This is a genomic window from Bacillus sp. AMCV2 (assembly GCF_056033925.1).
The window spans coordinates 1,294,470-1,350,011 of sequence record NZ_JBVYIB010000002.1 but is presented as its reverse complement, the minus strand read 5'-3'; the positions used below and the strand labels follow the sequence as shown (position 1 = coordinate 1,350,011).

At 44.7% G+C, this 55,542-nt stretch carries 68 protein-coding genes (2 of these 68 running past the window's edge); 12 read left to right on the top strand and 56 right to left on the bottom strand.

What is annotated here, in order from left to right; all coding sequences use genetic code 11:
- A protein-coding gene (locus AC0OMA_RS07185) for a ring-cleaving dioxygenase (protein WP_015383451.1) crosses the window boundary here: on the bottom strand, positions 1–522 show its 5' portion. 429 nt of this gene lie to the left of the window's left edge; only the first 522 of its 951 coding nucleotides appear in the window; the start codon lies at positions 520–522; the stop codon falls past the left edge of the window.
- Positions 523–910: 388 nt separating this feature from the next.
- Between AC0OMA_RS07185 and steT the strand changes: the two genes are divergently transcribed.
- The 6 genes from steT to spoIISC all read left to right on the top strand — a co-directional run bounded on the left by steT (position 911) and on the right by spoIISC (position 5,383).
- Complete coding sequence (steT, locus tag AC0OMA_RS07180) at positions 911–2,227, top strand: serine/threonine exchanger (protein ID WP_041850924.1); 1,317 nt, start codon at positions 911–913, stop codon at positions 2,225–2,227.
- A 275-nt stretch (positions 2,228–2,502) separates the two neighbouring features.
- On the top strand, positions 2,503–3,120 hold the full coding sequence (locus tag AC0OMA_RS07175; RefSeq protein WP_003218470.1) for a DUF47 domain-containing protein: 618 nt from the start codon (positions 2,503–2,505) through the stop codon (positions 3,118–3,120).
- A 12-nt stretch (positions 3,121–3,132) separates the two neighbouring features.
- Positions 3,133–4,134 (top strand): inorganic phosphate transporter, encoded by a 1,002-nt coding sequence (locus tag AC0OMA_RS07170; protein WP_003232642.1) that lies wholly within the window; start codon positions 3,133–3,135, stop codon positions 4,132–4,134.
- A 109-nt stretch (positions 4,135–4,243) separates the two neighbouring features.
- A complete protein-coding gene (gene spoIISA, locus AC0OMA_RS07165) occupies positions 4,244–4,990 on the top strand; it encodes a toxin-antitoxin-antitoxin system toxin SpoIISA (protein WP_047182497.1) in 747 nt (248 codons plus the stop codon).
- A complete protein-coding gene (spoIISB, locus tag AC0OMA_RS07160; RefSeq protein ID WP_003232646.1) occupies positions 4,990–5,160 on the top strand; it encodes a three component toxin-antitoxin-antitoxin system antitoxin SpoIISB in 171 nt (56 codons plus the stop codon). The genes spoIISA and spoIISB overlap by 1 nt, the downstream gene beginning before the upstream one ends.
- 85 nt (positions 5,161–5,245) lie before the next feature.
- Entirely contained in the window at positions 5,246–5,383 is a 138-nt protein-coding gene (spoIISC, locus tag AC0OMA_RS07155; RefSeq protein WP_003232648.1) for a three component toxin-antitoxin-antitoxin system antitoxin SpoIISC, read from the top strand.
- A 37-nt stretch (positions 5,384–5,420) separates the two neighbouring features.
- On the opposite strand, the gene AC0OMA_RS07150 is transcribed toward spoIISC, so the two are convergent.
- The 36 genes from AC0OMA_RS07150 to AC0OMA_RS06975 all read right to left on the bottom strand — a co-directional run bounded on the left by AC0OMA_RS07150 (position 5,421) and on the right by AC0OMA_RS06975 (position 31,658).
- The gene (locus AC0OMA_RS07150) at positions 5,421–6,314 is read right to left on the bottom strand and encodes an N-acetylmuramoyl-L-alanine amidase (RefSeq protein ID WP_181218957.1); all 894 of its coding nucleotides are present in this window, start codon (positions 6,312–6,314) and stop codon (positions 5,421–5,423) included.
- Between the two features lie 12 nt (positions 6,315–6,326).
- On the bottom strand, positions 6,327–6,590 hold the full coding sequence (locus tag AC0OMA_RS07145; protein ID WP_015483133.1) for a phage holin: 264 nt from the start codon (positions 6,588–6,590) through the stop codon (positions 6,327–6,329).
- 12 nt (positions 6,591–6,602) lie between these two features.
- A complete protein-coding gene (locus AC0OMA_RS07140; protein WP_003232655.1) occupies positions 6,603–6,872 on the bottom strand; it encodes a hemolysin XhlA family protein in 270 nt (89 codons plus the stop codon).
- Between the two features lie 52 nt (positions 6,873–6,924).
- Positions 6,925–7,764, bottom strand: coding sequence for a phage-like element PBSX protein XepA (gene xepA, locus AC0OMA_RS07135; protein ID WP_181218955.1), 840 nt, complete (start codon positions 7,762–7,764; stop codon positions 6,925–6,927).
- A gap of 43 nt (positions 7,765–7,807) precedes the next feature.
- The gene (locus AC0OMA_RS07130; protein WP_063335098.1) at positions 7,808–7,972 is read right to left on the bottom strand and encodes an XkdX family protein; all 165 of its coding nucleotides are present in this window, start codon (positions 7,970–7,972) and stop codon (positions 7,808–7,810) included.
- A complete protein-coding gene (locus AC0OMA_RS07125) occupies positions 7,969–8,298 on the bottom strand; it encodes an XkdW family protein (protein ID WP_181218953.1) in 330 nt (109 codons plus the stop codon). Before AC0OMA_RS07125 ends, AC0OMA_RS07130 begins: the two co-directional genes overlap by 4 nt.
- Before the next feature lie 13 nt (positions 8,299–8,311).
- A complete protein-coding gene (locus AC0OMA_RS07120; protein ID WP_322839562.1) occupies positions 8,312–10,393 on the bottom strand; it encodes a terminase in 2,082 nt (693 codons plus the stop codon).
- 2 nt (positions 10,394–10,395) lie between these two features.
- Complete coding sequence (locus AC0OMA_RS07115) at positions 10,396–10,668, bottom strand: hypothetical protein (RefSeq protein WP_015383444.1); 273 nt, start codon at positions 10,666–10,668, stop codon at positions 10,396–10,398.
- A complete protein-coding gene (locus tag AC0OMA_RS07110; protein ID WP_042974283.1) occupies positions 10,665–11,243 on the bottom strand; it encodes a YmfQ family protein in 579 nt (192 codons plus the stop codon). Before AC0OMA_RS07110 ends, AC0OMA_RS07115 begins: the two co-directional genes overlap by 4 nt.
- On the bottom strand, positions 11,227–12,273 hold the full coding sequence (locus AC0OMA_RS07105) for a baseplate J/gp47 family protein (protein WP_047182489.1): 1,047 nt from the start codon (positions 12,271–12,273) through the stop codon (positions 11,227–11,229). Before AC0OMA_RS07105 ends, AC0OMA_RS07110 begins: the two co-directional genes overlap by 17 nt.
- Positions 12,266–12,691: a DUF2634 domain-containing protein gene (locus tag AC0OMA_RS07100; protein ID WP_015483130.1), complete on the bottom strand. Its 426-nt coding sequence runs from the start codon at positions 12,689–12,691 to the stop codon at positions 12,266–12,268. Before AC0OMA_RS07100 ends, AC0OMA_RS07105 begins: the two co-directional genes overlap by 8 nt.
- 58 nt (positions 12,692–12,749) lie before the next feature.
- On the bottom strand, positions 12,750–13,016 hold the full coding sequence (locus AC0OMA_RS07095) for a DUF2577 family protein (protein ID WP_474222003.1): 267 nt from the start codon (positions 13,014–13,016) through the stop codon (positions 12,750–12,752).
- Complete coding sequence (locus AC0OMA_RS07090; RefSeq protein WP_474222426.1) at positions 13,016–13,993, bottom strand: XkdQ/YqbQ family protein; 978 nt, start codon at positions 13,991–13,993, stop codon at positions 13,016–13,018. The genes AC0OMA_RS07095 and AC0OMA_RS07090 overlap by 1 nt, the downstream gene beginning before the upstream one ends.
- A gap of 15 nt (positions 13,994–14,008) precedes the next feature.
- Positions 14,009–14,668 carry a LysM peptidoglycan-binding domain-containing protein gene (locus tag AC0OMA_RS07085; protein WP_474222001.1) on the bottom strand — a complete coding sequence of 220 codons (660 nt, stop codon included), beginning with the start codon at positions 14,666–14,668 and terminating at the stop codon, positions 14,009–14,011.
- Entirely contained in the window at positions 14,661–18,542 is a 3,882-nt protein-coding gene (locus tag AC0OMA_RS07080; protein WP_474222425.1) for a transglycosylase SLT domain-containing protein, read from the bottom strand. The genes AC0OMA_RS07085 and AC0OMA_RS07080 overlap by 8 nt, the downstream gene beginning before the upstream one ends.
- A gap of 1 nt (position 18,543) precedes the next feature.
- Complete coding sequence (locus tag AC0OMA_RS07075; RefSeq protein ID WP_003239113.1) at positions 18,544–18,693, bottom strand: hypothetical protein; 150 nt, start codon at positions 18,691–18,693, stop codon at positions 18,544–18,546.
- Positions 18,694–18,722: 29 nt separating this feature from the next.
- Complete coding sequence (locus AC0OMA_RS07070) at positions 18,723–19,169, bottom strand: phage tail assembly chaperone (RefSeq protein WP_003232676.1); 447 nt, start codon at positions 19,167–19,169, stop codon at positions 18,723–18,725.
- 90 nt (positions 19,170–19,259) lie between these two features.
- Complete coding sequence (locus AC0OMA_RS07065) at positions 19,260–19,703, bottom strand: phage tail tube protein (protein ID WP_003232677.1); 444 nt, start codon at positions 19,701–19,703, stop codon at positions 19,260–19,262.
- Position 19,704: 1 nt separating this feature from the next.
- On the bottom strand, positions 19,705–21,105 hold the full coding sequence (locus AC0OMA_RS07060) for a phage tail sheath family protein (protein ID WP_003245369.1): 1,401 nt from the start codon (positions 21,103–21,105) through the stop codon (positions 19,705–19,707).
- Positions 21,102–21,317 (bottom strand): YqzN/YkzM domain-containing protein, encoded by a 216-nt coding sequence (locus tag AC0OMA_RS07055; protein WP_015383435.1) that lies wholly within the window; start codon positions 21,315–21,317, stop codon positions 21,102–21,104. Before AC0OMA_RS07055 ends, AC0OMA_RS07060 begins: the two co-directional genes overlap by 4 nt.
- A gap of 3 nt (positions 21,318–21,320) precedes the next feature.
- The gene (locus AC0OMA_RS07050; RefSeq protein WP_015483126.1) at positions 21,321–21,761 is read right to left on the bottom strand and encodes a hypothetical protein; all 441 of its coding nucleotides are present in this window, start codon (positions 21,759–21,761) and stop codon (positions 21,321–21,323) included.
- A 12-nt stretch (positions 21,762–21,773) separates the two neighbouring features.
- Positions 21,774–22,259 carry an HK97 gp10 family phage protein gene (locus tag AC0OMA_RS07045; RefSeq protein WP_327830597.1) on the bottom strand — a complete coding sequence of 162 codons (486 nt, stop codon included), beginning with the start codon at positions 22,257–22,259 and terminating at the stop codon, positions 21,774–21,776.
- The gene (locus AC0OMA_RS07040) at positions 22,256–22,612 is read right to left on the bottom strand and encodes a YqbH/XkdH family protein (protein ID WP_474222000.1); all 357 of its coding nucleotides are present in this window, start codon (positions 22,610–22,612) and stop codon (positions 22,256–22,258) included. The genes AC0OMA_RS07045 and AC0OMA_RS07040 overlap by 4 nt, the downstream gene beginning before the upstream one ends.
- Entirely contained in the window at positions 22,609–22,992 is a 384-nt protein-coding gene (gene yqbG, locus AC0OMA_RS07035) for a protein YqbG (RefSeq protein ID WP_021479474.1), read from the bottom strand. Before yqbG ends, AC0OMA_RS07040 begins: the two co-directional genes overlap by 4 nt.
- A 21-nt stretch (positions 22,993–23,013) precedes the next feature.
- Positions 23,014–23,949 carry a phage major capsid protein gene (locus AC0OMA_RS07030; protein WP_003232690.1) on the bottom strand — a complete coding sequence of 312 codons (936 nt, stop codon included), beginning with the start codon at positions 23,947–23,949 and terminating at the stop codon, positions 23,014–23,016.
- A 25-nt stretch (positions 23,950–23,974) separates the two neighbouring features.
- Positions 23,975–24,802, bottom strand: a complete 828-nt coding sequence (locus AC0OMA_RS07025; protein WP_015483125.1) for an XkdF-like putative serine protease domain-containing protein — start codon at positions 24,800–24,802, stop codon at positions 23,975–23,977.
- A 19-nt stretch (positions 24,803–24,821) separates the two neighbouring features.
- Positions 24,822–26,309 carry a phage portal protein gene (locus AC0OMA_RS07020; RefSeq protein ID WP_063335087.1) on the bottom strand — a complete coding sequence of 496 codons (1,488 nt, stop codon included), beginning with the start codon at positions 26,307–26,309 and terminating at the stop codon, positions 24,822–24,824.
- Positions 26,310–26,312: 3 nt separating this feature from the next.
- Positions 26,313–27,614 (bottom strand): PBSX family phage terminase large subunit, encoded by a 1,302-nt coding sequence (locus AC0OMA_RS07015; RefSeq protein ID WP_181218946.1) that lies wholly within the window; start codon positions 27,612–27,614, stop codon positions 26,313–26,315.
- The gene (gene xtmA / locus AC0OMA_RS07010) at positions 27,611–28,408 is read right to left on the bottom strand and encodes a phage terminase small subunit (RefSeq protein ID WP_029317665.1); all 798 of its coding nucleotides are present in this window, start codon (positions 28,406–28,408) and stop codon (positions 27,611–27,613) included. Before xtmA ends, AC0OMA_RS07015 begins: the two co-directional genes overlap by 4 nt.
- A gap of 117 nt (positions 28,409–28,525) precedes the next feature.
- On the bottom strand, positions 28,526–29,035 hold the full coding sequence (locus AC0OMA_RS07005) for a sigma-70 family RNA polymerase sigma factor (RefSeq protein WP_032677393.1): 510 nt from the start codon (positions 29,033–29,035) through the stop codon (positions 28,526–28,528).
- A 115-nt stretch (positions 29,036–29,150) separates the two neighbouring features.
- A complete protein-coding gene (gene xtrA, locus AC0OMA_RS07000; protein ID WP_014476537.1) occupies positions 29,151–29,357 on the bottom strand; it encodes a phage-like element PBSX protein XtrA in 207 nt (68 codons plus the stop codon).
- Positions 29,354–29,704 (bottom strand): phage-like element PBSX protein XkdD, encoded by a 351-nt coding sequence (gene xkdD / locus AC0OMA_RS06995; RefSeq protein WP_474221999.1) that lies wholly within the window; start codon positions 29,702–29,704, stop codon positions 29,354–29,356. The genes xtrA and xkdD overlap by 4 nt, the downstream gene beginning before the upstream one ends.
- An 84-nt stretch (positions 29,705–29,788) precedes the next feature.
- Positions 29,789–29,956: a hypothetical protein gene (locus AC0OMA_RS06990; RefSeq protein ID WP_015383425.1), complete on the bottom strand. Its 168-nt coding sequence runs from the start codon at positions 29,954–29,956 to the stop codon at positions 29,789–29,791.
- Positions 29,956–30,756, bottom strand: a complete 801-nt coding sequence (locus AC0OMA_RS06985; protein ID WP_322839560.1) for an ATP-binding protein — start codon at positions 30,754–30,756, stop codon at positions 29,956–29,958. The genes AC0OMA_RS06990 and AC0OMA_RS06985 overlap by 1 nt, the downstream gene beginning before the upstream one ends.
- Positions 30,656–31,492, bottom strand: a complete 837-nt coding sequence (locus AC0OMA_RS06980) for a phage portal protein (RefSeq protein WP_322839559.1) — start codon at positions 31,490–31,492, stop codon at positions 30,656–30,658. Before AC0OMA_RS06980 ends, AC0OMA_RS06985 begins: the two co-directional genes overlap by 101 nt.
- Complete coding sequence (locus AC0OMA_RS06975; protein WP_015383422.1) at positions 31,479–31,658, bottom strand: hypothetical protein; 180 nt, start codon at positions 31,656–31,658, stop codon at positions 31,479–31,481. Before AC0OMA_RS06975 ends, AC0OMA_RS06980 begins: the two co-directional genes overlap by 14 nt.
- Before the next feature lie 178 nt (positions 31,659–31,836).
- Between AC0OMA_RS06975 and xre the strand changes: the two genes are divergently transcribed.
- Positions 31,837–32,178 (top strand): HTH-type transcriptional regulator Xre, encoded by a 342-nt coding sequence (gene xre / locus AC0OMA_RS06970; protein WP_003232719.1) that lies wholly within the window; start codon positions 31,837–31,839, stop codon positions 32,176–32,178.
- A 162-nt stretch (positions 32,179–32,340) separates the two neighbouring features.
- Entirely contained in the window at positions 32,341–32,937 is a 597-nt protein-coding gene (locus AC0OMA_RS06965) for an ImmA/IrrE family metallo-endopeptidase (protein WP_015483120.1), read from the top strand.
- Between the two features lie 43 nt (positions 32,938–32,980).
- On the opposite strand, the gene AC0OMA_RS06960 is transcribed toward AC0OMA_RS06965, so the two are convergent.
- Together AC0OMA_RS06960 and AC0OMA_RS06955 are read right to left on the bottom strand one after the other, a co-directional pair.
- Positions 32,981–33,817: a manganese catalase gene (locus AC0OMA_RS06960; protein ID WP_003245071.1), complete on the bottom strand. Its 837-nt coding sequence runs from the start codon at positions 33,815–33,817 to the stop codon at positions 32,981–32,983.
- 76 nt (positions 33,818–33,893) lie between these two features.
- Positions 33,894–34,496 carry a poly-gamma-glutamate hydrolase family protein gene (locus AC0OMA_RS06955; RefSeq protein ID WP_015252289.1) on the bottom strand — a complete coding sequence of 201 codons (603 nt, stop codon included), beginning with the start codon at positions 34,494–34,496 and terminating at the stop codon, positions 33,894–33,896.
- A 104-nt stretch (positions 34,497–34,600) separates the two neighbouring features.
- Here AC0OMA_RS06955 and AC0OMA_RS06950 point away from each other — a divergent pair, with 104 nt between their 5' ends.
- Entirely contained in the window at positions 34,601–34,978 is a 378-nt protein-coding gene (locus AC0OMA_RS06950; RefSeq protein WP_047182479.1) for a PH domain-containing protein, read from the top strand.
- A gap of 38 nt (positions 34,979–35,016) precedes the next feature.
- On the opposite strand, the gene AC0OMA_RS06945 is transcribed toward AC0OMA_RS06950, so the two are convergent.
- On the bottom strand, positions 35,017–35,970 hold the full coding sequence (locus AC0OMA_RS06945; protein ID WP_015483118.1) for an N-acetylmuramoyl-L-alanine amidase: 954 nt from the start codon (positions 35,968–35,970) through the stop codon (positions 35,017–35,019).
- A 119-nt stretch (positions 35,971–36,089) separates the two neighbouring features.
- On the opposite strand from AC0OMA_RS06945, the gene AC0OMA_RS06940 reads away from it, so the two are divergent.
- Positions 36,090–36,347, top strand: coding sequence for a YciI family protein (locus AC0OMA_RS06940; protein ID WP_003232731.1), 258 nt, complete (start codon positions 36,090–36,092; stop codon positions 36,345–36,347).
- A gap of 29 nt (positions 36,348–36,376) precedes the next feature.
- On the opposite strand, the gene phrA is transcribed toward AC0OMA_RS06940, so the two are convergent.
- The 3 genes from phrA to yjoB form a co-directional block, all read right to left on the bottom strand.
- A complete protein-coding gene (gene phrA / locus AC0OMA_RS06935; RefSeq protein WP_003245487.1) occupies positions 36,377–36,511 on the bottom strand; it encodes a phosphatase RapA inhibitor PhrA in 135 nt (44 codons plus the stop codon).
- On the bottom strand, positions 36,501–37,637 hold the full coding sequence (rapA, locus tag AC0OMA_RS06930) for a response regulator aspartate phosphatase RapA (RefSeq protein WP_080030661.1): 1,137 nt from the start codon (positions 37,635–37,637) through the stop codon (positions 36,501–36,503). Before rapA ends, phrA begins: the two co-directional genes overlap by 11 nt.
- A 144-nt stretch (positions 37,638–37,781) precedes the next feature.
- On the bottom strand, positions 37,782–39,053 hold the full coding sequence (gene yjoB, locus AC0OMA_RS06925) for an ATPase YjoB (protein WP_015383418.1): 1,272 nt from the start codon (positions 39,051–39,053) through the stop codon (positions 37,782–37,784).
- A gap of 148 nt (positions 39,054–39,201) precedes the next feature.
- Between yjoB and AC0OMA_RS06920 the strand changes: the two genes are divergently transcribed.
- Positions 39,202–39,666 (top strand): DinB family protein, encoded by a 465-nt coding sequence (locus AC0OMA_RS06920; protein ID WP_015383417.1) that lies wholly within the window; start codon positions 39,202–39,204, stop codon positions 39,664–39,666.
- A gap of 224 nt (positions 39,667–39,890) precedes the next feature.
- Positions 39,891–40,655 (top strand): sulfite exporter TauE/SafE family protein, encoded by a 765-nt coding sequence (locus AC0OMA_RS06915; protein ID WP_014476525.1) that lies wholly within the window; start codon positions 39,891–39,893, stop codon positions 40,653–40,655.
- Between the two features lie 38 nt (positions 40,656–40,693).
- On the opposite strand, the gene AC0OMA_RS06910 is transcribed toward AC0OMA_RS06915, so the two are convergent.
- From AC0OMA_RS06910 to AC0OMA_RS06850, 13 genes are all read right to left on the bottom strand, one after another.
- The gene (locus AC0OMA_RS06910) at positions 40,694–42,187 is read right to left on the bottom strand and encodes a UxaA family hydrolase (protein WP_181218940.1); all 1,494 of its coding nucleotides are present in this window, start codon (positions 42,185–42,187) and stop codon (positions 40,694–40,696) included.
- Positions 42,184–43,626, bottom strand: coding sequence for a tagaturonate reductase (locus tag AC0OMA_RS06905; protein WP_474221996.1), 1,443 nt, complete (start codon positions 43,624–43,626; stop codon positions 42,184–42,186). The genes AC0OMA_RS06910 and AC0OMA_RS06905 overlap by 4 nt, the downstream gene beginning before the upstream one ends.
- Before the next feature lie 75 nt (positions 43,627–43,701).
- Positions 43,702–44,703: a LacI family DNA-binding transcriptional regulator gene (locus tag AC0OMA_RS06900; protein WP_047182475.1), complete on the bottom strand. Its 1,002-nt coding sequence runs from the start codon at positions 44,701–44,703 to the stop codon at positions 43,702–43,704.
- Between the two features lie 87 nt (positions 44,704–44,790).
- Positions 44,791–46,059, bottom strand: a complete 1,269-nt coding sequence (locus tag AC0OMA_RS06895) for an MFS transporter (protein ID WP_047182474.1) — start codon at positions 46,057–46,059, stop codon at positions 44,791–44,793.
- A gap of 47 nt (positions 46,060–46,106) precedes the next feature.
- Complete coding sequence (locus tag AC0OMA_RS06890; protein WP_015383413.1) at positions 46,107–46,943, bottom strand: SDR family oxidoreductase; 837 nt, start codon at positions 46,941–46,943, stop codon at positions 46,107–46,109.
- A complete protein-coding gene (gene uxuA, locus AC0OMA_RS06885) occupies positions 46,940–48,019 on the bottom strand; it encodes a mannonate dehydratase (protein WP_069703735.1) in 1,080 nt (359 codons plus the stop codon). The genes AC0OMA_RS06890 and uxuA overlap by 4 nt, the downstream gene beginning before the upstream one ends.
- Positions 48,020–48,043: 24 nt before the next feature.
- Positions 48,044–49,063: a zinc-binding alcohol dehydrogenase family protein gene (locus AC0OMA_RS06880; protein WP_047182472.1), complete on the bottom strand. Its 1,020-nt coding sequence runs from the start codon at positions 49,061–49,063 to the stop codon at positions 48,044–48,046.
- 5 nt (positions 49,064–49,068) lie between these two features.
- Positions 49,069–50,082, bottom strand: coding sequence for an ureidoglycolate dehydrogenase (gene allD / locus AC0OMA_RS06875; protein ID WP_063335074.1), 1,014 nt, complete (start codon positions 50,080–50,082; stop codon positions 49,069–49,071).
- Between the two features lie 104 nt (positions 50,083–50,186).
- Positions 50,187–51,566, bottom strand: coding sequence for an MFS transporter (locus AC0OMA_RS06870; protein ID WP_047182470.1), 1,380 nt, complete (start codon positions 51,564–51,566; stop codon positions 50,187–50,189).
- 67 nt (positions 51,567–51,633) lie between these two features.
- Positions 51,634–53,055 (bottom strand): glucuronate isomerase, encoded by a 1,422-nt coding sequence (gene uxaC, locus AC0OMA_RS06865; RefSeq protein ID WP_041517815.1) that lies wholly within the window; start codon positions 53,053–53,055, stop codon positions 51,634–51,636.
- 198 nt (positions 53,056–53,253) lie between these two features.
- On the bottom strand, positions 53,254–54,432 hold the full coding sequence (locus tag AC0OMA_RS06860) for an NAD(P)/FAD-dependent oxidoreductase (RefSeq protein ID WP_015383407.1): 1,179 nt from the start codon (positions 54,430–54,432) through the stop codon (positions 53,254–53,256).
- Between the two features lie 39 nt (positions 54,433–54,471).
- Positions 54,472–54,894, bottom strand: coding sequence for a helical membrane plugin domain-containing protein (locus AC0OMA_RS06855; RefSeq protein ID WP_003220510.1), 423 nt, complete (start codon positions 54,892–54,894; stop codon positions 54,472–54,474).
- A 388-nt stretch (positions 54,895–55,282) separates the two neighbouring features.
- On the bottom strand, positions 55,283–55,542 hold the 3' portion of the coding sequence (locus AC0OMA_RS06850; RefSeq protein WP_033884358.1) for a cupin domain-containing protein. It continues 238 nt past the right edge of the window; the window shows 260 of its 498 coding nt (coding positions 239–498); the start codon falls outside the window, past its right edge; it ends in the stop codon at positions 55,283–55,285.

Genomic DNA, 55,542 nt, shown 5'->3' with positions numbered 1-55,542 from the left:
ATTCGTCAATACGTGTAAGGTTGGTTCAGCATATGGCACAGTCAGTTCAACCGGCCCTAACCCGCGAAACGAAAATTCTTCCGGAATGCCGCTCTGCTTAACAGGCAGACCATATCCTTTTCCTTCCTCATCAGCAGTCAGCACAAGTCGCTGCCCTTCATGATCTTGAAATGCCAATATGTCACGTCCGGCTCTTTTGGAGATGCCGCTGTGCGTTACTTGCTGCTCTTCAAAACGTTCTTTCCAGTAATGCAGGGCTTCTGTGCTTGGAACGCGCAATCCAATAGAAGAAATACTGTTTGTTCCCGCATGAAACGGTGCAATGCGGGGAATCTCGAAAAACGTCAGCTCAGTTCCCGGGTTTGCCACTTCATCTCCGTAGAATAGATGGTACATTGTCGGTTCATCCTGATTGACGGATTTTTTGACGAGCTTTAATCCTAATACTTTCTTATAGAAATCCAAGTTTTTTTGTGCATCGGCCGTTAATGCCGATACGTGGTGAATGCCGTTAACTTTCATATGCTGTCCCTCCAGGTTATTTTATCTCGATTTCGAGATATTATATCATAGTTGTATATTTATTGTTCTAATAACAAAGTATTTTATTCGCATGAGAAAGTCAACATATCAGCTTCACCGAAGGTTCGTTCATTCTCTGAATTCTCACCTCCCCTCCGTACCGGCTAAAATCCCAACGCAGAAAACACGAACTTTACAAATAAAAATCATGAAGTTTATTCGTTTATAGATCGTTAAAACAGGTATTTCCACAGTTTTATCTGCTGTACACAAAGCAAATTTCGAAAATCAGAAAATTTATTTTATTTCACTTTTCTAAAATAGGGTTTACAATATGAAAAAATAGATTCTTCAACATGAAGCTTCAACATCATAGGAGGTTAAGGACATGCATACTGAAGACAACGGTTTAAAAAAAGAGATAGGCCTCTTGTTTGCCCTTACTCTTGTCATCGGAACCATTATCGGTTCTGGTGTTTTTATGAAGCCCGGCGCTGTGCTTGCTTATTCAGGTGATTCAAAAACGGCGCTTTTCGCCTGGCTGTTAGGCGGTATTTTAACACTGGCGGGCGGTTTGACAATCGCGGAAATCGGAACGCAGATTCCAAAAACCGGCGGTCTTTATACGTACCTTGAAGAAGTGTACGGCGAGTTTTGGGGATTTTTGTGCGGCTGGGTGCAGATTATTATTTACGGCCCGGCGATTATTGGCGCGCTGGGTTTATATTTTGGATCTTTAATGGCGAATCTTTTCGGCTGGGGATCTGGACTATCAAAAGTCATTGGAATTATAGCAGTTCTCTTTTTATGCGTCATTAATATTATCGGTACAAAATACGGCGGTTTTGTCCAAACGCTGACAACGATTGGAAAACTGATTCCGATTGCCTGCATCATCATCTTTGGCCTTTGGAAAGGCGATCAGCACATCTTCACAGCAGTAAACGAAAGCATTTCCGATATGAACTTCGGGGCGGCTATTTTAGCTACATTGTTTGCTTATGACGGTTGGATTCTCCTTGCCGCTCTCGGCGGAGAAATGAAAAATCCCGAAAAGCTGCTGCCACGCGCTATGACGGGCGGATTATTAATTGTAACGGCGATCTATATTTTCATTAATTTTGCATTGCTTCACATCCTGTCAGCGAACGAAATTGTCACGCTTGGTGAAAATGCGACAAGCACCGCTGCAACCATGCTGTTCGGTTCAATTGGCGGAAAGCTGATCAGTGTAGGGATTATCGTCAGCATCTTTGGGTGCTTAAATGGAAAGGTGCTTTCTTTCCCGCGTGTTTCATTTGCAATGGCGGAACGCAAACAGCTTCCATTTGCTGAAAAACTGTCACATGTACACCCGTCGTTCCGTACACCATGGATTGCGATTTCTTTTCAAATTGCTTTGGCTTTGATTATGATGCTGATCAGCAACCCTGATAAGCTCTCAGAAATCTCTATTTTCATGATCTACATTTTTTATGTGATGGCCTTTTTTGCAGTGTTTATTCTCCGCAAGCGAGCAAAGGGAGAAAAGCGCGCCTACAGTGTTCCGCTTTATCCATTTATGCCAATTCTGGCAATCGCGGGCTCCTTCTTTGTGTTAGGCAGCACACTCATTACAGATACAATGAGCTGCGGATTATCCATTCTCATCGGCCTTGCCGGACTGCCTGTTTATTACGGGATGAAAAAACGAAAAGCAAGCTGATAAAACGGTTCCCTTGTTTAGGGAACCATTTTTTGGTGAAACAGAAGATAAAAGTTGACAGGAAAAACACAACTTTTGATATACTTTTTACGTTAAGCAGAAAGTTTTTGCAAACTTGGGTCGTTTTTTTAAAGCGAAGTAGGTCAAAATAAGGAGACACGATTTATCAAAAAAGTCAAGATACGTTTTTTTCGACTTTACCTGTTTTTTTTCGACAAAAGGCTATATAATAATTTGATGTGTGCATTGTTCATTCAAACTATGGAGGGTTTTTAATGATAAGAAGAAAAAAAGATAAGTTCTCACTCCTTTTAACAGAAATTGCAAAGAACATAGACGAAACTGCAGAATATTTTGTGAATTTTAAGGTCACTAACCAAACGACGCTTAAAGAATTTGCAGATACGTTAAAGGAATATGAAACAAAAGGTGACAATCATGTTCATGTCATGATTAAAGAGCTTAACAAAGCGTTCATCACTCCTATTGAGCGCGAAGATATCCTTCAGCTGACAAACAGCTTGGATGATGTGCTTGACGGAATCGAACATTTCTCTGCCATGATGGAGATTTTCTCAATTACTTCATCAGACGAGCATATCGATAAATTCAGCGGATACATCAGAGAATGTGCGAAAGAGATTTTGATTACGATCGAGCTGCTGGCAGAAAATCGCTTAAAGGATATTCAGCCTCACGCAATCAAAATTAAAGAGTATGAGCACAGCTGTGACAACTTGCACAGAAAATCATTAAAGAATCTTTTCGGAAATGAAACAGACCCAATCAAAGTCATTCAATATCGTGAAATTTACGAAACGCTTGAAGAAATCGCCGACTCTTGTCAAAGTGTTGCCAATAATCTTGAAACCATCATTATGAAAAACGCGTAACGAGGGGTAAAAATGGATATTCTATTAATATTAACGATACTAATAGTCATTTGTGCTCTGGCGTTTGATTTCATCAACGGGTTTCATGATACGGCAAACGCAATTGCGACTTCAGTATCAACAAAAGCGTTGAAACCGCGCCATGCCATTATATTGGCGGCTGTGATGAACTTTGTCGGAGCAATGACGTTTACAGGTGTTGCCAAAACCATTACGAAAGACATCGTAGATCCTTATACGCTGGAAAATGGCTCTGTTGTCATTTTGGCTGCGCTACTCGCTGCAATTGCCTGGAACCTTATCACATGGTACTACGGTATCCCAAGCAGCTCATCCCATGCCATCATCGGCGCTATTGCCGGTGCAGCCATTGCGGCAGCCGGATTTGCAGCGTTAAACTATAAGGGCTTCATTAAAATCATTGAAGCACTGATCCTATCACCAATTATTGCCTTTGTCCTTGGTTTTATTCTTTATAGCATCGTTAAGCTGATTTTCAAAGACAGCAACTTGGCGAAAACGAATAAGCAATTCCGCAGAGTGCAGATTGTAACAGCTGCCCTGCAATCGTATACACACGGAACAAACGATGCGCAAAAAGCAATGGGAATTATCACAATGGCTCTCATCACAGCGAATTTACATACTTCTGCTAATGATATTCCTACCTGGGTGCAATTCGCCTGCGCGACAGCCATGGGTCTCGGAACATCAATCGGCGGCTGGAAAATCATCAAAACCGTTGGCGGAAAGATCATGAAAATCCGTCCGGTAAACGGTGTTTCCGCTGACTTAACCGGAGCAGCCATTATTTTCGGTGCCACGTTTATTCATTTGCCGGTCAGTACAACCCACGTCATTTCTTCATCAATTCTTGGCGTCGGTGCGTCACACCGGGTAAAAGGCGTAAACTGGGGTACGGCCAAGCGAATGCTCATTACATGGGTCATCACGCTTCCGATTTCAGCTACGCTTGGTGCCATCGCCTACTTTATTTTAAATATGATATTTTAATGTCACACCGCTTCTGTCAAAGGAGCGGTTTTTTTGATGGAACAGGAAAACCATCCGGATCTCTCGAATACAATAAGCAGAACCTATTTCAGATGTGAGGGATTCGAATATGGTTTTATTCTTTCAGATCATGGTCTGGTGCATCGTGGCCGGACTGGGGTTATACGTGTATGCCACGTGGCGTTTCGAAGCGAAGGTCAAAGAAAAAATATCCGCCATCCGGAAAACTTGGTATTTGCTGTTTGTTCTGGGCGCTATGGTATACTGGACATATGAGCCCACTTCCCTATTTACCCACTGGGAACGGTATCTCATTGTCGCAGTCAGTTTTGCTTTGATTGATGCTTTTATCTTCTTAAGTGCATACGTCAAAAAACTGGCCGGCAGCGAGCTTGAAACAGACACAAGAGAAATTCTTGAAGAAAACAACGAAATGCTCCACATGTACCTCAATCGGCTGAAAACATACCAATACCTATTGAAAAACGAACCGATCCATGTTTATTATGGAAGTATAGATGCTTATGCTGAAGGCATTGATAAGCTGCTGAAAACCTATGCTGATAAAATGAACTTAACGGCCTCTCTTTGCCACTATTCGACACAGGCTGATAAAGACCGGTTAACCGAGCATATGGATGATCCGGCAGATGTACAAACACGGCTCGATCGAAAGGATGTTTATTACGACCAATACGGAAAAGTGGTTCTCATCCCTTTTACCATCGAGACACAGAATTATGTCATCAAGCTGACGTCTGACAGCATTGTCACGGAATTTGATTATTTGCTATTTACGTCATTAACGAGCATATATGATTTGGTGCTGCCAATTGAGGAGGAAGGTGAAGGATAATGGAACGTGCGTTTCAAAACAGATGCGAGCCCAGAGCGGCGAAGCCGTTTAAAATCCTGAAAAAACGTTCAACCACCAGTGTCGCAAGCTATCAAGTCAGTCCGCATACAGCAAGAATCTTCAAAGAAAACGAACGGCTGATTGACGAGTATAAACGAAAAAAAGCATGATCACACTAAAAGGACAAGGGAAAACAGCTCTTGTCCTTATTCCTTTTCTTAAAGGGTTACATATAATAAATACAAACAGAGGATAATGTCAGGTGATACAGTGAAAAAATTGGTGAGGCGTGTGAAGTTTGTTGATTACGGAAGGTTTGGGCTTTCCGGGTACTCGCTTCGGGTGAGGGAGCGCAGTGCTGGAATTATTAAAAAGTTGAAGAAGAAAAAATAAATCCCGGAGCGGCTCCGGGATTTTTTATGGTCTTTGATCAGCTTAATTGCGCTGCGATCTTCGCTTTCGTCGGAGGCCCGTAGATACCGTCAGCAGTTAAACCGTTAACAGACTGAAAACGGGCAACTGCGTCAGCTGTTTTCGGTCCGTAAACGCCGTCAATTCCGTTGTTAACAGCGCCTTTATCAGGGTAAAAATACAGAGCCGCAAGTGCTCGTTGCACCTGAAAGACATGTTCTCCTGAGGTATAAGGTGTTGTCAATTGAATGATACCATCAGGGAGCGGATAGAGCTCGGGTTCTTCAGTGGACGATGGAGCACTTACAATTAATACTTGACCAACGCGAATAAGATTCGGGTCTTCGATATTGTTCCACTCTTGCAGCTGAGCAACCGTAACACCAAATGCTCTCGCTATGGATGTAAGTGTGTCGCCCTGTTTCACGACGTAAGTTTGGCTGCCGCCTCCCCCAATTCCTGCTTTGAACGAATCCCACGTATCTAACAATTTTCGCGGACATTCCTTCCCTGACCAATACTTATGAGGGACGACATTGGCGAGACTGATATTTTGTTCAGCCATTAATGTTTTGATGAGCCACTGGGCATTTGCTGTTGCTTTTGCAAAATCGCCATCGGCATTTTCGCAAATTTCAATTCCAATAGAAGCCCGGTTGCCGCTGCCATTTCCGTCTCCCGCATGCCAGCCGTTTTCATTTAAAGGCAGATGCTGATAAATTTCTGTATCATCAACTGTAAAATGCCAGCTTGTCGTCGTATCAGGATTTTTCAAATAGCGGGCATGCGCTGCAGCATCTGCTCCTACTGCGGTATTCGCTGTATTGTGCACCGTAATGTAAAGCGGCGTCATTGCGTAGCCTGGACGGTTATTTGCGCCAACCGGAATAAAGTCTTGAATAATGTTAACCATTTTCATCTCTCCTTATTTCGTCAGATTATTGTCCCTTAACAAGTCGCGCTGTTTTTTCCCTTTTTCTGTTACGTAGTTGTTTTTAAACCAAGCGGCAAGTGTCGTTCCAATTGTAAATGCGATGGAACCGGCTGAATAAAGAGCGTCAGCGAGCTGATTGACCTGCTCCTCCTGAATGTCCAATGGTGATTTGCCGAGTATCAGCATGGTCTGGTTGATTAAAGCAATTAAAAGAAGCACCGTCCTGATGACCGTGCCCTTGTCAAACGTGTTCATAAAAATCCCCCTTTAATGCTGCAGCAGACTGTACATAATGGCGATGGCTCCGCCAATAATGCCTGTAGACACTGCTGTAATGATGGCACCTGTGATGGTGCGTTTAATCCACGTTGTGTTTTCTTCAATTTTGTTTAATTTTTCGTTCAGCGTCATGATTTGCTGGTCTTGCCGATCAGACACGCGTTCTAATGCGGAAACCCTCTGCTCAAGTGCTTTGTGCTCGCCTTTCATGTCTGCTAAATCCTGCTGAAACACATTCACATCTGCCTCTTGCTGCATCTCTCACTCCTCCTTCACATGCAGATCACCTCCCTTCCGAGGGCCGAGACTGTTATGAAACCGCGGTCCCTTTTACCGAAAGAGTACCGCCGGTGATACTGATAATCTCCATGATGATCTCCTTAAACCCTTTAATATCAAAGGCCCATGCCTCAGCTTTTCCTAATGTACTGGAGGCAGTGGTAGCATCATCAGTTTTCACGCCTCTGATCGGTAGTTTCTGTCCTGACACCGATTTGCCCCAAAATTTGACTTCGCTCATTTCCGCTGTGCCGTAGACTTCAACGAGTAAATGCGCGGCACCATCAACAGGTAAAGAAGCACCCTCGCCGGCGGACTCTGCATTTTCATGAAAGACAAAGTCAAATGTTTTGCGAGCCTCGACTTTCAGCCGTCCATCGTGTGTTTGATTCTCCGCAAAGTCAATCTGTAAAGGCGTTTTTCCATTGACACGCACATCCATCTCACCCGCACCGACTGATTGGTATAATACAAACTCAGATTGCTGAAGATTCCCGTTCACATAACGGAAGCGATAATAGCGTTTTGAAAGGTATACCCAATCCGTCGCTGTCAGGACACCTGCTGCGACATTAACTGCTGCTGTCGTTGTCCAAACATTATTGTTGTCGCTTTCTTCAATAAAGAGCGTACCTTCACGATCTGCATACGCCCAGCCCTTCACTTTCGAAATCAGAACTGCGCCAAGCCTGTCTTGCCCGAGCTGACTGTATGCCTCAGTCGCCTTTAAGGCAGCATTTGTTAAAATCTCCGCTGCACCCGACAAATTCGCAACAGGTGTCACAAAATCATTTTTTCCTCCTCGATAGGGCTTTACAGCGCCGGCTTTTCCAGTCCTATCGAGAGGAAATTCATATTGATACTTCACCATCTTCATCCTCCTTTGATCTAAAAACAGGCAAAATAAAAAAGCCTTACATGGCTTTACCGGTAATTTCTTTATACTGGTCAGTTGTGATCAGCTTTTTGTTCACACCTTCTGCCAGATCCTCAATTGAACAGTCTTGATATGCTAAGGCCTGTTTCACCATATCCGTTGTCGCCCACTCATAATAGAGGGCAAGCACCCAATAATTCATTCAGCATAATCCCCTTTCAAAGAAAGTATTGAAAGCTTTATATCTGCCAGCTCGCTTCCCAAAATTTTGTTCAGCTCTTCAAGCTGCTTGCGTTCCAGCTTTTCTTGTGACAATTCTTGAGCGAGAAGCTCCACCTGATCAGGCGGCTCATACGGCGGATTTTTTTGCAGCTCCTCCCACCAGGTTTCGAGTTCTTTTTGTGTTGGGATGGGCGAGCGCAGGTTCCACTCGGCTATATAAGACCCTTCCCCGTCATTTTGAACGATAAAATCTCTTGTTGGGTCTGCACTGGGGTATTTAAACATGATTGCTTCTGCGATCATCATTTTGCCTCCTATCTTATACTGTAGGATAGTTAAGTCCTCCAAGTTCTTGGACGTCTATATAGTTGTATAGCTCGTTAAAATCGGATACACCTCTTCTATCATCACCGCTATAATTGCAATAACAATAGATCTCTATATAGTCACCTTTGTTCATAGGAACGGTTACATTACCATTTAATCCAAGGTACATTTCATTTTGCTTATCAACAAAGTCCCCTCTCTTATGGTCAATTGGTTTATACAATGATCCATTTAGATAGAGTTTCAGATGAAAATTGATGTAAGCCGGTGTATTTATCATATACAGCCCAACTCCCACTAAAAACATTCCATCATTAGGGGCAACGAATCTACTATTATTTGTGTCAAAAGCATTATGACTATCTTTTATTTTGCGTTTAAACTGAATTTTTGTATGGTTAGCTTTATTTAAATATTGTATGCTGTTGGCCCGAATATTGGCATGTGCAAATCCAGAAATTTTATGCCAAGCTGTCCAGCCTGTACCAGCCCACCAATGGCGGATCCAAGTCCCAACATGATCATAGCTTCCACTAGTTGTGTCTGCATTTCCATAAAAATACTGAGTAAAGCGATAATTACTATGCTTTTCATTTTTTACAATGCCATAGGTAAGTGGGTAACCGGTAGCGTTATTAGCTCCTATATCCATGAATGTGATACCAGCTGGGTAATCATTTCCGCTTATTCTCGCATCTTGGATTACATTTGTTCCTGTTAAAACAGTTAATTTTTGATTAGAATAATTTGCATCAACATAGTTTTTAGCATCATCTAAGGCTTTATCTGCTTTAGTTTGAGCACTTGCCTCGGTCTCGATCTTATTCCATCCTTTAAACACGCCATCTGTATGAATCGTTGCCATCCAAAAGGTTCCGTCGAAACTTCTAGAGGCCAAAATTGTTTTTCGGCCGCCACCTCCTGTTTCAATAACATCATAGTTATACCATGATCCATCTCCCAAAACAGGATTGTTTATTATGACATTCCCTACTGCATAATAAAAGCCAGAGGGCAGCGTTAATAAGTCAGTTCCATCTGGGATTTTAGTTCGGCAACCTTGAGTATCAGTTAATCTATATAGTTGTGCATTATTCCATTTGTCCTTATCGGATGTTGTTACATGGATATCTGTTTTATTGGCATGTGCATCTATCTTTGACTGCACTCCCGTTATAGACTCAATTTGATACCAATTGATCGCACTATCGTTAGCGTTATAGAAAAACCACCAAGCATTACCTCCCACATCCACAGCATACCCCATGCCTATTCCTAGCTGACCGACCAATTGCATACCTCGAAGACTTGTGTTTGACGGGTTATCTGTGACCGCGTTTGTTCCATAGAAAGTAACAGTCCCAACATCTTTGAGCGAATCATAAAAAGATCCAGATGACAGGTTAATCTTTTGTGTCCCGTTATCGGCAGTTACTTTAAATAACTGTCCAGAATTCCATTTGTCTTTATCGCTTTTATTTACATGTATTTCAGTTTTTTCTTCATGGCTCCTCACCTTAAATTGAGCGCCTTCTGAAGTTTCTAATTGAACCCAATCAGTCCAGCCGGAATCATTCAGGCTTTTTCGCCATGTACCTCCTTCATAATCCATTGCCAAAGCTTCTCCATAAGATTTGTAGCCAATATACAATCCTCTAGTGGCAAACGGTGGGGTATTGATTCCCGTCTTATCAGTATAAAAGAAAAAGGTTTGATCCAATTCTTCCACAATCTTGTGAAAATCCAGACCGTTTTGGATGCTTGCTAGATATTTTCCTTTTTCATCAGTTAGCTTAGTTAATTGTGCGTTGTTCCACTTTGTCCTCTCACTGGATGAAATGTGTATGGTTTCATCTGAAATATGCTTGTCAAAATCCTTCTTCGCCGCCTGCTGCACATTATCCACATTCCCCAGCCCGATTTGCGCCTTTGTTGTGTTGTGGGGGTTGTTCATGTCGTTTTTGTGGGCGGCCAGGTCGGTGTGGGCGTCTTTTATGCCTTTTTCCCAGCGGTTGACGTCATCTTCGTTGATGGGGTCGTCCGGAAGCCAGTCTGTTTTTTCTTCGTATGCCATGTTTACACCACCTCAAAAGTAAATCTGAAATCGAGTGTTCTGTTTTCGCTAACGTCCAGGTCAGTCTTTCTCTCTATGATCACATTGCCCAGCTCGTCAAAAATTTGTACCATTTCGATATGCTTGATGTCTTCCTCACGTTTTGTCAGAACGGTGACGGTCGCACCGTCAATGGCGAGCTCTACTATTTCTGTTTTTTGGCCGTTGAGCAGCACGTGATCGATTCTGCTTTTTAGATCAGCCGCTGTGCGTTCTCTGTATATGGTTGAAATCAAGTTAAGACCACCTCATTGTTGTTAAGAGTGACAGAATAACCGACCTTGAGCTCACTGGCTGTTCGGTATCTGCGGTGATTCAGGATGACTGTATCTTTGATTTGCAGCGTCTCATTCAATCCTCCTCTGAGCGTATACGCCAAATGAGCGGGTTTCATGTTTTCTATCGCTTCGATCAGCTCATTCATGTGCTGGAGGTCATCAACATTGATATCGACGTTAAATCGGTATTCGCCTGGAAGCAGGCGGACCTGTGCAGACGGGTTTTTCAAGAAACGGTTTACCGCCTGCTCAATGGCCCTGTATGTGATGGGCGGGATGTTCGACATTTTGGAAATGAGCCGTAATCGTCTGATCTCATCTGTGTCGCCTGATTCCCGGGGCACATTTAAAATCTTTTCCCAGCGGCTAAGCCCCCATGTCGCCGTCGGTACGAATAACTGATCCGTCAGATCAAATATGCTGTTATTTTGTTTATCAAACTCAGGCGCTTCCGCTTTCAGCAGTTCAGCCATTTCTTTAAGGCTGGTGAGAAACGGCGGCAGATACGCTGTCATGTCATCTTGTTTGCTCAATGATCTTCACCTGCCCAAGCTTAGGAATTTCCACGTCGCTCAGCACCAGATTTTCAGACGTGCCGTTGATTTGAATATTGGAGTAGTCACTGACTGACGGTGAATTATAGACGATATTGTTAATTTGAGAAAGACGGATGACGTTATCTTCAAACGCCATTTTCTTAAAAAGATTTAAAACGCCTTCCTCAATTTCTGACTTCACTTCATCAATTGAGTGATTGATCTCAGGCAGCACTTCGGCAGAAATCTCAACTTCTTTCCAGACCGCGCTTTCCACTGTGACAACGGCTCCGATTGGCGCCTGTCCCTCTCCCTGTCCTGGTTCAGGGTCGATATAATCTTTCACTTTTTGAATTAAAATTTGAGAAGCGGGCTCAAGATTTGCATTCGTGACGACAATTTTGACCGTGCCTTCACCGTTCCAAAGCGGGAAGATCTTTGCCTTCCCCACACCGTCCACTTCTTCAGCCCACTCCTTATAATGCATTTTATTGGCACTGACGGCCTCACGCCGAACCCTTGTAAAATACCGTTCCCGCAAGCTGTCATCTCCTTCTTCCTCGCGTCCCGGAATCAGGATTTCTTTGACAATGGCCGTTTCTAAACCGGGAATGGTATCCAATGATAGTAAATTGCGTCCGGTCAGATTGGCATTTCCCGCTTCACCAGGTGTTTCACAGATGAGCGTCCCGTCTGCCGTATATTGAAAATAAAGATTATCCACGTAGAAACGGGAGCCGACAGGAATGGTTACTCCAGACGTAAACTCTCCCGCTCTGACAGCCTTTGTCGCGGCAGTTCTTTCAATTCCCGCTTCCGCTGCACGCCTGTCTAAAAATTCGCCTTGTGCGGTATCAGAAAAAACTAGCTCAAGCACAGTATCCATCCATATATAAGACTTCGCAAGCTCGGCCGCCGCCGGGGCTAACGCATTATAAATGACGCTGCCTTCTCTTGTGTCAATATCTGCGGAAATGCTGTTCAGCATACGCTCCATAATCGCTTCAAAAGTCTGATCTTCAAACATCTTCGCCAATCACCTCCTCAATCTCAAGCGTTCCTTCATCCGTCTCCACCACGAAGGACACATGAAACGCGTCGCCTTGTTTTTCAATCTCAAAATCTGTTACAGCCGATATCCGGTCATCATAAACCAGCGCCTCTTCTATCAGTCTCGGGATCTCCATCTTTTTATAGGCATCAGTCGTCTCATGATCTGTCAGCACGTCCTGAAGCTCGTTTCCGACATTATGGCTGTATATGGAATACGCATAGCGTTCTGTCTGTAAGGCGATATACACGAACTGCCTGATCGCTTCAAGCCCGGTAATCAGCTCATTCGTAATTCTTCCGTTTTCAAAATCTATTTTGTACGTTTGCGAGGTTTCAATGACTTCGCTCTCATCTTCAAAATCCTCAAACTCCACTTCTGGTGTCAGGGCCATGATGCCCACTCCTTTTTACATGCTAAATAAAAACCCCTTCGTATTGAAGCGGTTTTGTCTATACCTTATCTAAAATAAAAAACGATTGCCCGCCAGTCAGAGCCGCGGTCATGAGGCGATCCCCCGGTTCGAGTGCATCGTCTCCTCCGGACTGCATCCGTTTTGGGATAATGATGGCGTCAGCCGGTATGATCAGTTTGCTGTTTTCTTTTAATTTGATTTCCACAGGAGAAACCGAAACGACTTCAGCCGGGAGCAGTTCTACCGGAAACTCAGCGTCAACTGCGCCGACTGCCAAATGTTTTATAGCCTCACTTAATCTCATCAGGAAACTCCTTCCGGCATCGTATTCTTTTCCACAACATCGATCGTCATCGTATGTTTCGTTCCTTTAAATTCATGCCGGTCCGTATCTACCCAATAGGTTTTCTTGATGCCGGCCTCCGGAATCGAAATATAGACGGGCAAGCCGCTCTGCACTTCCGGGATGCCCACTGCCTGAATATTTTTCAGTTCTTTTTTCACGCCCTTTTTTTCAGCAAGGCGTACATCTGCCCGCTGCTGAAGCTGTGCCTGGTTGATGTCATCTGTGACCGTTTCCGTATATTGAAGCACACCGTATTTATTTAAGCCTGAACTGTCCTTGGCAGAGGCTTTATATGTCTTATTGTCCTTTTGCCGGCGAAGCACCACCCGAGTAGCAGTGTCGTTTATAGAAGTGCTGTATTGGTAGCCTGTGATATTGACGCCCGTTTCAAGCACCCATACCTCTGACGGATCTGGCCAAGCGCGCAGACCAAGCTTTCCTTTTTCCGAATACAGCTGGTAATGTCGTCCTGTCTGGCTTTTCGTCTGTTTCAGCGCTTTTAATATGATGTCATACAATGTCGTATCATTTTTAATGACAAGACTTTTGATCGTATGGCCTGTGTTTGCGATCGAGGTTGTCGGTATCTGGAAGTCACTAGCAATCCTTCTGATGATCTGGTCGACCCGCTGATTGGAAAACACGTACATATCCTGGTTTTTGACCAGGTACTGAAGCATGTCATAAGCGCTGAAGGCAAGCGTATGCTCGTCCGGGGTTCTTGCAAACACAATGCCCCGAAAAAGCTCTTTTCCCTTCCATTTAAACAAGACCGTATCTCCTTCTGAGACACTGTAATACGTCTGGTCGCCCTGTTTGGTGACGATGGTCGCTTCAATGGAGCGCGGCGCCTGATAACGATGGCCCTCAAGCGATACGCTTTCTGCAACCAGCTCAAGCCACTCTGTGTCTTTAATGACGAACAGTTCTATCATCATACATCACCTGTTTCATTGCGGTATCTTTAATTTTTGGCCGGGAAAAATCCAGTGGCCCGGCTGCCTGATGTTCCGTTTGCTTCGTTTGATCATTGCTGTTTTATTGGCGTTCCAAATTTTGCGCCATTGAGTGCTGTTCCCGTAAAATCTGCCTGCAATGTCCCATAGCGTGTCTCCCATTTTCACTGTGTACGTCTTCGGCGCAGCCTTCGACGGACGTTTTGCCTTTGTTTTTTTCTTCTGCTTGATTTTCCGCGGGGAAGCGGTTTTGTATTCTTTTAATTGAATATCAAAGGTGCGATCACCTATATCCTGCTGGCCTTCGCTATAGGAAAAACCTTCAATGCTGCATGTTAAATTCACTTTAGTTCCCGTAATCAAAAACTGGACCGGTTTTTTGGCCTTCATCCATTTCTCAATTTTTGATATCGCATTTTCCGGCGACGGGAAGGTTTGATATTCAGCTATTGGGCTGTATTTCTTCGGGAAAAACGAAGAGAACGAAATTTCTTTCGCTCCTTGTTCGTCAATAAATGTAAGGTCACCGAACTTGGCTACTTTAACCGTCTCATTCTGAACCGTATTTGAAATATTCAGCTGGTCGGGAAGAACGGGGAGCCGCAGCTTGTCCTTCCCTTGTGAAATCCAAAATTCATATACGGATTTAGTCAAATGCAACGACTCCCTTCGTTCCAATATTGATATCCTTTTGCAGTTCGTCTATAAGTGCCTGCTTGATTTTCGCTGCAAGGGTTTCAGCGTCCTGTCCATTATGGAAGTGCTGGTCTCCGTTAAATTGAATATAAATCTCTTTTGATCCGGAAACCGTTGCGGTTGGCTGGCTAGCTGAAGTAACAGCGGAAACTTGTCCTGAAGAAAGCTCAGACTGCTGGGATTGAGACGGATCTGTCACTTCCATACCAAGAGCTTGCGCAGCTCTCTGAAGGAGGTAGCGGCCGCGGATGCCTCGCTCCTCCGGAATGATCCATTCACGTTTATTTCCTTCTCCGACACGTGCAATTTGTTCTTTTGTAATCAGCCCGCCGTTTGCGTAACCGACATACGGTCCGCCATGATTCAAGCTTTTAATACCCGGCACATTGTTGATTGATCCGTATCTGCTTTTAATGTAGCCGATCGCAGCAGCTGCGTTGTGAATCGGGTTTTTAATGTTACCCATCCCCGGTGCTTTATGGTCATTAAAGGTGCTTGGGATGGTCTGCATCAGCCCTTGTGACGGATGCCCCGCTTTTGCGTTGCTGTCCCACAAGTTAATGGCATTCGGATTGCCTCCGGATTCATGCTGCGCAATCGTCATGAGTCCCGGAAGCCAGCTCACAGGTGTCTTGGTGGCCATGAGAGCAGCCATAATCCATTGTTTTACGTTCCCGCCCATGGCTCCCATTCCGGAATAGGCAGCCGCCAGTGATCCGGCTTGTTTTTCAGCAAATTTCTTTACATCTACTGAGCCAAGGCCTTTGACAACACCAATTGAAGCAAAACGCCCCAAGCTCATCATGACACGGGAAGGTGAATGAATATCTAGCTCCTCACGGAAAGCCTGCTCCACTCTCTGGGCCATATCCTTTGCTGCTTGTTTTACTTCACTGGATTTAGAATTCATGCCTGTCACAAAGTTTCCGATCAAACCGGAGCCCCAGCTGTTCGATGTGTCTTTTGAACGCAGGAACGGTTTGTCAACATGTGTACTCACATACTGTGCAGTCCCTGTTTGGGATGAGTTTTGTCCTTGCGCAAAGCCTTTGACCGTACCTGTCCCCCATGAAGACGATTTGTTCACAGTGGCTTGGAACGGTGTTTTGACCTTTGATTGCAAAAAGCCGTCTGTGCCGGTTGCAGTGCCGTTTTGGCCCTTGGCATACCCGCTCACCATTTGTTTACCGTAATTTGGTGAAGCAGAAATCATTTGTGTAAATGGCGTATTGATGTTTTTCTTTTTCCAGTCTTCCATTTTGACAGGTTGATTGCTTATTCCCTTGTCAAAGCCCTCTGAAAATTGCTGTCCGAGGTCTGAAGCTTGGCCGTTAAGGCTAGATGTATTAATAGAAGATGGCATTGAAGCAGATTGGCTGCCAACAGTGTTTAGAGCTGTCCCATCTGAAAGTGTAGAGGCTGATGCCATATCATCGACCACATGCATGCCCAATTTCGATGCGGCTTGCGCTAACAGCATTTTGCCGCGGCCGCGATTGTTGTCGACTGGAATGACAAATTCCTTACCCGCTTCACCGATCCAAGAAATAGTTGGTTTCGTAATAAAACCACCTGAGGCGTTTTTATCAGTTTTCATTCCAAAGTCTCTGTGAGCTTTCTCTCGTCCATTTTGAAAACGCTCTACCTTTTCTTGAACCCAAGACGTCACTCCGCCGCCCAATTTTTGAGCAGTTTTTACTACTTTCCCTCCTGCAGACTGTACTGCATCCCAAGAATCTCCTAATATATTTTTTCCCCACTCTTTTACTGAATCCCATTTTCCAGACCACCAGTCTTTATTAAATAGGCTGTCTTCAAGTGTAGATTTGAATTTTTTCCAAAGTGACTTTGTATTTTCCCATTTTTCCTTTGTCCAGCCTTTAACACCTTCCCACTTACTGGACCACCAATCTTTATTAAAGACTGTTTCTTTTACTTTTGATTTAATTGATTCCCAAACAGAAACGGCACCGTTCCATTTTTCCTGAGCCCAGCTCTTAACGCCTTCCCACTTACCGGACCACCAATCTTTATTAAAGACTGTTTCTTTTACTTTTGATTTTACAGAGTTCCAGACAGAGGAAGCTTGATCCCATTTTTCCTGTGTCCAACCTTTTACGGACTCCCATTTTCCGCCCCACCAATCACTATTGAAAAGTGTAGACTCTAATGTACCGTATGCATAACCAGCTTTTTCAGCCCACCAATTTGAGTCAAAAAAAGTAGTAGAAGCTGTATCTTTTATATTAGTCCATGTATCACTAAGGCCTCCGAGAGTATCACTCGTTGTTGTTTTAACACCTGTCCATTTTTCATTCCACCAATCACCATTAAATAATGTATTTGAAATGTTCTCTTTGATTTGAGAAGTATCAAACATCTTACCAATGTTCTTACCTGCTTCTTCGCCGCCGATTCCGCCTACTAATCCGCCGCCAATTCCGCCGATTGCCCCGCCGATTGCTGTACCTTCCGGACCAACGAAAGATCCAATCGTTGCACCAGCTTCCGCTCCGGCTGTTGCACCAGCTTCCGCTCCGGCAATGCGTCCTCCGATTGAACCAACCTTTTCGCCAGCATTATCTTTATTGATTCCAGCTAAATCAAACACTGCTAAAGCAGATCCTACGTATGGAACAGCCTTTCCCATTCCTCTGAACGCTTTACCTAGTTTGGATGAATCCTTCCCTAGCGATTTTAAGCCTCCAAGCCAGTTCTTTAACTTGGAACCCGAGGTCCTAGGTGCACTTTCAGCAGGTGTGCCGCTTTGGCGTCTTCTTATCACCTCTCCAGGAACCTTGAGTGTTCTGTTTGGAGCCTTTGTGGGACTTTTCTTTTTTCTATAGGTTTTTTTATTTTTAGTGCTCGGATTGAGGCCGCCGCCTTCACAGCAGTCACAGCAACAATTTCCTCCTGTATTACGGTTAAGGACTTTTTTATCTGTGTCAGAATATTCACCAGAATCGTCCTTTTTTTGTGGTCCTAGGATTTTATCAATGATCTTATCAAACACATCATTTTTCAGCTTTTCTATCAATCTCTCTTTGAAACGATCCAAAAAAGCTTTGCCTATTTCATTGAGTGTATCTTTAATCCAAGGCCAAGCTGATTTTGTCCACCAATCCTTCAGCCAACCTTTTATTTTTCCGACCCATCCAGGTTTTTGATCTGAGCTTTTATCAGAGCCTTTATCTGAGGATTTGTCTGATTCTTTCTTAGAAGTTTCTTTGTTAATCGGGCTTTCTTTTTTATTGATTTTGTCTGATATTTTTGTCTTAACAACCACTTTTACATAATAGGTTTTTTCAAATTTCCTTAGAAGGGCTGTTAATCGATTAACTGTTTTGGTGATTTCATCGATGACCTTTAGTTTTACTGTGTATCCGCTTTTCAAATTTTTCTTAATATAACCGATAATCCTTTTAACTGTAGAAGTAACCTTGTCATCTGGAATCAAAAGGAATGATAGCTTTTGATTAGATAGCATCTTCTTTATTTTTTTATACGCAGCTGCTGTCCGGTCTACCAAAGAGACAGTCAGCTTCGTTTCTTTCGGCAGCCGTTTAAGTTTTCTTTCAATTGCATCAAGCTTTGAAGTGACTTGGTCATCAAGTACAACTTTAATTTCAAGCGATTTCGCGAATTTCAAAATGATATAGTCGTTTATTTTTCTCAGCCGGTAAAATGCCTGATCTTCCGCTCTGATACTGATTTTGATTTGCCGATTAATGGTTTTGACTTTTTTTTCGACCTCTTGGAATCCTTTATGTATCCGTTTTAGTTTTTTAGATACCTTGTCTTCGAGATCAAAACGGGCTGTTAATTTTGCGATATTAGTTCCCTCCTCTCCTTGATTCTTTTTCTAATAGATCTAGCTTATAACCTATCAACCCAAATAAAAGAGCTTTAAAATGTTTTGGTGCTTCATATAATTCAAGAAGTTGGGATGGCGAGTAATGAAGCTCATGCATTGCATAGTACAAATACACAGCTTCCTTATCGCCATCCTTTACTAGTTTTTTGCTTCTTCTTCTAGATCTTCAAGATCATCTTCAAAACCATTGATTTCAATTGCTTTATTCAGCCAGTTCGCATACTCTCCCCCAACAGATAATACACGTTTGGCAACTTCTACCGGATCCGCAGTTTTGTATGCTTCCCTTAAATCTTTTGAACGAAAATCAGGATAAATAGTAGATTCGATGGCAATTCTCGCATAAAAGCGCTGAGAGTCTAAATCTTTGACACGGCCGCGGCCTTTCACATTTTTAAATGTGGTGTTTTCTTTCTCTAATTCATCAATACGTTCAGTAGTAATTGGTTTTAAAATAAACGGAATGACATTCCCTTTTTTATCAACAAAACGCTTTGAGATCGGCACTTTGATTTCCTCAGCTTCAATTGTTTTTCCCGGCATAAAAAAGGAAAGATCATATACGTTTTCGTTCTTCTCGCTCATGTAAAAAACTCCCTTGTCTATTGTTTGGTTTCATCTTTAAAAAACAGACCTTTCTGAGAAAGGTCTGCGTATGGGCTGATTCAGCTTTGATTAAAACGTGTCAGATAGCTTTTCAGGGACGTCGAAGTCTTCGAATGTAAATGGAACTTCTTCCTCTAACGCTTCTGAATCGACATCAAGGCTTGCAATTTTGGCAGAGTCAAAGTTGACGTCGTACAGCGTGACTCGCTCTGTGCCCCGGCCGGAGGATTGATCATCCAGCACGGCTTGGAGTGTGAAATAAGGGTCGCTGCCTTTTTTGACATAGTCCATCATCAATAGCACGAATTTTGATGTGACTTTGTAGAACGTTGCGGTCCCTGTTCCATTTGCCCCTGTTGTCTTATGGCCTGTCATGCGGCGGCCCATAATGTTGACTTCAGATTTGTTTTTCTCAACGTTTGCTTCAAATGTTTTGATATGCGCCATTTCCTCACCATCGAGAAATAAGCGGCCTTCTTTTCCTGAGATTGTGTTTTGTGCTTTTAATGCCATATTAGTTTACCTCCACATTAAAGTAGAATTTTTCTGCTGCGTCGACAGGCTGTACAGCCAGGTCAATCAAGAAGCCGTCACGATCTTCATTCATTGAAATTGTGATATCTTCATCGGAATCAAAGCCAGTGATGCCGCCCGCATCCTGAAGCGTTGTCATGTATTGCGTGATCATCGTTTTTACATACTGCAGTCCGTCTTCAGATGCCGGGATATCGCTTCCGCTGCCTTTTCTTGATTTAATTAAGGCTTTCAGCTCGCGTGTTAAATCATTATTCACAGCATCCAGGACACGAACGATTTTGTTTTTCGCAAATTTCTTGTTTTTCTCAGCTGTGAACGTCACGAGTGAGTTAATGTCCTTTTCTACGCTGACGGATTTGTCACGGGCGTCGAATGTGAATAAAAATTCACCCTTGCCCAGACGTTCAACAATCGTATCGTGGTCAAGGCGGTGTAACACATCAACGGCGCCTTCGTACTCTACAAATGTGAGTGATTGGTTAAAGGTTGCACCTGCACTCGCTCCAGCTACCCAAGCTGTTGCTTTATCCGGTGTAACTTCCGTGCCATCTTCAAGCAGCACACCCTCTGTTACGTTGATGATGCCTTCATAATCACCGGCATAATTGGCTGTGACGCCTTGCACTTTTTGTCCTTGGCCGTCGCGAAGGCGTTTAATGAAAGCAGCAAACGTCGCCTTCAACTGGTCACCTTCTGCAACAGGCAGCGCAATCACATCAAAGCTCTCCGTTTCAGCCGCGGCTAAGAAATCTGTATAGTCGGAGTTGACAGGGGCTTTATCCGTACCGCCAGATAAACGGATTCCCGCGGATGCATTCAGCGTCTCAGCTGCAGTGTCTCCTTCTGATCCAGTGAGAGGAATCGTTGAAGAAAGATCGCCTGTTCCGGTAAAAGTGACATAGCCGTTAGCTGTTAATTCTTCAGCCTTTTTGACAGTCTGTTTATCAACCTCTGATTCGTCCATATATGTTGTCACATCGAAAGAATTAGCATCCAGCACATTTTGATTGATGCGGATGATAATGTCATTTCCTTTTGTTCCGCCATATACTGCAGTTGCTTTGACGCCTTCAGCAATATCAGCAGACGCTCGGACACCTTCGGTTAGTCGGTACATCAATACCGTTTTCGCATTTTTCTTCGCTTCACGCAGCAGCAATAAAGACGGGTCATCAATGCTGAGGCCCACTTTTTTGTTTAGGTCTTCAACGCTGGAAATGGAGACGAACGTTTTCGCTTCGCCCCAGCTTGATGCGACCGGAAGTGCGACTGTTCCTCGTTCACTGAGTGATACCCGCTCCTGTGCCGTCGTTTTAAAGTTAAAATAAATGCCTGCACGTTCTTTTTCTTTGCCTGTTGTAAATGTTCCGCCATTCATGATGACATGACCTCCTTGGTTAGAAATGTTTGAATCAATTGGTTGGCTTCTGATTTCGTCATACGTGGTTGATCCACGCCAAATAAAGCCCCCTGAAGAATATCCGGCTTAACGCCGAACAGTTCCTTCGCGTGCTTAATCAAATCCGCTGTATCAAATAGAGCTTCCCGGCTCTTTGTATGTACAGCCTTCTTCTGTTGTTTGTCCTTCACCGTTTATTTCACCCCGCTGTTCATGTCGATATCCTGTAAGACAGGCTGTTCTGTTTTGTGATAATAATATCGGCTGCTCCACCTGATCACCATGGCCGCCTCGCCCCTGTCTCCTACCCTTGTCTCGATTTGGGAGATGCGAACCATATCCCCCGTCTTCTCGCCGGATTCACTCAGCAGCGGAATCATATTTCTCGCTTCTCTGATGGCATCCGCGAGCCTGTCCGCTTCATCCAGAGCCTGAACGGAGTCCAGATGAAACAGTTTTACATTGAGACTGTAGGTTTTTTTAAATGTGGAAACCGTATCTGTTTCCTCGAAAACAGATGGTGGCGGGACGTATAACGACGGCACCTGAAAGCGATCAGGAAGCTCGCGTTCATAAATGGGAACAGACCACCGGCTGTACAAAAACGCCATGATCGATCCTGTTTCACTGTTCATCCTGCTCCTCCTTTACAGCTTCTTCAGCCACTGGCGCAGTTTGCTTTCCAGCGATTTTTCAAACAGCTGTTCATATAAAAGCAGTGCATGATCCCAGTAGCCCGTGCCCGGTATCCATTTTCTCTTAAGCGCCATTCCCGTTGAAGCCGCTGGATCATAAATAAACCGTGAGCCTTGAAAACGCCCCGGCACCCATCTCACATCTTGTTTTGACGTCCAATGGCCGTCATTAAGAAATGAGGCGTAATCAAGCTGTGTCCCCACCTCAAGCGAAAGCCCGCCGCTTTGCACAATCCAGAGATTGTCCTCTGCGCCTTTCTCAAAGGAACTGAGCAGTTTTTCTGTATCAATCGTTTGTGCGCTGATGAGTTCAGTTTGGACGATCTCCAGAAAATCTTGCCCGCACTCCTCAAGCCACCGGGACGCCTGTCTGGAAAAACCGCCTGAAGCCGCTTCTTTTAATGCCGTGTTCAGCTGTTTCAATCCCGCTATTTTCATAGGCTTTCATCCCTGACTGCGACGACCTCCCAATGATGATGTCTGATCCTTTTCGGCAGCTTTAGTATATATTTATGATTCACCCAAATGATTTTATCGTTCACGCGGATGTCCGCTGACAACGGAAAATGGACAAGAAAGCTATGATATACAGTTTGATCCGGCTTCTCCTGAATCAGCTGCTGCGTTTTTTCGGTAAAATAACAAGGGACATCTTGTTCATCGGGTGTATCCGGATATGAAATCACCGGCTGCAGCCTGTCTGCCGGAATCCCAAATCGGCCTGCAGACGGCGCTTGCGCTGCTTCATGATAAATATCGCAACGGTGAATAAGCATCTGCTTGTAGCTCATAAAGATCTCACCTTCAGTCTGGAGGATTCAGGGACGTAGCCCGGCTTGATAAACTCTTCGAGCAAATGATACACCTCAGGCCGCTGAATCCCGCCTTCTCCGGAAACCGTGTAGGAATAATCCCCCATTTTCTCAGACTGATAGCTTGATGAGGCAGATTCATCGCTGTTGACAAGCGCAAAATACTGGGCAAGCTTTACTAAAGCCAACTTCACCTTACCGGGCAGCGGATCATACAAGCTGTCTTCAAAGCGGTGGCCCGTGATGAGAGCCGCTTCTGCTTCCGCCTCGATGATATCCTGCGCCAGCAGCTCTTCCGGCCTGTTTTTCACCCGATCATAGACCGAATAGGAGGCTACGTCAGTCGGTTCAATGAGCATGAGCTGACCACCTCGTTTCTATTATTCTTTTACGTTAATTAATTTCGCGCAGGCATCCTCTTCCTCGAACTTGCTGTCCAGCTTGGCCGTTAAGACAATAATGAATTTACGGGAGCGGATGTCTTTGTCGACTTCAATTCGGATATTGCGGGAGAAGCCGAGAATGATATTTTTCGGATGGGTGAGAATGATATCAGAAGCGTCATATTGCGCGTCTCCCTCACCGACTGTGTACGGCTGAATATTGGATACCCCTTTGACCGGTACGCCGAATGCTGTTGACAAGCCGCCCTGAACAGCCTGGTCCCCAAGGTTTGTCTGGCGGTCTGCCACGCGGTCCTTCCATTCAACTTCTAAGCCGTGAGACGTATAGAATCTGAATTCCTGAGGGATGCGCAAATATTTTGGCGGAACTGCCTTTAAGCCTTTCTTGAATGTCGCTCTGGACAGTTCTTCACCGTTCATGTCAACGATATGGGAAACTGCCTGTTTACGGATGCCGTCCAGCTGTGCCAGATACGGATCAGCTGATGCTGTATCACCGTTAACGATCAGCTCTTCAATATCAACTGCTGCGCGCTCTGCTAAAATTTGCATGATTGTCTGCTGCAGGCCGTCTTTTTCAATATTGTTTTCAAGTGTGTCATACGTAATGTTAATTTCCGCAATGACTTCCTTCGTGTTCAGCTGGACCGTGCTTGTCGTTGGAACTGTCAGCTCGTCGTTTGACAGTGCTTTTCCTTCTTGCGCAGCCCGCAGAATACGCTGGCCGAAGCCGATTTTCTCAAATTTTTGCGAGTCATTTTCCATTTGAATCACGCGGGATTCACTGAAAATGGTCGGCGTGTTTTGCACCATGCGGATAAAAGCCGATGCTTGCGCAGGGTTCATAAGCCCGCCGCTTTTTAAAGCAGAAAGCGACATTTCCGCTTTCCGAATGATCTCTTGATTTCTCAATTGATTTCCTCCTCCTTGACTGGTTTTACAGCAGTCCGCTCCAGATTGATTTTTTGACTTGCTCTGTATTGCCGCCCGTATCGTCCGCTGTCTGCTTAGACGCGCCTCGCGCTTTTTCCAAAGCCTCAATGCGTTCGATCAGCGGGGCAAGCATGTCTTCAACGAGCTTTTTCAGACGCTCGTCATCACCCGTCTGCTCCGGCTTTTCCTCCGTGTCTGTGTTTTTTTCAATCCGCTCAAGCCGTTTGAGCAGAGGGTAAAGCGCATGCTCGAATGATTCTCTCATGTCTTCTTTTCTCATTTCTTCAGTCTCCTTCCCTGTTTTGTCAGCAAGCATTTGCTTGAATACACTGAAGAACCCTGCTTTTTCGACCGGTTCTTCTTCATACACATCTGCAGTGCCCGCCATGCTGTAGCCGGTGATAATTCCAGCCTTAATCTGTTCCCACACCTCGTCAGACGCTCTTGTCACGAGCACCCATGAGCCCTTTGTAATCCGCTTTGACCCGATCATAAAATCATCGGGCGCCACATAGGACTCGACCACGACGCCGGTCCCGCCCTCAAAGCTGTGATTGATATCAATCTCCCGTGCCTCCGCGAGAAAACCGTGCGCTGCTTTTTCAATTTCCTCGGCGGTCATAAAATCGCCGTGGGCATCAGGAACATCAGGCTCATATACGATTCCGTACACGAGCTTTTGTTCATCCTGCTCACTTTTTGTAAACAGCCGAACCTTTTTTTCAAATGACGGAGGTTCGGCTGACTTCGTAAAGAAAAATTCTGTCTGGTTAGCCGCCTTGTCCACATAACTGACAAAGCTGATTTTGGCATTTCTTAATTCTCGCGCCACCTGCTTGATTCACCTCCCTTCAGGACGTTTTGATAGCTTCGATGCTTTCTTTCAACTCCTCCATGAGCGCAGCCAGGTTTGTCTTTTCCGCATCCTGTCCTGCAGGCCGTTTATAAATGTCCTCCGGCCACTCCTCAAGTGTTTTGCCAAGCACCCGTCCGGCAAGGTCGCGTAAATCATTCGGCGAGACTGCTCCGGCTGTAATAAAAGGACCGAGCACCTTCGCAATCTCAAGCGGATCACGAAAGTCCGGTCCTTTTAATGTCAGCCTGACGTCATGGATATTCAGCTCCGGCAAAAGCAGCGTGTTCAGTTTATTCACAAGCGTTTTTCGCTCCGGCTGAAAAACCTGCTCCTCCGTAATTTTTCTAGCAGTATCCGCTGTCGCCCGGTTGTATTCCTGGGCCTCGCCTGTATACAGCGGCGGGAGACGGAACGCTGAACGCAGCTTATTTCTGCTTTTTTCATCGTATTCAAGAAACAAGGCGTCGTTTTGGAGAATTTCCGCCAAGGATTTGATTTCCACGGAAACCGGCGTAATATCCTCGCCTCCATGGAGATCCTTTTCTTTTGCGATTCCTTCCGCTTCGATCAGGAGAAATTTATGGGCGTTTTCCACGCCTTCAAGATCATTCATGTATTCCTGCAGCTCCCGGTAAGAAGCTTCAGACAGCATCCCGTTTTCCACTGTAATCGCAGCGGGGACGTGACGCCCCTGCTTAAAATACATAAAATTGAGCTCTTCTGCTTTTCGGGCTCCGTATAAATTGACAATATTGCCGATCCAGCGGGGTACACCGTATACGCCGCTTCCAATTTTGAGGTGAATGGCTTCATTTGCTTGATACTTCTCTGCCAATGTGTTTACATATTCACCTGTACGCATATCCATTTTTCGCGGATCGCCGTATTCTTTAAAAAATACTTTCTTTCCATTGATCATCTGCACATATTTTCGGAAGCGTCTTTGCCTTTTGATCCTTTTCATTTTCCCGTTTTCTTCATATACAAATGAGACCTCTACAGGCTCGCCTGCTCCGCATACGCGCATATATTTCACATCTAAATATTCGATGCCTGCAGGTTTTCCCGCCCCGTCACGAAGCACTTCCATAAATCCGTTGCCTGTTTTTTCTCTGTCTTCGATGGCATAGCCTAAAATCATTTCAGCTGATTCATCAAAGTGAAGACATTTATAAAAGGCTTCGAGTCTGGCCCAGTCTTTTTCCGCTCTTTTCTTTTTTGCCTGATCGACATCACTTGCGTTGACATCAAATGTGTACTCAACATCGAATCCAAATCCTGTAATATTCACTCTATACGCATCAATGCATTGCTGAAGAATGGTCGAGTATTCGGCAATGGTTTTGAGCTCGATGATATTGTAGGGCGGAGCGATAATGTCCTCTCCGTACAGCTCAGAAAAGTCATCTTCATAGATTTGCTTTGTCTGAGGAGCCGCGGCATTGGCTTTAAATACAGTTGCTCTGACTGTTTGATTGTGCATGATTTATGACCTCCTCCTTTCTCGGTTCGGCCGGATTCGTTTGTGTGCTGTCTCTTTCATATCAGCAACCTCATAATCATCAAGCGCATACCAAATGGCAGAAAGCGTATGCGGGTCAATCGTGAATTCATCCTCAATCAGAGCTCCGTTTTTATCTTTGGCATACGTAAGTGTCTTGAGCTCATAGATGACATTTTCACAGCGGTCCGAACAGAAGATTTTTTTGAACCGTTTTACCTTTTTGGTATATTGAAGCCTGGAGCCGGGAAACTTTCTGGCTCCAACCATCCGAAAGCCCTGCTGGCGGAAATATTGAATGCTTTTCGGCTCAGCCGAGTCGGCTTTGATCAATTCCTGTGTCTCAATAAACTCACGCAGCTCCTCAGCCGTCCTGTCATCTGTCATTTTGTTTTGGTAATACTCCCAATAAATGTAGAGGTATTTTTTTTCAGGATCTACAGCAAGCCGGACGACGGCATTATAGGATTCCTCGAATCCAAAATCCATGCCTGTACGAAAGATTGGCTTGCTGATGTCTGCGATACATTTTTTCACTTGATCATGCGGGAGTACCTCGAACTGCGGCAGCACCCTGATCCCGTTGACGCCGAATCGTCCTTTGCGGGCAATCCGGTACAGGTCAGGATCATACTCTTTGAGTCCGTCAAGCTGTTTCAGATAGCTTTCCGGGAGAAAAAGATTGTCGTTAGCGGTGGAATGATGGTAATACGTATCTCCCTTCACAATTGTCCGCTTTTCGTAAAGTTCGCTGTCATCCAGCACAAACCGTTTCTTGCGTTCATCCCGAAAAAAATGCCTATACGTCCAATTGGAGGTGCCGACGGGATTGGTGGTACAGATCATATGAAGCTTCAGCTCAGGATGGCGAAGACGTCCGATTAATTCCTTGAACCCCTCATACTTCACCTCTGAGCACTCTTCAATCCATATTAATGAAATGTTATGAACCGATTTTAATTTTGCCGGATTGTCCATTCCTTTGAACATGATCCGGCTGCCATTGTGAAATCGCAGCTGCAGCGGGGAAGAAAGAGATGCCGCAGCCTTTGTGAGACCGAGCTCTTCGATCACCTCTTGAAACAAGGCGAAGGTCGAATCCCGATGGGTATCGAACACCTCCCGGATCACAAGGGCCGTCCGTTTTTCCTTCAGCAGCTTTAGCACGATTTTCAATGCGGTATGATAGCTTTTGGAGGAGCCGTAGCCGCCGACGAGAAATTGGTACGTCTGCTCCCAATTGAACACGTAATCTTCGAAATGAGGATTGATTTCTTTTACAATCATGACTTGCCCTCTTTTCGTTTGATCATAATTTCAATCGGCTCCTGGCTGTCATCTGTTTTCTCCGCTTTTTGTTTGGCAAGCTTCAATTTCTCATTTTCAATTTTTTGTTTAAATTGATCTGGAAACAAATCAAAATATAAGGACAGCTTCTCAAGCGCCTTCATTTTATCTGCAAGCTTGATGGCAATGCCTTCTTTGCCAAGCTTTGCTTCCGTTACAATGGTGCCGTCAACGAGCCCCGAGTCTTTGACATCGACAAAGCTGATTTCTTTCATAATCGGGTTATCATCTTCATCAAACAGCGGACCCGATTTTCCGACAGCCTGGACCTCTTTTTTTCCAAAGGTCACATAGTCCGTAATATCCGCAAACGCGATCTTGATATAAACCTGCAGCACATCCATCGCTTCAATAAACATCTCATTGACCATTTCTTTTTTTATGCGTCTGATTTCAGCAGCGACCTTTTCGTTTTTTAAGAGCCGGCTGCCCGTCACATGAGCGCTGTCCGGAGAATAGCCCGCTTTGATTGCTGACTGTGTGGCATTGAAGCTTTTGACGTAATACAGGCAAAACAGCCGCTGGCGTTCATTTAATTCATCGTTGTCTATAGGGCGCTGTTTTTGTTCGTTTTTGGACGCAGAAAACAGGGCCTCTTTCCATTTGTCTTGTTTTTTCCAGATGCCGATTGTTTTCGCGGAAACACCGATTGTGTCCGCAATCGCCCGATTTGTGATCTTTCCTTGATGTTGTTGATAGATTGCTAATGCTTGTTCGCGCTGTTGTGTTTTCATGCTACGGCATCACCGCCACCTCCAGCATGGTTGTTTATTCATAAAAGCGGCTGATCATGCCAGCCGCTTATGTGTCATGCTCTATTCACTTATAGGTGGCAAACGTATGACAAGCTTTCAGGCAAGTGATCGATTCATTTCTTCCTGCTGTCTTTGCATCTTTAAACTCGCCCGTTTAATCGTCGTTTGCACTGTCGATTTTTTCACGCCGAGAAGATCGGCGATCCGTTCATAAGAAAAACATTCTACCTTATGCAGCAAAAACATTTCCTTTTCTCTGTCCGTTAACAGGGCTAATGCTTCTCGAATTTTCTCTCTGTCTTCTTCTGATACCTGTCCGTCCGGCTCAAACATCATAGCGCTGGAAAATGATTCGATGATTCTCGGGTCCTTGATCATCAGCCGCTGGTAGGCATCACGCCGGTCAATCGCCCGTCTGATGCCGGGCTGCCTTCCTTTTTCAAGCCATTCTGTTACATATTCAAGATCAGTAATCATATTTCTGATGATTTTTTTATCCTTCAGCTCTTCAGCTGAGAGCACGGATTCATCTGCCTCAGCGAGCGGTTTATATTGTATTCTTGTTTGTTTGAGCGTTCGTTTATATTCAAATAGTAAGTCTTGCATTCTATGATCCTCCTTATTTTTGGCAAATAAAAAACGGACACCAATCAACGCACAAATGCTGTGCAGTTGATCAGTGTCCGCAGGCTTTCCGTCTTGGACGTATTCTGTTTTCGCTTTAATTTAATTTGTAGCCGATTTCAAATTCCACACGGGCAAGATCGCCCTTTCTTGTTTCGACGAGCGTTTTTCCATGCTCGGGCGCTTCTGTGATCCATGCTTCTTGCTTGATGCCATCCACAATAATGACACGGATTTTCCCTTCCTCCAGCTGGCTCTTAAGCGTGATGGAATCGATATGCAGCAGTTTTTTAGGATGAATCATGTTTCTTTTCCTCCCTTTTTCGGTGCAGCGCTTGCTTCGGCTTTTTCTATTAGCTGAATGATGCGCTCCTTTGAATGAACAGAATTTCCCTTCAGAAAATCAAGTGCTGCTTTAGACGCTTCCAGCAATTCAGGCGCAGCGGCCATCAAAGCGGCATTGCTTTTTTGCGAATAAGAGCTGAGGTCAAATACAGCGGCAATCAGCCGTCCGTTTGAATATGGGAATCTTTCTTTTTCTTCTTCACTGTAAGCTGAATAAATATAGATCGGTTTCGTATCCCCGCACGGGACAGCACGCCACGGTGCAGGGCTTTTCTCTGCCTGTTTTGTCTTTGCCAACACTTTCACTTCCCGTCGTCCTTATACCATTGTTCAATGTTTTTTTCTGTTCGCTTTGCCCGAAACAGCAAAGCGATTAGTGCAGTCAGCTGTTTAATCATAGACATTCAGCCTCGCTTTTCCCGCTGTCAGCATTTGCTCCAGCTTTTGAATGACAGGCGTTAAATCAGTGCCGGACCGGCAGTTCGGACATGGATGAAAAACGACTCCAATACCGGTATGTTCCACAATGACTTTCTTTGTTTGACAAAGCTTGCACATTATCTGATGCCCTCCAATCTATGGTTAAGCTCGTAGGCTGCTCCTTTGATAATCACTAAATAGTCACTGCACATCTCATAGATTCTCGTGCCGAGCGCTTCATCGACCCGTACAAGTGCTTCAATTGTCAGCTCGCTCGAAAGCAAAATCGGTTTATGATTTAAGTAGCGATAATTAAGTACCGAATACATTTGCTCTAATTGCCAATCTGTAGCGCGGGGTTTGCCGTTAACCGGTTTAAACAGATCATCAATGAACAGCACATCCGCCTGCTTCATCCGGTTCAGCTTCGCTTCTAATAGGGCAAAATCATTTTTCAGATCAGTAAAGCCTTCCACGAACGGAAAATAAATGACAGGCACATAGCATGTTCTCATTAATTCGTTGGCAGCGGCAGTCAAAAGGTGTGTTTTCCCTGATCCAGGCTGTCCTAAAAGAGCAATGCTGTTTTTTCGGCAATCCTTGATTTGTTCATAATCGGCAACATACTCTTTTGTACACTCAAATGCGTCTTTTATGGCCTGCGGCTTTCCCTCCGTGCGGAATTCCTTGAAGCCCAGCTGTCTGAAAGCGTGGGTAATCTCACTTGCACCCAGCAGCCGCTTCACTTTCCGTTCTGCCATGCAGCTGCACATCGTCCAGACTTCCAGGCCATTCTGCCTGACGAGATAACCTCCCTGATCCTTGCAGCGCAGGCAATCATACCTGCTTGCGTCTGATTCGGCCGGTTTGTCCGCCAGTAATGGACGTCTCCCTCTTCTCAGCTCGTCCAAAATCTGTTCGATTGTTCGTTTTGTCATGTTTTTTCATCCTCTCATTCTGAATTGCGGCATTCTTTTTGGCTTGCTGCGCGAAAAATCGATCTTCAATGAATTTCGAGCAGTAGCGAAAAGCCTTGATTGTTTCAGAAGCGGCGGTCCGCCGGTTTTCAAAAGCCTGAAAGCATTCTTCAAGCCATTTGATTGTTTGCGTGACAGGAACGCCGATGGCAACAATGCGGGCGATGGCTTGATAATCTCTTGAGGAAGGATACACGGTGCGTCCTTCTTGAGCCGACCGTAATTGTGTAAACCGCTTCGCAATGTGATCCACTGCATCATCAGCAGCAGTATATTTGTTTGTTTTATCTATATCTGTACGGTCGTTTGTGTCCGGTGTCTGCGGCGAAAATGGCCGTTCTTTTAGACTCCCGTGTACAGTATTGTCCGATCTGAAGCTGAATTTTTTGGAATGCTTTACCGAAATCATCAGTCCGTATGGCGCACGGACGGCCTTTATGTAATCATGGTTTTCGAGAAGCTCCAGCCATCTTCTGACGGTTTTTTCACTTACGCTGAAGACTGCCGCCATTTCTCTCGCTTTTAACGGCTTATGGCCAAGGACGATGCCCCAGCTTACGCCGTCTTTTTCGATTTCTTTTGTTGTTGAGCTGATAAACCAGAGAAACAGCCATAGCGCCGGGCCAATTTTGTCATAATGTTCTGAATTCAGTAACCCTGAATACGTCGGAAAAGGATAGCTTTTATCGTTTTTCATTGTACGCCGCTTCTCCTTTTAACATCATGTATGCTTGAAACTGTTCCTGCGTTTCAAAGTGAAACACCGGAAGTCCGCAAGCGGTAAACGAAATGGTGCCGCCGGATTGTACGAGATGGCGCTGATCTATGGGATTTTCACTAAAAACGATTTGGATCGGATACATGTGATCACTCTCCTGATCTTTTTTTGATACATTTTGTATCGGATGTTACCAAGTATAAACGATACAAACTGTATCATCAAGTTATTTTTGATACTTTTTTTATCATAACTTTATTTTGATACATATTGTATCTATAATCATAAGTAACTTAGGGAGTTTAAAAAAGAGAGGTCATAGTATGATAGGCGGCAGATTGAAGAGTCTCAGAGGGAAAAGGACACAGGAAGAAATCGCATCACACATCGGTGTGTCACGGGCACGATATTCCCACTATGAAAACGGGCGAAGCGAACCTGATTACGACACACTCCAAAAGCTGGCTGATTACTTTCAAGTAACGACTGATTACTTATTAACGGGAAAAGACAAAAAATCCGATGACGATATGTTCTCAGATCCGGACCTGCAGCTTGCATACCGCGATATGCAGGATTTTTCCCCAGAAAGCAAACAGCAGGCCATCGAATTTATCAACTATTTAAAAGAAAAAGAGAAAAACCGCAAACCGAAAAATAAATAAATCGTTCTCTGTTCTCTAAAACATATAAAAAGTAGACCGATATAAAGAAAAAAGTGTTTATTTTTTAAAGAAAAGGGAAAGATTTCTACACTACTTTCCAGTCCTATACGGGCTTTTCTTTCTCGCTAAAAACAGAACAAATGTTCGAAAGGGAGTATTCAATTGGGCGATTACTTATCACATCTGGAGGAATACGTTAAAAATTTATACGGCCGGCTGGGCATCACATCCCCTCATCACATTGACATGCTGAAAATCGCAAAGGATCTGGATATTTGGGTGCATTTTGAGGATATGGGGAGCATGATGGTGAAATACGACGGCATGTACAGTATCGTATTGAACCAAAAAAAGTCACGGGAAGAGCAATGGGAGGATTTTGGCCATGAGCTGTGCCACGTGTTAAAGCATGCAGGCAATCATTTTCAGATGAACAAGCTCTTCAGAGAGCTTCAGGAATTTCAGGCAAATCAATTTATGTACCACTTCTGTGTGCCAACCTTTATGCTGTTGCAGATGGAACTGCCGCAATGGAGAAGCCAGGCACTCGCCACAATTTCGGCGGTATTCCGGGTAACAAAGGAATTTGCTGATAAAAGGCTTGACATGTTCGAACGGCGTAAAGCAGGTATTCAATTTCAGAAGCGGCTCGCTTATTTATTATCCCACAAGCGGCCACATGCGTACGAGGAAGGCGATCAGCAGCACTTGCATGTTGCTGAGGAAAAAGCGTTATATCATATTGGCAAAAACATCTGATCAAATACGGGCTAAGGATATATTCCTCAGCCCAGAAGAGAACCTAACATTTCGACATTGGGGGAACTGTATTATGCAGCCACATGGGCGCCGGTTTAAGATGAGGCGCAGATGCGAACGCAATCGGAGCCGGGATATACCTGAATTCACCCCGGCCGTCAAAGGCTTCCCCATGTGCCCATCTTCCTTGTGAGCTTTCATCCCCCCTGGAAAAGTTAAACAGGTCATAGGAGACTTCCTGCTTTTCGAGCTCACGCGGAAACGTCGTCGGGACGACAATATCCCGTTCTCTTTCCTCCAGCTCTTTAATGGCAGCGTACCACATATTTTGATGATAGGTATCCCTTGCAATCAAAAATGACAGCATATCTCTTACCCCTGGATCATCGGTCATGGCATAAAGCCGTGTCACCTGAAGGCGTCCTTGGGCCTCCGCATTTAAGTTAGCGCGAAAATCGGCCAGCAGGTTTCCGCTTGAGATAATGTATTTTGCATTCCACGGATAGCCCTCACTATCTGATGCCATCGCCCCCAATCCGGACACAATCGCGTGCTGAGGATTCATCCCTGACATGACTGCTGCGATAGCGGGATTGCTTTTATAAGCATCCTCCTGTACATCCGCGGGTGCATTGTCCAGAAGCCTGGAAATCATCGTTGCCAGCATTTCTACGTGCCCAATCTCTTCCGTCCCCACATCATATAACAAATCTTTATACTTAGCATCCGCCCTGCAGTTAAACCCTTGAAACAAATACTGCATCATGACGCTAATTTCACCGAATTGGCCGCCGAGCACCTCTTGAAGTTTTTTCGCATAAACCGGATCGGGATGAGCTGGCTTTGCTTGATATTGAAGCTCTTTTATATGATAAAACATGAATCATTCCTCCCCACACTTTCGCATAACCCCAGCGTATGAAGGAATAGGCCCACCGTGCAGGTCCCGTCTAGTTTTATTTATAAAAGCCAAGCTTGACGGCTTCCACATATCGATCAAACAAATCGTTTTGTATGTAGCTTTTATCACGGCACCCAAAATTGCGGAATAGCGCGTTTCGCTGCGCCGTGCTTACCTCCAATTGCAGTCCCATTTCTCTTTTCGTCCGATTGACAATATTGTTTGGGTGTACACCTGCCAGGCGGTCTTTCTCATTAGTGAGCTCGGCGCTAAAACCCGCTTCATTCAGACGCTCACAAATGAGCTTGGCTTTTTTACGATCCGCCCCGCCGACCAATGTATGCGGGATTTTCGGATCATAATACCCGTGAAACGCTAATGCGTAATGGTGGTCATTCACTTTTTCTAAAGCCAGCGGCTCATCAAAACGAATGCTAGTGAGATGCAAGGAACGGTTGTTTCGCTGCTTTAGACCCTCAAACAAATAGATGGAACATCGATCAGAAAATGCCCGCACCAGTTCACTGACGCCAGGCTCAATTCTGCCGCCGTGAGGACCGAGGACGATAAGCTCACTTCCGTTTTTCTCCTCATAAATAATCCGGTACTCCGACTCAGAAGCAGAAAGGGCCGCAAAGCTGTCATACATATCTTCCATTTTGAACGCCCCCTTTACCAGTCAGCACCAGTTTACTCTACTCATCTATGAATGAAAACCTTTTTTATAGTATGATTTGATAGAATACGCAGAGGAGGTATATGATGGGGTTTATTGATGGATTACTCGGCAATGCGTCAACACTGTCAACGGCAGCTGTGAAAGAAGAGCTTGCCCACATTTTGCTGGAGAGTGAGAATGTTGAAGCCGCGTTTAAGCTGGTTCGCGATTTGATTGTCTTTACTGACAAGCGGCTTATCCTTGTAGATAAGCAGGGAATCACAGGCAAGAAAACGGAATTTCAATCGATTCCGTACAAAAGCATTTCCAGATTCAGCGTGGAAACTGCCGGCCGCTTTGATCTTGATTCAGAGCTGAAAATTTGGATCTCCGGCGCGGAACTTCCCGCCGTCTCAAAGCAGTTTAAAAAAGATGAAAGCATTTATGATATTCAAAAGGTGCTTGCCGCAGTTTGTATGTAAGGTGAAAAGACGGAAGCTTTACAGCTTCCGTCTTTTTATTACAGCTTTTCCTCCAGCTTCGCTTTCGTTTTCGGACCGTAAATCCCATCAGCCGTTAAACCGCTGACAGACTGAAAACGTTTCACTGCATTTGCTGTTTTCGGGCCATAAACGCCGTCAACGCCGTGATTTTTCGCTCCTTTATCAGGATAAAAATAAAGAGCGGCTAAAGCGGTCTGCACCTGCTTTACTTTTGTCCCTTTCGTCAGCGGGCTTGTCACTTTGATCACGCCGGATGGGAGCGGATATGAGGATGCGGCATGGCTTTTAGAAGCAGATGCCGTCTGAGGCAGTTTGATCACCTGTCCGATTTTGATGTGGTTCGGGTCAAAGATATGATTTATGCTTTGCAGCGTTTTCACACTGACCCCGTGTGATGCGGCAATCCCTGACAGTGTGTCGCCTTTTTTTACATGATATTCAGACGCCGAAGAAGAGACTGCAGCTTTTTTCGCTGATACGCCACCGTTTAATTCCTTTTCAATCGCCGCCTTCACTTGATCCCAGCGCCCCTCTGATAAAATGCGGTGCGGGCAATACTTTCCGCTCCAGTCCTGATGTTTTCTCACCCGATCGATGCCCCAGCCGCGCTCCTTCAACAGCTGTGCAACAAATGAAATCGCCAAGGCTTCAGCTGCCTCATACTTCGGGCCTCCCGATTTGCTGTAGCAAATCTCAACGCCGATTGATTTGCGGTTTCCCGGACCGTTTGTGCCGTCACCTGTGTGCCAGGCGTTTCGGTTAAGCGGCAGACCTTGAATCACCTCTTTATCATCGACTGCAAAATGAAAGCTTGTCGAGCTTGTGTTCCCGATCATATAGCTGATTTCATTGGCCGCTGACGCATCGTTTGCCGTGTTGTGAATGGTAATGTATTCAGCGGACATCGCATTAGGACACTTCAACGCGTATTTCGCCTCAGAAACCAAATTTTTCTTTACTGGAATGCTCACCTATCATCTCTCCTTTTCTTTTTTCATAAATAGGTGGCATTCGTAGGACGAAAAGCTCATATATCTATCACCGTAATATGGATAAATGTGTTAAATTGAAGTTCACGGAGGGTCTGAATATGTATACATATTTAATGCTGACAATGAGAACGGAGAAATTTAATCAGGAGCATGTGGCTGGGCACTATGAATTTCTGGATCGTTTACAGGCAGAAAAACGTTTAAAAATGTTTGGGCCATTCAGCGACGCCACAGGCGGAGCGTATGTCATCGAAGCAGATTCACTGGAAGAGGCAGCGGAAATCGGGCATGCGGATCCGCTGGTGGCAAGTGGATCTTCTGAGCTGACGATAAAAGAATGGAAGCTGAAGAAATAAAAAAGACCCCTAAGGGTCTTTTTTATGCATCATGTTTGATTGCGTGCCGCAATATGAAATGTTTTCCCTTCTGTGTTTGCTGTTTCACCTGCATGAACCATCACCTGAGTAAAGCTGAACCCGACCGCAACGAGCAACAAACCTGACATCCATTTAGATTTCATATAAACAATCTCCTCTCTGGATTTGTTTTTGTGCGTGCACCATTTTCTCATAAAATGAAAGTGCTTTTTCGGGCTGTCCGTTTTCTATATAGAATTGGGCAGCATCATGCGCCAGCTCTTCAATATAAGGATACAGCATATGTTCTTCAAGAAATTGAAAGGTGTGTGAGACTGATTCTGTGTCTATGTTTTTTCCGTATAACGCATGTAAAAATTGAAAAAGCTCCACAAATAATTCATCACTGTATTGACGGGCGATTTCCAATCCTTCACGATACTTTTTTTGCGCTTCGGCGTCATTTTTTTGTTTATACAGAACTTGTGTTAAAGAGTAGATAGAATGCGGAAGATTATCGAACTTTTCCGACTTGCAAATAGAAACAGATTTCTCAAAGTATTCGGCTGCCTTTTGCAGTTCACCCATTTTCTCATAGCAGTTTCCGAGATTATATAGGGCGGAACTGATCAGGCGGGGATTGCCTTCTTTCTTTGCAAGATCTAAAGCCAGTTCTAAGTGGGGCAATGCTCTTTCTGGATACTGCATATCATCATAATTACCTGCAATAACGAATTCACATTGGATTCTGCGGACGGTGTACGTTTCATACATTTGGTATGTTTCTAATGCCTGAACGGCGTAGCTCATCGAAACATAGGTTTGTTTTAAATTGTAAAAAATCTCGGCCATTTTAAAAGCAAACTCGGCTTTCTCAATATCATCCGAGACGAGAGCAAGATTCTTTTCTGCCCGTTTATAATACATCATGGCACTGACAAACATCTTCTGCTTAAATTCATACATTCCTCGAAAAAAGTTAAAGTAATAATCGAGAAGCCCTGTCAGCTTGTACTGATTCCCTTCGATGTCTTCTAATAATTCTGAAAACTCTAGCTGCGACGTGTCCTCTCCAAAAGGCTTAATGTAATCCAGCATGACACGATGCCTGAACTCCATTAAAGAATAATACAGCAGCAAATCTTGGTCTTCTTCCATATCCTCAATTTCTCTTTCTACTTCGAGCTTGACCCGTTCGGCTTCAGCGACGTGGAACTGCCGGATATGAGTATACCATTCATTAATTTTAAGCCCGACATAAGAGGACGGAATCGTCTGCTTCATCCTCAATTAATCCCCCCTTTTGAATTACCCGAGATATGTCATATTTTATCATATTTACAAGAAAAAGAAGAACGCAAAATAACCGCAATTGTCGAATTTCGGCTAACCGCAACAAAAAAGCACGGGTTTTTCAAACACCCGTGCTTTCTTTTAGTGAAAACCGACTTTGTTTCTTTCCATCCAGCTTCCCCGCTGGCTTTTTCTTTGCTCTCCTGTCATGTCTTTCACCATGGTTTCAATATGGTGATTCCCTTCTTGGTGCCATTGAAGGGCTGAAGATACATATAATTCTCCCAGCTGTGCAAAGGAAAAGCCTTCTGTAAGTTTTGCGGCGTTTTTTATTTCTCCTTCACTCAAAAAGATGCCAAAGCCTCTCATTTTCATATATTCCAGCCGCAACTCTTCATCCGGAAGCCCGATTTCATAGGCACGGTCAAATCGCCCTGCACGATTCATCAAACCTGGATCGATCTCTTCGGGATAGTTTGTCGTACCGATGAGAAATAGCCCCTCTTTTGATGTCGCGCCGTCCAGCGTATTGAGAAAAAAGGACCGCACATCTTCCGGCATCGAATCTATATCCTCGATGACCAGAACTGCAGGAGCGAGGCGTCTCGCTGCCTGAAAGACTTCTTCTATTGTCTCGCTCGACGTAAATTCAGTAATTTGCCAATAAGCAACAGGTGCATCGATACTGCCTGCGATCGACTTCACTAACGTCGTCTTTCCGTTTCCAGGAGGTCCATATAACAGAATGCCGCGCTTGTAAGGGATGTCATATGTTTGATAAAACGATTTATCACTATGAAAAAACTGATCAATTGATCTGTATATCTCTTTTTTCAATAGCGGATTCATGATGACTTGACTCCGCTGAACCTCTCTGACAATGGCTTCCTGCTCTCTTGAAATCCCTCCATCTCCATCCGTAAACACGGTCACTTTCCGCTTGCTTTTTTCCCAAAGACGCGGTCTGACTCCCTCCAGAAATGCACGCATCTTTTCATCGTTAACCGCAAACAGACAATCAAAACTCATAATGCTCCCATCTTGAAAATATGGAATTCTGGCAAAAGCAACTCCCTTTTCAGGATACGCGTATACACTGTTTCTTATAGACTTATGGACGGTATAATCCGGTTCTTTCTCATCTTCATCGTAAGCAAAGGTTTTCTTTTCAAGCTTTTCAAATATATATGCCACATGCTCAGGCTCCAATGAACCGCTGCGGACATCTTCTACAAGAAGCTCCCAGTATTCCGTATTTGGATCATCACTGGCATAGAGCTCATAGAATACACCGTATTGATCATAAAGCGTTTCTTCAATCCGTGTGATAAGGTAACCGAAAGTGCCGTAGCCCGCCGCAGCTCTTTCATTCTCTTTTTCTTCGTACTGATAAATGAAAGGTATGTTAGTCATGTTTATACTCCATTTCATGTTTTGTGAACGTTATATATACGATTGACATAGCATTTTGTTTCATCCCACAGCATATTACTTGTGAATTCATAACCGTTGATATAGGATTTCATTGCACCATTTATTTTTACATATGGAGGAGATCATAATGAGCCAATCCAATCAAATTGTCAGCCATTTTTTATCCCATCGAAACGTGACCAATGAGCTTGCCGAAAAAATCAGCAAAGACCATTACAGCTACAAACCGGCAGAAACATCAATGTCAGCAGAAGAGCTGGTCAAACACATTCTTACGTCTTTCCACTTGTTCGCAAATGTCATTAAGGAAGGCAATGCCTCACCATTTCAAAACAAGCAGGAAGAAACAGAAACAGATCTCAATGTTCTGGCAAAAACATATACAGAAAAAACGATCGCTATCCTTGAACAGCTGACTGAAGAGCAGCTGGACAGAGAAATTGATCTGACATCCGCTTTCGGCAGAAAAGTCACAGGCCGCGCGCTGCTTCAGCTTGCAATGGAGCATGAAATTCACCATAAAGGCAACCTGTTCGTGTATGTGCGGGAAATGGGCCACACTGAGCTTCCTTTCTATCAGCAGCGCATGTAGCGTAAACAAGAAAAAAGATACCTGTTAAGAGGTATCTTTTTTTTGCGCCTTTAGTACTTCTCGATTTCGTCCAAACACTCATTATAGGGCAAATGAATAGAGATATTGAGCATACCAAAATTTCAAGCAGCTAACGTGCAAAAATTCAAAAAATTTAATTGATTAACGCGTCCTAATCATATATAATCTGATAAAAATAGTCGGGTTTTCAGGAGGCCTTTATCATGAGTGTAAGCATCATATTGATGGGTTTGTTTGTCGGAGCCTTAGTCGGATTGACGGGAGTGGGTGGAGCGGCCTTATTAACTCCCCTTTTAATTGTGCTTGGAATTAATCCTTCCATCGCGGTCGGTACAGATCTTGTATATAACTCGATCACAAAGCTGTTTGGCGTTGCCTCCCATTGGCGGCAGAAAACGATTAACTTTAAATTGGTAAAATACTTAGCCATCGGCAGTATTCCGAGTGCTTCGCTAGCCATTGGCATATTGCATTTGTTCCCCGCCTTTCACCAGCATCAGGAAGAAATTATTAAGCACGCTCTAGGATATGTGTTAACGCTGGTTGCCATTTCAATCATCGTTCGTTTGTTTTTGGATAGAAAACTTCGTCCCAACCGCTGGCAGCTGATGCCGCTTGAAAATAAGAGGGCTCTGACAATTCTTATTGGTGTTGTGTTTGGGTTTATCGTCGGATTAACATCAATCGGTTCCGGCTCATTATTTGCAATTGCCATGATTTACTTATTTAACATGAAAGCGTCACAGATTGTCGGAACCGATATCGCGCATGCATTTCTTCTTGTTACGGCAGCAGGCATTTTGAACGCAAGCTTCGGAAGCGTGGATTACATGCTGGCAGCTAATCTGCTCATTGGTTCAATTCCCGGCGTGCTGATCGGAAGCCATCTTTCGCCTCGATTCTCCCCGCGTCCACTGCAATTTATTATGGCGTCCATTATTTTAGTCAGCGGTTTAAAATTGATTTAATGAAGAAGGCTATCCGCTTGAAGGATAGCCTTTTCTTATTATAGCGTCACACCCGATTTAAAAATGGCGAGTTCTCTGAAATCATTTTTTTCATGGTTCACAAGCTGGCCGCTTGCCACCTCAATCATATAGTGGATAAACTCACGCAGCACATATTCCTCATGAACATCATCCTCTGCTAAAAGGCCTGCGTTAAAATCAATCCAATGCGGCTTCGCCTCATACAGCTCGGTGTTTGTCGCTACTTTCACCGTCGGGACAAAGGTGCCAAACGGCGTGCCTCTTCCCGTTGTAAAGAGGACAATTTGGCAGCCGGCAGCCGCCAATGCGGAGGAGGCGATCAAATCATTGCCTGGCGCGCTCAAAAGCGTCAGCCCTCTTGTCTTGAGCACTTCCCCGTATTTCAAGACATCCGTGACAGGAGAAATCCCCGCTTTTTGCGTACAGCCCAGCGATTTATCCTCAAGTGTAGAAATGCCGCCCGCTTTGTTGCCCGGTGAAGGATTTTCGTACACCGGCTGATCATGTTTGATAAAATATTGTTTAAAATCATTGATTAATTGGACTATCTTATGAAACACTTCTTCATTGGCAGCCCGCTGCATCAGGATGGTTTCTGCGCCGAACATTTCCGGTACTTCCGTCAGCACCGTGCTCCCTCCCTGTGCAATGAGATAATCTGAAAAACGTCCAAGCAGCGGGTTTGCGGTTATGCCGGAAAAACCGTCCGAACCTCCGCATTTCAGCCCGATCTTCAGTTCAGACAGCGGAATGTCTTCTCTCTTATCTCCTTTGGCCGCTTCATGAATTTCCTTCAGCAAAGCAACGCCTGCCTCCATTTCGTCGGTCACCGACTGGGATTCCAGAAACTTCACCCGCTTCAAGTTCACATCTTGCAGTGCTTCCTTCATTCTTGCCAGCTCATTGTTTTCACAGCCAAGCCCTAACACCAAGACGCCGCCGGCATTTGGATGGCGAATGGCATTCAGCAGGATTTGCTTTGTATTTTCATGATCGTCGCCAAGCTGCGAGCATCCGTATTGATGCTTTAACACCAGTACGTTATCAAATGGAGCAATATCCCCTGTTTCTCTGACAAAACGCTGCAGCATTTTTTCTGCTATTCCATTGACACAGCCGACAGTTGGGACAATCCACAATTCATTCCGTACACCCGCATCTCCGTTTTCTCTTCTAAAACCTTTAAACGTCCGGTTCTCATTAGAATACGGATTTTCATCAAATCTCGGTGTATAGCTGTATGATTGGATATCAGACAGGTTTGTTTCCGTATTATGGACATGAATATGCTCTCCGATCGAGATATCTTGTGATGCATGCCCAATTGGAAACCCGTATTTAATGATGCTGTCATTTTCTTTAATAGGCTGCAATGCAATCTTGTGACCTCTTTTTATATCATCCTTTACTTCAAGCGACACGCCGTCCGCATGCAGCCTCTCTCCCTTTTGGATATCCCGCAGAGCAAGAAGGACATTATCTTGCTTATGAATCTTTATAAACGACTTCAACGTACCTCTCCCCCTTGTATGCAGTATTGTTCAAGAGCCCGCTGCATGCCCAGCTCATGAATATGATTCAAGTAAACAGCGACTCTATCAGTCAGCCTCGGTATCTCATTGAGATCTGCCCCCCACAGCCGCTGTTCGCCTAACACTCTTGATGCAATCCGAAGCATGTCGCCATCCTCCTGACACCAAACCTCTTTGAAAAATTGAAGCACTGCCGGATCATCCTGCAATGTCTCATTATTATGATAAAAATACAGAAGAGCGCTGAAAGAAAACACCAAGCGTTCTGGAAGCTGTCCCTTTTGTTCAGCATATTCCTTAAGAGTCGGCAGGTTTCTCGTTTTGAATTTGGAAACGGAGTTCAATGCAATGCTTTCCAGGTAATGCTTAATATACGGGTTTTTAAAACGGTTCAGCACATCGTCAGCATACTGAGAAAGACCTTCCATTTTTAAAACAGGAAGAATTTCGTCGTCAATCAGCTCTCTTATAAATCGCCCAACTTCCGGATGCTCGACAGCATCCCTAACAGTTTTTAAGCCGTATAATAAAGCCACTGGCGTCATTGCTGTATGAGCGCCATTTAAAATTCTTACTTTTTTAGTCCGGTATGGGGTGAGGTCGCTGACGATCTTTGTATGGAGCCCTGCAGCCGCAAAGGGAAGTTCTTTTCCAATCCAATCAGGCCCCTCTATAACCCATAAATAATATTGCTCTCCCACAACTATCAAATTATCCTGATAGCCAAGATCTGCCGTGATCTCCTCGATGCTGTCTACAGGAAAACCCGGCACAATCCGGTCTACTAAACTATTACAAAACGTATTGGCCTCATGAATCCACTGTATAAATCCTTCCTCCAGCTTCCACAGATGTGCATAATGAAGAACCGTTTCCTTCAGCTTTTCGCCGTTGTTCTCGATCAGTTCACATGGGATTAGGACACACCCTTTTGTCTGATCTCCTTTAAAAGCCTGATAGCGGAAGTAGAGAAATGCAGTTAATTTCCCAGGGAATGTTTTTTGCGGCCTATCCTCTAAACGATCTTTTTCATCACATACGATCCCAGCCTCAGTGGTGTTGGAGATGATAAACCGAAGCCCTTCGCTTGATGCCAATTCTTTGTATGCTTCATAATCAGAAAACAGGTCAATTCCCCGGCTGATTGAGTTGATAATCATATGCTCGTTTACCGCTTCTCCGTCTTTCATACCTTGTAAAAAAAGCGTATATAATCCATCTTGCTGATTTAATCGTTTGATTTTTTCTGAACCTCTTGGCTGAACAACCGCCACACTCCCATTAAAATCAGTGTGTTGATTCAATTGATCAATCTGCCAATCGACAAATCCCCGAAGAAAGTTTCCTTCTCCGAATTGGAGAATTTTTTCTGGATACCGAGTATAGTGATCGTACACATTTTTATTCAGTTTCTGCATCCTTATTGCCTCCCTCTTTTTATGCACACGTTAACATTTTTCTTTATAAAAGAATGCCCGCTGAAAAACGGGGCATCACGTCGTCAATCGTCTGACTGAATCACGCACCATGAATTCTGTGTTTTCCAAGATTTTTTCTGCTTTTGTTTCGGGCTCGCTGATCAGAGACAAGAGTTTTTGCGCACCGAGCACGCTGATTTTCTCCACTGGGCGCTTTACTGTTGTAAGTCTTGGCGTGATGTACTGTGAAAACCCAATATCATCAAACCCGATCACCGAAACATCATCAGGAACGCGCAGGCCCTTTGCGAATATCGCATTCATCGCTCCGATTGCCATGTCATCATTCGAACAAAAAACAGCGGTTGGAGGATTCGGCAGCGCCAGCAGCCGCTCCATCGCTTGAAAGCCGCTTTCCATATCGTACTGTCCTTTGACACTGTATTCATGCTTGATCGGAATATGATGTTGAATCAGTGCAGATAAGTAGCCTTCCTTTCGCTGCTGGGAGGATTTAAAGCCTTCGATCCCCTCGATGATGGCGATGTCTTGATGGCCGGACTGAATGAAGTATTCTACAGCTTCTTGAGAGCCTTCCTTGTCATTAGACAAAATATTCGTGATGGTGCGATCATCAATATCACGATTCAGCACGACAAGCGGAATATTTTTTTCGCGAATATGGTAAATGAAAGAATTATCAATGTCACTTTGGCTCATTAAAATGATGCCGTCATATCTCATCGGTGTAACGGAGTCATAGTGTTTCAGATCATCAATGCCCCGCACATACAGATTGTAATCCTCACTTATGGCTTGATTGACGCCTTTGATTGTGTCCGCAAAGAAGCTGTGTGAGGTTCCGTTTGTAATGCTTGTAAAGAACAGCCCGATCGTATGCGACTTTTGCATCGCCAGGCTTTTCGCATTTACATTTGGTGTATAGTTGAGCTGCTCTGCTAGCTCTAATATTTTTTTCTTCGTATGTTCTTTGATGTAAGGGCTGTTGTTGAGTGCTCTGGAAACGGTTGTGTGGGATACGTTTGCGAGTTTTGCGATATCTTTTATGGTTACCATCTAATTCCCTTCCTTATCATACCGGCTGCGATTATTTACTGTATATTGTATCATCAAACATACCGCCTCTCCCACTGTATTTCCAGATTAATAAGACACAGGATTCTCCGCTCCTGTTCCCGCTGGCTTGCCAATGATTGGACGGACAAAACGAATCACAGCAAGTGAAGCGAAGACAGCCAGCCCTCCGGCAAGCAAAAATGCTCCAGAAAACGTGCCTGTTTGGTCAACAATAAATCCGGTTAAAGCCGGACCGATAATTCCTGCCGTGTTGGCGAGGAAATGCATGAAGCCGCCAACAGAACCGACATTGTTTTGATCAACCACATCTTGAATGACAGCCCAATAGATAGCACCGGTCAAATAAAGAAAGAACACTGACAGAGCGACAAGAGTGACAGCCCCCGCAGTCGTTGCCACAAGCCCGGCAAAACCAATCAGGACAGCTGATGAAAACAAACACGTGACAAGCACAACCTTGCGCGAGAACAGCACACCTTTTCGGGCCGTTTTTTTGTACACATAGTCAGAAACAAATCCCCCCGCAGCCAGCCCGATAAAGCCTAAAATCCAAGGTATGACCGTGATGACACTCATCGATTCAACACTTAATCCCCGCTCGTCGACTAGATAGCTCGGAAACCACGTCAAAAAGAAGAAGAGGATGTAGTTGTAAGCGAAAAAAGCGAACGCCGTGAACAGGACCGTTTTTTGCTTCAGGTAAAAGGTAAGCGGAATTTTTTCTCCGGGAGACGTTTCTGCTTTGATTGCCGGTGCTTCCTTGATCGTCTCTTGCGGCTTTTCTTTGACAAACTTGAACCAGAGCACTGCCCATATCAATCCAATAATCATAATGAGAACGAAGGATACCTTCCAGCTGAACGCCACTGCGATCATGCCGACTATCGGGCCGGAAATGGCTCCCCCGAGCGGCGTGCCGCTGTTGGTTACACCGATAACAGACGCCCGCTGGGTCGGCGGGAACCAGTTGTTCACCATCTTGTTGATGGTCGCCGAAAGCGGGCCTTCTCCCATTCCGAAGAGAATGCGTATAATCAGCAGACTGACAAAGCCAAAAGCAAGGGCGACTGCTCCGCTAAACAGCGACCAAACAACCATCGCGACAAACAAGGTCAGCTTTGCCCCATAGCGGTCGGATGCCACGCCCCCAAGAAAGTTAAAAATCGCATAACCAATCGAAAAACTGCTGAAAATCAAGCCCATTTGCGTTGCAGACAATGTGAGATCATCCTGAATAAAAGGAGCTGCAATGGAAAGCGCCGAGCGATCCAGGTAATTAATCACCCCTGCCAGGAACAAAAAAAGGATAACGGGAAGCTTATCTTTTGAAAACATCTCAACCTCACCCCTATGTTGGTTCAGTTTCTGTTGCATCGCTTTCGTTACACACCTGAATAAGCCATAAATCCTCCATCGACAGGAACGGTGATCCCAGTGACAAAACCGGAATAGGATTCATCCGCCAGCCAAAGAAGCGTACCGAGCAAATCCTCGGGTTTTCCGAAGCGCTTCATCGGTGTTCCCGCAATAATTTTGTGAGATCGGCTGGTGAACGTTCCGTCTTGGTTGATCAGCAGATCATGATTTTGTTTTGTCAGAAAGAAGCCTGGGGCAATCGCATTGACCCGCAGCCCGGTTTCTGCAAAATGAACAGCCATCCACATCGTAAAATTATTGATCGATGCTTTGGCGGCACTGTATGCCGGAACCTTCGTCATAGGTGAATAAGCACTCATCGAAGAAAGATTGATAATCGCCGGTGAATCGGCTTTCAGCAGCTCTTTTCCAAACACTTGCGAGGCCAGAAACGCACCGGTGAAATTGGTGGAGAATACAGTTAGAAAGCCCCTCTCATCCATATCAAAAAAGGATTGGCCTTCTCCCGCTTCTTCATATGTCTCCACATCGGTTATCGCGGCAGGATGATTGCCGCCAGCCCCGTTAATTAACAGATCAACAGCGCCAAATTGGCCAAGGATGTCTTCCTTTGCCCGCTCCAGTGACATCCTGTCCAGCACATCCGCAGCAACAGCGCACGCTGTGCCGCCAGCCGCCGTTATCTCCTTCTCGACCGCTTGGCCTTTTTCAGCCGTCCGATTCAAAATCGCCACCTTCATGCCATGACGGGCTAGCTCCCGGGCCATCGCAGAGCAAAGCACGCCGCTGCCGCCAGTGATGACAGCCGTTTTACCAGCCAGGTTCTCATGCAGCGGGATCATACGCCCACCTCTTTTTTTGCCATTGCTTCATAGGCGTCCCACAGCCCGTTCAAATACATGATGCCAAGTGCCCGATCGTATAAGCCATATCCCGGGCGGCATTGCTCGCCCCAAAGATGGCGCCCATGATCCGGTCTGACATATCCTTCGTAATCCTGCTTATGCAGTTCTTCCATCACGCCTTGAATGTTGATTGAACCATCCTTTGTTAAATGAGATGTTTCAATAAAATCACCATTCTCATAAATTTTCACATTGCGAATATGTGAAAATGGAGCGATGCCGGCATACGTTTTAGCGATCTCCACCATGTCGTTAGCGGGATTGGCTCCCATTGAACCTGTACAAAGGGTGATACAATTAGACGGTGAATCTGATATCGCCCGCAGTTTCTTATAGCTTGCCTCTCCTGTGATAATGCGCGGCAGTCCGAAAATCGGCCACGGCGGGTCATCCGGATGAATGGCCATTTGAACACCATAGGCCTCAGCAACAGGAAGAATTTCCTGCAAAAAGAATGATAAATTGTCCCATAGCTTTTCTTCATCGACCGTTCTGTAGGCAGCAAAAAGCTCTTTGATCCGAGCCAATTTTTCGGGCTCCCACCCCGGCAGTGTCATGTCAGATGCATCCTCCACCGTCCGAATCAGCTCTTGAGGATCAAGGCTTTCCACCTTGGCCTTTTCAAAAAACAGAGCGGTCGATCCATCTTCTAGCGGCCGGAACATGTCCGTGCGTGTCCAGTCAAAAACCGGCATAAAATTATAGCAGATCACTTTCACGCCAAATCCGGCAAGGTTGCGGATCGTTTGCTTGTAGTTTTCAATATATCGGCCGCGTTCTTCGTTCCCAAGTTTAATCGCTTCGTGAACATTCACGCTTTCTACAACTTCAGCATGAAAACCATAGGATTGAATATATTCGGTCTCGGCTCTGATTTCTTCTTTTTCCCACACGTCGCCAACAGGCTTTTGATGGAGGGCCCAAACGATGCCTTTGACACCGGGAATTTGCTTCACGTGTTCAAGTGTGACTGTATCGTTGCCTCGTCCATACCATCGGAATGTCATATTCATGCTCGCACCTCCGGATTCAGTCATTTAATCAAACGTGATGACGGCTTTTCGCACCTGATCTGGATGCTCCTTAATAAACTGAAATGCATGATGAACGTCATCAACTGAAAATGTATGGGTCACCAGCCCGTTATGCACTAACCGGCCTCCATTCAAAAGCTCTACCACTTTTGGAAACTGATTGGTCTGCAATCGGGATCCGGTTATCGTGACTTCTTTTTTTGTAATCGGCAGCTGAGAAATCTGAGCCGCTCTTTCATCAAATCCAAGCACAACCACATGTCCCGCCGGTGAAACGGCCTCAATTGAAAGTGCAAAAGTCTCCGGCAGGCAAACAGCATCAATGACCACGTTTGCTCCTTCATTCCCAGTCCATTCAAGGACCCGCTCGGCAACATGTTCTGCTTGGACATTTACAACAGCATCGGCGCCGTTTTCTTTCGCAAATAACAGCCGCTCGTTGTTCAAGTCAGTCATCATGACAGCAGCGCCCGCCAGCTTTGCCATTTTTAACACACAGATCCCGATAGGCCCCGCTCCCTGGATCAGGACGGTATCACCTTTTTCCACTTGGCCTCTCCACACTGCCTGGGCGCCTATCGTATAAGGCTCGGCCATGACTGCTTCCTCCCAAGGCAAGTCCTTTGAGACCGCGTGAAGCTGCCTTTCCGGAAGCACAATATATTCCCGCATGCCTCCGTCCTCATGTACGCCAAATACAGAAAGCTTGGCGCAAACATTCGGCCGCCCTTTGCGGCAGGCATAGCACGATCCGCAATAAGAAATCGGCTCAATCACCACATGATCACCGGGTTTTAGGCTCTGTACATTCGCACCAACTACCTCCACTTGTCCCGTTACCTCGTGTCCGATAACTCTCGGGAGGGTAGCAAGCGGATTCGTTCCATGATAAATGTGCATGTCTGAACCGCAAATGCCGACTCGCTTGACTTTCACGAGCACTTCATCATCCTTTGAAAGAACTGGCTTCTTCACCTCCGCTGTCACCAGATCATACGCTTTTCGCACTTGAACCGCTTTCATTTTGCTCACCTGCTTTTTAAGAATTCATACACGCTCCGGGCAATAGAAATTCCGTTTTTCTTATTTCTTTCTTCATGCAGCTGCTCGATCTCGCCGGGCACATACACTCTTTCGAATCCAACAGCCGGCGGTGATTGCTGCAGTTCATCAATCATGGCATCCATCTGCTCTAAAAACGTATCCCAGTCAGTAAAAAAGGATGGATTGATCGCGCAAACATAATGCCCCAGCTTTCTTTTTTGATCAAGGCCGCTGTACATTTTGGCAATATGAGGGCCAAAAGCCGCGCCCGCCAGCAATCCGGAAAACACATCCACCATAATCGATAGTCCATAGCCTTTCGGGCCGCCGAATGTTGAAAGTGAGACGACCTTGTCAGGATCAGTTACTGCTTCTCCGTTTTCATCGACTCCCCATCCTTCAGGAATTTCTTTGCCCTCTTCACGGGCCTGCAGAATCTTCCCAAAAGCCACTTTGGATGTCGCCATATCTAGGATAAACGGTTTTTTATGCTTAGCCGGAACACCGTAAGCAATCGGATTTGTCCCTAAAAAAGGAGTCCTCCCCCCAAACGGGACAACGATACTGTCTGTATGCGTCATTGCCATTCCGATCAGCTTTTCGTCAGCCGCTTTTTGCACAAAATAGCTTAGCGCTCCGCAATGGCTGCTGTTTACTGCCGTGACCATGCCGACTCCTTTTTTCTTCGCCATGTCAATTGCATGGTCCATCGCCATGTCGCAATTCACATGACCGAAACCATCGTCTCCGTCAAGCACCCCGGTCACAGGCCCCGTTTCTTTAAAAACAGGCTGTGCCCCAGGATTGATCCCTCCCGCTAAAATCCTGTTCACATAGTGTTCTGTGCGCAGCACGCCATGCGAATGTACATTGCGCAAATCAGCGTGCACGAGAACATCTGCTACTTTTTCAGCATCTCGTTCATTCAAACCGGCACCGGCCAGCTTTTGCCGAACGAGTTCCTTTGCTTCTTCAGCTGCAATTGTTATCGTTTTCAAGTAAGTGCCTCCTTCCTTTTCAGTTTTTTGGGCACTCTCCTAGCGAACCCCCTACAAACACATTTTATTTACAAATTATTTTAAATATTCTATATATTATATTGTCAGATCTTTTGATGAAGATCCTGAACGATCTGAGCATGCTGCTGGTCTGTGAGTTTATAAAGAAAGCCGATAATGATCATCGCTAATGCCAAAGCAATGGCCGGATACAGAAGAAGCAGCGCTTTGATGCCAATCAGCGCCTGTGCTGTCTGGACTGCATTCGGCACATAGCCGATAATCCCCAAACCGATCCCCGAGAGAAAGCCAGACAAAGATTGAGCAAGCTTTCTTGAGAAATTGAAAAGTGAATATGTCGTTGCTTCCTTCCGTTCACCGGATTTCCATTCGCCATAGTCGATAATATCGGAGACAAGAGCCCACGTGATGCCATTTGGGATACTGATTCCGATAAAGGCGATACTGGCGAGAATTGTAAACATATAAACGTTAGATGGAAGCATAAAGTTGATCAGATCCGCGGCCACACTGATGCCGAAGCCGATCATTGCCGTTCGTTTCTTTCCAAACATCTTGACGAGCTTTGGTAGGAATACGACGCCCAAAAAGGAAGAACCAATAATGATGAAGTTCATATAAGCCATTAATTCAACATTGCCCAAGTTATATTGTGCGAAATAGACGAGCATGGCGGATTTAATGTTGTATGCGGAAATTGAAAAAATCGTCATCAGGACAAGGGTTAATAGCGGTTTATTTGTAATAAATGTTTTGACGACAGATGAGAGTGTTAATTTTTCTTTGGGTGCTTCCGATATGACAATGCGCTCTTTGCAGTTGCGGTAGCAAATATAAAACCAAAACACACCGAGCGCGGCGAATAAGCCCATGACCACCGGGTAGCCGACCTTCGGATTATCAAACTTGACGAGCAGCGGCATCACGGCCACACTTGTAATAAACAAGGCGCCAAGTGATCCGATTTGGCGGAACGTCGAAATGGAGGTCCGGTCCTCAGAATTTTGAGTCATCGCTGCCCCTAATGAGCCGTACGGAATATTCACAAACGAATAGCCGATGCCCCAAATCATATAGGATGCATATGCATATATCAGTTTTCCGGTCGTTGATACATTGGGAGACAGAAAAATGAGAACAGTAAGCACCGCAAGCACGATGCTGCCGATTAATAGATAAGGCCTGAATTTCCCCCGTTTGCCGATGTTTTTGCGATAATCGATTGATGAGCCGACAATTGGATCTGTTATTGCCGCAAACAGCTTACTAACTAAAAAAATGCCGCCGGCCATCGCAGCGGGGATTCCCGCTACATCAGTGAAATACTTCAATAAATAAATCTGGCCGAGATCAAACATAAAACCGTTGCCAAAATCACCAAAACCATAGGACATTTTCTCTTTCAATGAAAGCCTTTTTTCCGTTTCGACCGACACAACCTTATTTGCCAGTTCAGTTCGCATGTTCCACCTCTGTGTCTTAAGAATTTTCGGATACTGATCCGCTCAGCGATGCTAAGCGGACACTTTGTTACACGTTTGCTTTCTCTTCTTGAAATTGGAAGTAGTGTTTCGCATTGTCATAGCAAATCCCCTGAACGATGCTTCCCAGAAGCTCCATATCGCGCGGCACTTCGCCGTTTTCCACCCATTCTCCAATCAAATTGCAGACGATCCGCCTGAAATATTCGTGACGCGTATACGAAAGAAAGCTTCTGGAATCGGTGAGCATGCCGATAAAACGGCTGAAAAGGCCAACATTTGATAACGCTTTCATTTGATCGAGCATCCCGTCTTTAGTATCGTTAAACCACCAGGCTGTGCCGAATTGTATTTTTCCTGGGGTAATACCGTCCTGAAAACTGTTGATCATGCTGGCGATGACATAGTTATCATTTGGATTCAGTGAATATAAAATCGTTTTCGGCAGCTGGTTCTTCATCTCAACTGAGTTCAGCAGCTTGTATAAAGGCTTAGCAATTTCTTGATCGTTCATTGAATCATAGCCTGTATCAGGTCCGAGCCTTTTCATCATTTTTGTATTCGTGTTTCTTAAAGCGTTGATATGAAACTGCATCGCCCAATCGAGCTCCGCATACAAACCGCAAAGAAACTGAAGCGTATATGTCTTAAATTTCTTCTCATCTTCATAAGAAACCTCTGTTCCTTGTAATCTGTCAGAAAAAATCCGTCCAGCTTCTTCTTTTGTTGTTTCGGCAAATACCATTGAATCTATCGCGTGATCAGAAACTCTGCCGCCGGCTGAGTGGAAGAATCGCACTCGTTTTTCCAACGCCTTTAAAAACTCATCATAGGTTGTAATGGATATGGCGGCGGCATCTTCAAGCGCCTGCACCCAGTCAGGAAAGCCTTCACGATTGATCTCAAGTCCTTTATCCGGCCGAAATCCAGGCAGCACGCTGACAGGAAAGTCTTTGTCTTCTCTTAATAATAGATGGTATTCAAGAGAATCGACAGGGTCATCTGTGGTGCACACAACCTTTACATTTGATTTCACGATTAAATCCCTTGCCCCGAAGCCTTCCCCTTTGAGCAGTTCATTTGTCCGTTTCCATATAGCCGGCCCGGACTTCTCGTTTAAAATCTCATAAATGCCAAAAAAACGCTGCAATTCTAAGTGAGTCCAGTTGTAGAGCGGATTGCCAATCGCCACCGGCACGGTTTTCGCCCAAGCCATAAATTTCTCCTCATCAGGCGCATCTCCGGTAATGTATGTCTCCTCAATTCCATTGGCTCTCATGACGCGCCATTTATAATGGTCACCATACAGCCAGGCTTCCGTGATGTTTTGAAATGTCTTATTTTCATAGATTTCTTTCGGATTTAAGTGGCAGTGGTAATCAATAATTGGCATGTCTTTCGCATAATTATGATAGAGGCTGACAGCGGTTTCATTTTTCAATAAAAAGTTTTCGCCCATGAAGGGTTCCATGTCCTCACCGTCTTTCATTCTATTTCAAAATGTTAACGTTAACATTTTGATTTGTATTTATTTTACCTTTATATTCCTCTGGGATCAATCTCTTTTTTGAAAATGAAATGTTAACGTTGGCATATAAACAAAAAAAAGACATTGCCAGAAAGCACTCGGAAAGGAACGCTTTTGGCAATGTCAGATTCATAAAAAGGATTAGTAAGCCAGGCTGAAAAGTCCTTTAATGTGTGTTAAGTAGCGTACGTTACTTGCTTCTTTCATCAAGGAAGCAGGAAGACCTTTAAGCGGTGTAGAATTTGCACCAATGATGGCAACCGCGTCTTTGCGTCCAAGGCTTGCAAGTGTACCAGAGTTTACTGGCTTGAATGTTTCAAGCGTTTTGCCTTCCAGGTAAGCGAATAGGTTGTAACCGATCAGCTCACCCATTTGCCATGCGATTTGTGCAGTTGGCGGGTATGGACGGCCGTCTGCACCGAAGTAAACTGCGCTGTCTCCAGCAACGAATACATCTTCATGAGATGTAGATTGCAGGAAGTCATTTACAGTCGCGCGTCCGCGGTTCACTTCTAGGCCTGATTCACCGACTAATGGGTTACCTTGTACGCCGCCAGTCCAAACAAATGTGTTGGCAACAACTTTAGATCCGTCTTTCAGATCAATTACGTTTCCTTCTACATTTGTAACAGGAAGACCTGTTAAGAACTCAACGCCGCGTTTTTCAAGGCTTGCAGTCGCACGCTCGATAAGATCATCCGGAAGAACAGGAAGGATCTTCGGACCTGCTTCAACAAGTTTTAATTTGATTTCTTTATGGTCTACGCCGTATTTTTTCGCAAGGTTCGGCATGATGTCAGCAAGCTCACCAACAAGCTCAACACCTGTTAAGCCGCCGCCGCCGATAAGGATTGTTGCATCTGCTTCGTTTTTCGTTTTAGAGTACTCGCGCACACGATCTTCAACATGCTGGAAGACTTTGTTCGCATCAGCAGCAGATTTCAATACCATGCTGTTTTCTTCAAGACCTGGGATGCCGAAGTAAGCCGTTACAGAACCAAGACCTACAACAAGCGCATCGTAAGTTAATGTAGAACCGTCAGCAAGCGCAACTTCTTTTTTATCAACAGAGAAAGAGCTTACTTCCGCAATTTTAAGATCAATGTCTTTGCCTTTGAAAAGTTTTTCTAATGGCATTGCAACCGCTTTTTCAGACACGTTGCCTGCAGCAAGGCGGTGTAATTCCGTAATGATTTGGTGAGTAGGGTATTTGTTTACCACTGTCACGCGTGCTTGTTCTTTTGTGTAATGTTTGCGAACTGTTAGAGCAGAAAGAACTCCGCCATAACCAGCGCCTAGAATGACAATATGTTTTGACATCGTATATCCTCCGTCCTTTATATCAATTTGAATCTGAGATTATTTTTGGTTTTCGCGTTCGTTCATGACTTCAAGGTAGCTGTTAGCAAAACGGAACAGCTTTTGAGCTTGAGGATCTTTCAGCATGCGAAGAAGGCCGAAAAGTCCAATTGTTTCGTTGCTTGCTTCCGCGCGGTCTTTTGCTTCAATCGCAGTCGCAGCTACTTCTTTCGCTGTTTCTTTTACAGGCTCGAGAATTTCAGTGATCGCACCGACTGTGTCGCTCTTTAACACTTCGTCAGTCGCTACAGACTGAGCGAAATCATAAGACTTCGTTAAAATATTCACTAACTCAGTCAGCTTCGGAAGCTGGTCAACTAAAACAGTCAATGATTCTTGAACTTCTGGCTTTAATAGCTGATCAATAAGATCTTGCTGGCTTTGGCTGACAGACGCATTTGTTTGATCGATTGTTTCTGGCATATCCAATTCTCCTTTACTATAAGCAGTTTGCTGATTTTTTTGGAAAGGGTAGTGCCTCTCCCTGTCTCACGCTTTTAAGGCATAAGAATAAGGATTGTGAATTCGTGCACAATCATTTACAAAAATAAATGTTTACTACCCAGTTTTTCATCTTGCCATATTCAGTATTATTTTTATCTAAAAATAAACAATTGAATAAGTCAAAATCCTTTACTCTCTCTGAAAATAGCAAACACAAAAAACTCCAATTCGATTACCTTCTATATGATAACACTTTTTGAACAAAATTTGAACGTGAATTGCTTCGATTATGAAATTAATTTATATGGAGCTCATGTCATATCGTTTCTGCGGCACTAGTTATTGACAATCCAGCAATTTCTCCCCTTCACTTTACCCATATTTCCAATAGAGGCTCTCTTTTTCCTGTGATCGGATCATTCGCCGGCAACGCCGCCTGCTTAATCTGTTTGAGCGCTTCCTCCCGCTCATTCGGTTTCCCCGTCTTCATATCATACTGAACGCCACCGGGATAGGCGCCAAGGACAGTAAAATCGGGACTTGAGCTGAGCTTTTTATGTCCGACTCCGGCTGGAATCACGACTGCGTCGCCTGATTTGAAAGGGATGGCAGCCCCTTTTTCTCCCC

Bases quoted from the DNA above. Each gene is read 5' to 3' on its own strand.
- steT (WP_041850924.1), top strand. From the start codon at position 911: ATGCATACTGAAGACAACGGTTTAAAAAAAGAGATAGGCCTCTTGTTT.
- AC0OMA_RS07175 (WP_003218470.1), top strand. From the start codon at position 2,503: ATGATAAGAAGAAAAAAAGATAAGTTCTCACTCCTTTTAACAGAAATT.
- AC0OMA_RS07170 (WP_003232642.1), top strand. From the start codon at position 3,133: ATGGATATTCTATTAATATTAACGATACTAATAGTCATTTGTGCTCTG.
- spoIISA (WP_047182497.1), top strand. From the start codon at position 4,244: ATGGTTTTATTCTTTCAGATCATGGTCTGGTGCATCGTGGCCGGACTG.
- spoIISB (WP_003232646.1), top strand. From the start codon at position 4,990: ATGGAACGTGCGTTTCAAAACAGATGCGAGCCCAGAGCGGCGAAGCCG.
- spoIISC (WP_003232648.1), top strand. From the start codon at position 5,246: ATGTCAGGTGATACAGTGAAAAAATTGGTGAGGCGTGTGAAGTTTGTT.
- AC0OMA_RS07150 (WP_181218957.1), bottom strand. From the start codon at position 6,314: ATGGTTAACATTATTCAAGACTTTATTCCGGTTGGCGCAAATAACCGT.
- AC0OMA_RS07145 (WP_015483133.1), bottom strand. From the start codon at position 6,590: ATGAACACGTTTGACAAGGGCACGGTCATCAGGACGGTGCTTCTTTTA.
- AC0OMA_RS07140 (WP_003232655.1), bottom strand. From the start codon at position 6,872: ATGCAGCAAGAGGCAGATGTGAATGTGTTTCAGCAGGATTTAGCAGAC.
- xepA (WP_181218955.1), bottom strand. From the start codon at position 7,764: ATGGTGAAGTATCAATATGAATTTCCTCTCGATAGGACTGGAAAAGCC.
- AC0OMA_RS07130 (WP_063335098.1), bottom strand. From the start codon at position 7,972: ATGAATTATTGGGTGCTTGCCCTCTATTATGAGTGGGCGACAACGGAT.
- AC0OMA_RS07125 (WP_181218953.1), bottom strand. From the start codon at position 8,298: ATGATGATCGCAGAAGCAATCATGTTTAAATACCCCAGTGCAGACCCA.
- AC0OMA_RS07120 (WP_322839562.1), bottom strand. From the start codon at position 10,393: ATGGCATACGAAGAAAAAACAGACTGGCTTCCGGACGACCCCATCAAC.
- AC0OMA_RS07105 (WP_047182489.1), bottom strand. From the start codon at position 12,273: ATGTTTGAAGATCAGACTTTTGAAGCGATTATGGAGCGTATGCTGAAC.
- AC0OMA_RS07100 (WP_015483130.1), bottom strand. From the start codon at position 12,691: ATGGCCCTGACACCAGAAGTGGAGTTTGAGGATTTTGAAGATGAGAGC.
- AC0OMA_RS07095 (WP_474222003.1), bottom strand. From the start codon at position 13,016: ATGAGATTAAGTGAGGCTATAAAACATTTGGCAGTCGGCGCAGTTGAC.
- AC0OMA_RS07090 (WP_474222426.1), bottom strand. From the start codon at position 13,993: ATGATAGAACTGTTCGTCATTAAAGACACAGAGTGGCTTGAGCTGGTT.
- AC0OMA_RS07070 (WP_003232676.1), bottom strand. From the start codon at position 19,169: ATGAGCGAGAAGAACGAAAACGTATATGATCTTTCCTTTTTTATGCCG.
- AC0OMA_RS07065 (WP_003232677.1), bottom strand. From the start codon at position 19,703: ATGGCATTAAAAGCACAAAACACAATCTCAGGAAAAGAAGGCCGCTTA.
- AC0OMA_RS07060 (WP_003245369.1), bottom strand. From the start codon at position 21,105: ATGAATGGCGGAACATTTACAACAGGCAAAGAAAAAGAACGTGCAGGC.
- AC0OMA_RS07050 (WP_015483126.1), bottom strand. From the start codon at position 21,761: ATGAACAGTGAAACAGGATCGATCATGGCGTTTTTGTACAGCCGGTGG.
- AC0OMA_RS07045 (WP_327830597.1), bottom strand. From the start codon at position 22,259: ATGAAAATAGCGGGATTGAAACAGCTGAACACGGCATTAAAAGAAGCG.
- AC0OMA_RS07040 (WP_474222000.1), bottom strand. From the start codon at position 22,612: ATGAGCTACAAGCAGATGCTTATTCACCGTTGCGATATTTATCATGAA.
- yqbG (WP_021479474.1), bottom strand. From the start codon at position 22,992: ATGCTCATTGAACCGACTGACGTAGCCTCCTATTCGGTCTATGATCGG.
- AC0OMA_RS07020 (WP_063335087.1), bottom strand. From the start codon at position 26,309: ATGCACAATCAAACAGTCAGAGCAACTGTATTTAAAGCCAATGCCGCG.
- AC0OMA_RS07015 (WP_181218946.1), bottom strand. From the start codon at position 27,614: ATGATTGTAAAAGAAATCAATCCTCATTTCGAAGATTACGTGTTCAAT.
- xtmA (WP_029317665.1), bottom strand. From the start codon at position 28,408: ATGAAAACACAACAGCGCGAACAAGCATTAGCAATCTATCAACAACAT.
- AC0OMA_RS07005 (WP_032677393.1), bottom strand. From the start codon at position 29,035: ATGCAAGACTTACTATTTGAATATAAACGAACGCTCAAACAAACAAGA.
- xtrA (WP_014476537.1), bottom strand. From the start codon at position 29,357: ATGATTCATCCTAAAAAACTGCTGCATATCGATTCCATCACGCTTAAG.
- AC0OMA_RS06990 (WP_015383425.1), bottom strand. From the start codon at position 29,956: ATGTGCAAGCTTTGTCAAACAAAGAAAGTCATTGTGGAACATACCGGT.
- AC0OMA_RS06985 (WP_322839560.1), bottom strand. From the start codon at position 30,756: ATGACAAAACGAACAATCGAACAGATTTTGGACGAGCTGAGAAGAGGG.
- AC0OMA_RS06980 (WP_322839559.1), bottom strand. From the start codon at position 31,492: ATGAAAAACGATAAAAGCTATCCTTTTCCGACGTATTCAGGGTTACTG.
- AC0OMA_RS06975 (WP_015383422.1), bottom strand. From the start codon at position 31,658: ATGTATCCGATCCAAATCGTTTTTAGTGAAAATCCCATAGATCAGCGC.
- xre (WP_003232719.1), top strand. From the start codon at position 31,837: ATGATAGGCGGCAGATTGAAGAGTCTCAGAGGGAAAAGGACACAGGAA.
- AC0OMA_RS06960 (WP_003245071.1), bottom strand. From the start codon at position 33,817: ATGTTTTATCATATAAAAGAGCTTCAATATCAAGCAAAGCCAGCTCAT.
- AC0OMA_RS06955 (WP_015252289.1), bottom strand. From the start codon at position 34,496: ATGGAAGATATGTATGACAGCTTTGCGGCCCTTTCTGCTTCTGAGTCG.
- AC0OMA_RS06950 (WP_047182479.1), top strand. From the start codon at position 34,601: ATGGGGTTTATTGATGGATTACTCGGCAATGCGTCAACACTGTCAACG.
- AC0OMA_RS06940 (WP_003232731.1), top strand. From the start codon at position 36,090: ATGTATACATATTTAATGCTGACAATGAGAACGGAGAAATTTAATCAG.
- phrA (WP_003245487.1), bottom strand. From the start codon at position 36,511: ATGAAATCTAAATGGATGTCAGGTTTGTTGCTCGTTGCGGTCGGGTTC.
- yjoB (WP_015383418.1), bottom strand. From the start codon at position 39,053: ATGACTAACATACCTTTCATTTATCAGTACGAAGAAAAAGAGAATGAA.
- AC0OMA_RS06920 (WP_015383417.1), top strand. From the start codon at position 39,202: ATGAGCCAATCCAATCAAATTGTCAGCCATTTTTTATCCCATCGAAAC.
- AC0OMA_RS06915 (WP_014476525.1), top strand. From the start codon at position 39,891: ATGAGTGTAAGCATCATATTGATGGGTTTGTTTGTCGGAGCCTTAGTC.
- AC0OMA_RS06905 (WP_474221996.1), bottom strand. From the start codon at position 43,626: ATGCAGAAACTGAATAAAAATGTGTACGATCACTATACTCGGTATCCA.
- AC0OMA_RS06900 (WP_047182475.1), bottom strand. From the start codon at position 44,703: ATGGTAACCATAAAAGATATCGCAAAACTCGCAAACGTATCCCACACA.
- AC0OMA_RS06895 (WP_047182474.1), bottom strand. From the start codon at position 46,059: ATGTTTTCAAAAGATAAGCTTCCCGTTATCCTTTTTTTGTTCCTGGCA.
- AC0OMA_RS06890 (WP_015383413.1), bottom strand. From the start codon at position 46,943: ATGATCCCGCTGCATGAGAACCTGGCTGGTAAAACGGCTGTCATCACT.
- uxuA (WP_069703735.1), bottom strand. From the start codon at position 48,019: ATGAATATGACATTCCGATGGTATGGACGAGGCAACGATACAGTCACA.
- AC0OMA_RS06880 (WP_047182472.1), bottom strand. From the start codon at position 49,063: ATGAAAGCGGTTCAAGTGCGAAAAGCGTATGATCTGGTGACAGCGGAG.
- AC0OMA_RS06870 (WP_047182470.1), bottom strand. From the start codon at position 51,566: ATGCGAACTGAACTGGCAAATAAGGTTGTGTCGGTCGAAACGGAAAAA.
- uxaC (WP_041517815.1), bottom strand. From the start codon at position 53,055: ATGGAACCCTTCATGGGCGAAAACTTTTTATTGAAAAATGAAACCGCT.
- AC0OMA_RS06860 (WP_015383407.1), bottom strand. From the start codon at position 54,432: ATGTCAAAACATATTGTCATTCTAGGCGCTGGTTATGGCGGAGTTCTT.
- AC0OMA_RS06855 (WP_003220510.1), bottom strand. From the start codon at position 54,894: ATGCCAGAAACAATCGATCAAACAAATGCGTCTGTCAGCCAAAGCCAG.